Consider the following 57671-nt stretch of genomic DNA (forward strand, 5'->3'; position numbering starts at 1 on the left):
CCCGGATGCTGACGCACAATACCAAAAAATACTAGACCCCTTCCATGAACGTCATCTCGTCGATAAGTACGGCAGAATGAGCGTAAGAATATTATGGGTTCAGAACAAAAAAGAAGTCATCATCGTTTTTCGTGGTTCGCTGGGCTTTAAAGATTGGTTTGCTAATTTATTTTTTATACCCTACAAATTGCGTCAATTAAATAGAAGCTTCCTTGTTCATTGGGGGTTCGCCAGATTACTAGCGCAGCCCATGTATTCAAGCACGAAAACGTCAGATGACGCTTTACCGTTAAGAGAATTACTCGTCAAAGTGCTAGAGCCCCTTCGCGCCCAAGGCAAAAGGTTTTCGTTTATTGGTCATTCATCCGGTGGTGCGGTCGCCGTACTCATGGCCGATTATTTCGAAAGGCGGTTCCCGAAGTCAGTAAAAAGGGTGGTTACCTTTGGGCAGCCAGCCGTTGGCACGCGCTCGTGGTACAAACATTACATGTTGCATCACAGGACATACCGCATTTGTTGCGACCTAGACGTAATCACATTTATGCCGCCCTTTCCTTTTTACTTCTGGCACGTGGGTAAAATGCTTTGGTTACATGATGATAAAATTTATGAGAACACCCCTACTCATAGACGATTCTTAATGTCTCTAAAAAGCTGGCTCTTACGTCCTATCACTTATCACTATATGCGAAAATATATCCGCAACAAATCCCTTTTCGACGATCATTAACGCTCAGTGCTGCGCCGTTAAAAAGGCATTCTCAGTCCCCCCATAGAGAGCGTTCAAAGCAAAGAGCAAGCCTGTAATCGCCATCTATCGAAGACTTCATCTCCACTTATGCGCTGGTGTAGCACATGTATCGATCACTTTATATCTCTCGTGCGTAAACGTTAGTGTTCATTCATTTAGTATCCGTTACCGCTAGTTATCATATAAGCGAGAGAAATATGTCCTCTTTGAAATTGGAGCGCGCTAAAGCCGCGCTTAAAAATGCGTTCATCGGCGACGCACTTGCTATGCCAGTGCACTGGTATTACAACCCTGCTGATATTTTCAAAGCGTTTCCATTAGGAATAGAACAATTTGAGGATGCACCTGCATTTCACCCTTCCTCCATCATGTCGCTACATTCCACACAGCAAGGCGGTCGAGCAAATAAGGCATCATCTCGTCAAAAAGAGATAGTGGGTGAAGTTATTCTTAAAGGTAAAAGGCAATACTGGGGCAAAGATAATATTCACTACCATCAGGGTATGAAAGCCGGAGAAAACACAGTGAACGCGCACTGCGCCCGCATTGTTTTAGCGTGCGCACTCAAAGGGTATGACGCTCATGAGTTTTTATCTCAATACATTAATTTTATGCGCGCTGACGTCCCCACCCATCCCGACACTTATGCCGAGTCTTATCACAGAGGCTTTTTTGCAAATCTGGAACAAGGCATTCCTGCGGATAAGTGTGGAGCTGTGACACATGATACAGCTTCAATAGGGGCTTTTGTGTCAGTCACGCCCCTTGCTGTCGTGCAGGCTGTGCGAAACATAGCGCTTGAAGATATAAAGCAATGTTGTCGTCGTCATCTGTTTTTAACTCACCCCGATGCATCATTGGCGTCAGTATGCGACTTCTATATTGAGTTGATTTATAAGCTAGTGCACAGAGAAAATGAATCAGCACAGGACATTGTAGAGGACATTGCCCGTAAATCGGCAAGTATGAATCTGGCCTCTCTTACGGCAAAGAACAAAAGCGATATTGAAATAGTCGGGCGTATGTACTCGCCAGCATGTTATATCTCAGACGCCTGGCCCGCCGTTTTATATTTCGCATATCGCTATGCTGATAACCCGAAAAAAGCACTGATGGCAAACACCAATGTAGGCGGTGACAACGTACATCGCGGTTTTGTGTTGGGCGCCATAATGGGGTTAATCAAAGGAGAGGAAATAACCTCTTTATTTAGCGAATTAACCGACACTAAAAAGCTTAATTCGCTAATCGACGCCCTTGATATGAAGTGAGTTACATAAAAAAATTCATACCTTCCCTAGAGGCGGTTGACCTTTGCAGTATCATTTTTGTTCTAAAACGCCCCCGAAGGGAGTTATTGGTTTCGCCTTATTTTTTCTTGCCAAACTTGGGCGACAATGGGTTCTAGATCGCTTAAATCTAAAGGCTTAACCAAGTGATGATCAAACCCGGCTTCTTTAGAGCGCTGCATGTGCGATGGCTGCCCCCACCCTGTTTGCGCTACAAATATAGCATGTTTCAAGGCGGCATTTTTGCGAAGTGCAATGCATAAGTCGTAGCCATTCATTCCTGGCATACCGATATCCAACATCACCAGATCTGGTGTAAAAGATTCTACTGCCTTTAATGCTGAAGGCCCATCTTCTACCACTTGCACCTGACATCCCTTTGCCTCCAAAATCCATCCCATGGTAATCGCAGAATCTTGATTGTCATCTGCAATTAAAACACTGAGTTTTTCTGAAGGCGCCTTTGCCAAGTGCTCAACCTTTTTGCGCTTGCTGATTGATATAGGAACCTGATTTAAAATTGGCAGTACGACTTCAAATTTAGTGCCTTTGCCTAAACCATCGCTATAAACACTCACGTTTCCATCGTGAAGTTCCGTAAGCCTTTTTACCAAGGTAAGCCCAATGCCTAGTCCACCTTGAGAGCGCTCAAGAGCACCATCCACCTGCGTGAACATATCGAAAACTGATGTGAGTTTGTCGGGCGGTATGCCCTCACCGTTGTCTGTAACAGAAATGTTTACCATGCCGTCATCACTGCTAACGTGAACCTCTATTTTTCCGCCAGAGGGGGTGTATTTCGCGGCGTTGTTAATTATATTCGAGAAAATTTGTGACAATCGAATGAGATCACCGTTAACCCATAGCGGCGTTGCCATTTTCTCTACAATTAACGTATGTCGTTTCTCATCAATAAGAGGTTGAATAGTCTCTATAGCCGTGCCCAAAATTTCACATAGATTCACTGGCTCACGGTCAATTCTAATTTTCCCTCGGGTAATACGTGACACGTCCATAAGATCATCGACTAACCTAATCATCTGATTCACTTGACGGTCAACTCGCCCGAAAGCTTCAGATCTTTGACTCTGGCTATAATCATTAGACTGTAAAATCTCTAACGCATTGCGAATAGGCGCCAACGGGTTTCGCAGCTCGTGGGCTAGTGTAGCGAGAAATTCGTCTTTTCTCCGGTCGGCTTCTTGAAGTGCCTCTATCGCATTGCGCTCTCTTGTCGTATCAACGCCTACGCCCGGAAAACGCTCTGGTTCGCCCTCGCTGTCGTAAATAACGCGGCCTCTAAATGAAGCCCAACGAATAGTCCCGTCTTTTTGTAAGATGCGGTACTCCTGATTATAGGGGGAACCATTATCAATGCTTTCCTGAATAGCGGCATTATTTGCTTCTAAATCATCCGGATGAATGTACTGAGTGGGTACCTCAATAGGGACACCTTGCTCTGCTTGTTCGCTGCTTAAATTAAATAACTCACCCAATCGTTCATCTGCTGTAAAAATGTTTTGCTTGATATCCCAGTCCCAAACACCAAAGCTATGTGAAGCCTCCAACGCCAGACGTCTGCGCGACTCAGCACGCTTTGCCATCTCTTCGGCTTGTTTACGCTCGGTCACGTCTCTTGTGGAGCCAGCAATGGCTTCAACATTTCCGTCTTCACCAATGACAGGCACAAAAATATAGTCATATATACGGCGACCGTGGGTACCGGTAAAGGGAACATCGCTGCGAATTGGTTGTTTTGTTTCGATGACCTGTCTGATCTCTCGCATATGCAAGTCGGCATGCCAAGGTTCGTAACCTAACTCTAAACAGGTTTTTCCTATAGCTTCATCCCAAGTTAGCCCCCACATCTGTAGCAGTGCGTCGTTCGCATAGGTAAAGTGACCTTCAAGGTCGAAGATATAGAGTAAATCTGGCGTATTAGACAGGGCGGTTTCATAAAGCCTTCGCTGCTTGTTGAAAGACTCAATGTTTTCCAACAATGCTGTCTCTGCAGCGCGTCGAGCAAGATTTTCGTTGTTGCGTTCGATAATGATCGCCGCCGTTTTTGACAGCGCGTTAACAACGTCAATATCGTCAGGTAACGGGGTGAAACGCTCGCGATGAAATAAATAAAACGTGCCCAGTACAGTGCGACTTTCGGCAGATAAAATAGGACGGCACCAAAATGATTGAAGCCCTAATGCCCGAGAGGAAAGATTAAAGTCATTAAAATCAGATTGTTCATTAATGTGAATGCTAACCACCTCACGGGTTTGGCAGCACTTTCCTAGAGGCGTCAGCTCATCAATCGTAATTCTCTCAAAATACTGCCAGGTTTCACTCGGCATAGAGGGCGCCGCAGCACAAGTGAGTGATAGCCCATTTTCTGTTACTAAAGAGATACCGCTGACGGCCTGAAAATCAGTGACCTTTTCCACAGCGTTGACCAACACGGTCAATATATCCTCTAACTTAGCACCAGATAGCGCCTGACGCATGGCATCCCGCTGAGATTGGGAAATAATCTGCAACCTGCGCTTCATCGAAAAATCGTGAAAAGAAAACCCGACAACATCGGTTGATACATGAAAAATGGTCAGTTTGAACCAAGAACGATCTACACCAAAACGTATTTCTATTGGCTCTCCCGGCTCTTGCTTTAAAGCGTGTTCAAATTGCTGAGTTATCTGGGGCATATGCACTTGAGGAAACAAACTAAACACGGAGCCCTCAAGGCAATTAGGCTCTTGACGCCCACAAATTGTTTGCGCTTTATTGTTCGCGTAAATGATGCGTCCTTGGATATCGGCCAGGATTACTGCATCAGTGATATTTTCTATGAGAGCTTGAAAGGGGATATCGTTAGTAAAAGATGACGCAGCCTCACACGGTAGCTCAGGCATAGTACCCTCAAACAATACTGAAAAATTAATACTAAAGTAGAAAGCGCGATATGGCTAACGTTTTACCATGGTTTGTTTCAGTGTCCCGTAAATACATGGGCGCTATGGCTCTCATTAGTGCGTCAACAAAGTAAATTCAACTAAGAGACACACATCAATCTGCGGCGCAAAAACGTTCCTGTTTACTGGTATTCAAGCTCAAAATAAAAACACGGTAAGCACACAGTTCATCCCACAAAACGTGATAAAGAAATGGATGACACCAGGGTACTCATTGAACTTTAATTATGAAATTTTCGTAATATTCACATGCTAAATGTAGCAACTTCTGCGCGAAGATTACAACTCATCAAAGGCTAAGACATGGATAACGCTGGCTCAAATCAAGACAAACAAAGAAAGAACTTAATTGGTGCTTACCCCAAAATAGCCAAACAGACTAAACTGTTGAACACACTGGTCATCTTCGCTGTTATATACACTCTGTATCTCGCGAAATCGCTACTCATACCGCTATTTTTTTCCGCGTTTATCGCTTTACTGTTAAGCCCTCTTGTCGCTGTTGCGAGGAAAGTGTTTGTGCCACGGACAATTTCAGCAGGAGCATTGATTGCCCTCTTGGTCGCCCCTTTCACTTTACTTACCCTTGAGCTTGCAGAGCCTGCCGAGCGCTGGATGCACTCTCTTCCTAAAATAGCCGCAGAAATTACCGACGAGATTGAAGAAATAAGCAATAGTATTGATGCGTATACTTCCCCCCCTGTAACGGAGCCCGTAAAAAAAGAGTCTTCTATTTTTGACTGGTTTGGCGATGACAGTGAACCTGAAACGCCCGTTTCAAAGGCAGATACAGCAAATTCTGTGAAAGACAAAATCAAGCAAAGTAGCATTGATATGGGCTTAAACGTCTTCAGCAGCGCCCCCTTTTTGTTAGCACAAATTTTAGGGTGCATCGTGTTGATCTTTTTTTTGTTAGTCTTCGGTCCTAACCTTTTTCACGTTTTCATAAGAGACTTCCCCGTCGTTACCGATAAGAGGCGAGCACTGGTCTTAGTAGACCAAATTCAGCGAGAGCTTTCTTCGTATATTGTGACAATTAGCATCATAAACACCTGCCTAGGGCTGGCAACAGCTTGCGCATTTCACTACCTAAAAATTGAAGACGCACTTCTGTGGGGAGCACTCGTTGCTTTAATGAACTTTGTGCCTTACTTGGGCGGTATTGCAAGTTGCTTCGTGTTACTCGTTGTCGGCCTTGTTCAGTTTGGACTTGCAAGTCATGCATTTATACCAGCGGGTATCTTTTTGACACTGAATATAATTGAGTCTCAATTGATTACGCCGGCTGTTTTGGGTCGAAGTATGCAACTCAACCCACTCATCATTATAATTTGGATAGCGATAACAGGCTGGCTATGGGGCGTAGTCGGTGTTTTACTCGCTGTCCCCATTCTCATGTGCGTTAAAATTATTCTCGAAAATTTGGGAGTTTTTAATCATTGGATTCGGCTTATTGAATCAAAATAGCGGCTTACGCATTGTGTTTATACACCATTTTTTTCGATAAGGGCTTATGTGATTATCACTATATCCTTGGGCGCACAGCATGAAGCTCAAATTCCACCGTACCCGTTTTAAGTTTTTCTCGCTGAGGCGCATATTCGGGCGAGCTAAGAACCGCCTCGATATCACTCGCGCTATTCCACTCTAAAATCACAATCTGCTGCGGCGCTACGGCATAGGGGTTATGATCGCTTAGAGATATATCATGAGTTACGGATATTACTTTACCTCCCACCCCTTCCGCTTTTTTCGCCAAGCTGTCTATAAAATCATAGTAGTCGTTAGGCGCTTTAGGGTTAACCCAAGCCAATGAAACTGAATATGCTTTGTTTGTTGAAAATGTCAGTGTTGTAGGCTTGCTTACCTGATAGTCATAAAGCTTTAGTGCCTCCCATGCCTCCCTTCTTAATGCCTTTATTTCGCTAAAAAGTGGCAATGATTGAAATGATTTTTGCGCATTAAGTGAAGACCACTGGCTTACCACAAAAACATTAGGACTAAACCCGCCTATCAGCGTTTTCTCAACAACAAGTACCCCGTTTTGGGTATATCCGTATTCACGTGCTGTTTGAGCCCCTAATTCAAAATACTTATCACGCAGCGGACGCTTTTCCGCTTCGGTCACAGGGGCAATAAGCTGCATCACGGACCCCGGATTAAAATGCACCGAAAACACGGCCTCTTTTTCTTTAGCAAGCACCGGCGAAGCAAACCAAAAGCAAAACGACAATAAAACTAAACCAATGATTTTTATAAATTTAAATGACATATCAACGCTCTCTTCGATAGTAAACTTCGCAACTTAGCGAATACATTAGCAAGTGAAACAACTCAAAACACGGTTTGTTTTTTATTCACAATGGTGCATTATTGTTCCATGAAAGATTGGAATGATTACGCACTAATTCTTGGCCTTCACAGGTCAATAACCCTTAGAGCGACCGCAGTTGCCTTAGGAACTACTCACACTACGGTGGCTAGACGCCTGGCATTATTGGAAAAGCAATATAGCGCCAATATTTTCGAGCGCATTCCTGGCGGGTATCGTGCTACTCCTTTTGGCGAGCAGCTTGTCGCTACCGCCATGCAGGTTGAAAATGTTATTCGCGATTCTGAAAGACGTTACTGCGCAAGCAATGAAAAGCTCGCAGGCCCGATAACGCTCTCACTGGGCGAGCCCATGTCGCAGTTCCTTCTAGCTTCAGAACTGGGTGAGTTCACTCGGCTATACCCGTCTATTCAATTGAAAGTAAAAAGCTCAACAACATTTGCCGATTTAGATAAGGGCGAAGCGGATGTCGTAATACGTGGTGCACCTAAGTTACCCGAACACTTAATTGGAAGGCGACTTTACAAGCTGGGCTTGTGCTTCTATGCACACAAAGATTACTGTGAAAATACACCCCGGAAAGACTGGCGCTGGATTGCACCGTTAGAGAATGAAGTTTGGCCACAGTGGTTAGCGGAATCCCCTTATCCAGAGGTGCCTATTGGCATTGCAATAGACGACATCATTTCCAGATATCACGCTATTTTAAATGGCGTTGGTATGGGAAGAGCTGCATGCTTCATGGGCGACCCGCATTCCGACCTGGTTCGATTGCCGGGAAGCACGCCCGTTTTGAAATACGATATCTGGCTTCTCACTCACCCTGATTTGTATGACCAACCCAAGGTAAAATTGCTGATGCAGTTTTTAACCGATGCCTTAATGGCTAAAAGAGCGCTCGTTGAAGGAGATGTTTCCGTTAGTTAACGTCGAATAACCTGACGTAGCCATCTGGAATTAAGCGTGTTTTCTCATCTCTTATATCAAAAAATGAAACCGAGTCAAAACTTGGCAAGATTATTGATTTACTGATTAATATTACGGTAATAACAACGGGATTTTGACACTATGCGCCTTCCTACTAAACAACTCATCAATAAAATCGAAAATTTATCTAACGGCCTGACGCCGGAACAGCTATCGAGTTTCTTAGATATTATTGACGCCATGACGGCCTTGGTTGAGGAAGCAGGCGAATTTAAGGACAGTAATAAAGCTGATAAAAAAGCCAAACCCACACCGGCACCCGTGGTCTCCAGCGCGGTTCATTAGGGCGAGTTGATCTTTGCTGTGCACTTTTGCAGCAGTTCAACACGCCCTAGGGGTATTTGCGAGCATCTTCAACCAAAGGTTGATTAAAGCGGTGCTTTGAAATACTTTAGCGCGCGTACTATTTGGTAGAAAATTGAAGAAGAGAGTCGCGTGCTTTACCTTGTTGCAGTTACTGTCCTATGGGCATTTTCCTTTTCACTTATCGGCGAATTTTTGGCGGGCGCGGTAGATAGCTACTTTGCTGTGCTAACCCGCATTATTCTGGCTGCAGCGGTGTTTCTTCCGTTTCTTAAAATATCTCTTCTAAGCGCCAAGCAAAAAGCGATTTTGGCGAGTTTAGGCGCTGTACAATTAGGGCTGATGTATATCTTTTTCTATCATTCCTTCTTGTATCTATCTGTTCCTGAAGTGCTGCTTTTCACCATTTTCACGCCGCTTTATGTCGCTATTTTAAACGACGCTCTATTTCGACGATTTACCCCTTTTTATTTGTTATGCGCACTGATCGCCACCGCAGGTGCAGCGATAATTCGCTTTAATGGCGTTACTGATAACTTCTGGTTTGGTTTTGCCGTTGTTCAAGGCGCTAACCTTTGCTTTGCATTAGGACAAGTGGGTTATAAAAAACTGACCTCTACCTTTGAAACCCAAGTGCCCTATCACAACGTGTTCGCGTGGTTTTATTTAGGTGCGCTAGCCATAGCCTTACCTGCGTTTTTTCTATTCGGCAACACAAGTCAGCTGCCACAGAATACCGAGCAATGGGGGGTTCTATTGTGGTTGGGTATTGTGGCGTCGGGGCTTGGTTATTATTTTTGGAACCAAGGCGCGCTAAAGGTTTCTGGCGGTGCGTTAGCCATCATGAACAATGCGCTTATTCCGGCGGGGCTCGTGGTTAACTTATTGCTTTGGCAAAAAGACACTGACTTTTCTCGCCTATTTGTTGGCGGCGCCATCATCGCTATTGCTCTCTGGATGTCTCATCAATACGCGCAAAAACAGGGGCAAACATAAGCCTTAACAAAGCCAACGCTATACAGGGCTATATTCGCTCACCATAGTATAGTCTTTGCGCGGCCCAATCACCTGCCATGTCGAGCGCCACACGGGCCAAGCTGTGAAGTCATAGCGCACGACGTAATTGTCATCGCCGCATAAGTGCTCAGCACTTGGATTGATCGCACTAAATGTATGAAAGTAACGCTTATCGTCAAATAGCACCTCGAAGAAGCCTGTTTGAGGCTGCTGCCAGAAATACCGACGTTCAGCGGGCATAACGCTTCCGTTAGGCGCAATGACTTCACCTTTTTCAAAATACGCAAGGGCGCTACTCTCTTCTTGGAAGCTCCCCCTATTTTTGTGGCCCTCGCTTTTGTGTTCTTTGCCTTTTAGCCAGCTAAATTCAGCCTCGCCTGAAAAGGTGAATACGTCGCCGTTTTGCTGGATGATTTTGCGCGTTAGCGTCCATCGTCCAGCAAAGTCCTCTAAGGTATACGGGGGGCTCTCTTTCATTGCACTTCTCTTACCAAAAATAAGTAACGGTGGCAGAATACTGGTCGCCACGGCCGGGCGTGCCGGGAATTTCTTCAAAACGCTCATCCCACAAATTATCCACCGCCAATACTAGGTTTAACCCTTCAATCTGGGCCGGTGAATATGTGAGAGTGGCATGGGAGAAGAATGCCGAATCACTGCCGCTTCTAAGTGCATTGGTTTCTTGTTTGCGCCACTCGTTGTCCACACGAACTTCAAGCGTATCAGTAGCAAACCATACTAGGCCGAGGGTTGCGCGATGCGGCGGATAGTTCAGCGCGTAAAAGCTCGCGTCCACACCATCAATACCATAGTCTTCAGACTTATCTAAATAGGTGTAGCTGGCCACCACATCTGCGCTATCAAACCGTTTAACAGCAATAATCTCTGCACCTAGGGTTTCTATGTCAACCGGGTTTGCACTGCGCGCCGAGGTCGCGTCGAAGCTATATGTCCAGTCTGTTAATTCGTTATCCCAACGATAAAAAACAGCGGTGTCGATCTTGAAAGATGATTGATCGAATGACGCCCCGAACTCTAGGTTCTTACTTACTTCTCGCTGTAATTGATTGTTACTTCTGAATAGTCCGCTTGTGGTGCTGCCGCCTATAGCCGTGTAACCCGCTACTTGCGTCGCCTCTGCAAACGAAAGATAGAGTGTGCGCGAGGCATTGTTGCCACTTTGGGTTAGCCAGCTAATATCGCCCACAAAAGACAGACGGTCATCGTCTCGATTCGTATCGTCAAACGTTCCCCCCAAACGAACGGTGAGCGATTCATTGCTGTTCAACTGAGTTCGATACTCAGGTACTACGCTTATTTTGTAATAGTCTCGAGAGGTGAAATTATTTTCTAGCGTGGTTGATGTAATGTCATCGGCAGTAAACTGTGCAGAGTAATTGATACCAAAGTCTGGCAGTATGCGGTGTATACCTGAGAGTGCGAGTGACTTCACTTCGGTTTCATGAAATGCCTGAAACGCTTCAGGGTTCTCACGAGAGAATACGTAATGGTCGTTATTCTTTCTGTAGTAAGCTGATACCTCAAAGGTATTTCCCAAGCTCTTCTCGCCGTAGCGCTGTTTGTGATTTAGCATGACCAAACGGGTCTCAATGTCTTCCGTTTCATTAACGTTAAAAGGCGTGTACAAATTAGGCCAGCCAAAGAACTTTTGCTGGTAGCCATAGAAAAGATCCGTTTGTGCGACCTCGCTCGCCAATTGAACGCGCCCCGACGCGCGCTCGAAATTGTGATCGCCATTAGCAATAGTGCCGTCACTTTCAGAGCGTGAATACTCCCCTTCCATCCCTACAGACCAACCAGAATAATCATCAAGCTTGTGCTTTACTGCACCGTGTACACGCTGCAAATTGAAATTGTTATTACCCACCCCCAAAGACACGCTGCCTGAAGTTTGAAGCGGCCGCCAGCCGAAAGACACTGTACCTACAGAGCTATTTACGCCGTAAAGCGCGTTATTAACGCCCGTGAAAATACTTGGCTTCGTCAACATTTCTGGCGCAATAGGAATTTCAGCAAAATAATGCCCTGTTTGCGGGTCGATAAGCGTTGCGCTTCCCACCCGAAACCCTGTGTTTTCAAATATACCGCCGCGAATGGTGACATCGGCCTGAGCCTCTGCCATGTTCCTTGATTGTAAATCAACACGCGGGTCGTACTCCAAATTTGATATCGGTGAATTAAACGTACCTACCGGCTTGTTATTCGCGGTCGCTGCACCTTCTATCGTAATTCTTTCTACGCCTTGTTCGTTGCTGTTCACGCTACCGTTAGCGACGGAGGTGTCAACATTTTCGGCGGCCATGGATGTAAAAGGTAACGTACAAGCGAATAAAAAGAGGGTTGTGTGACGCATTCAGTGTCCTAGTTCAATATTTGTGGAGTGCAAGTAACTCCTTATTGCTTAACCTCACGCTAAATAAGGTTGAATGCACATAAGGCGGAACGTACTTGCTGTAGTTATCAGCACGTAAGAATAATAAAAGCGCGAAGTGTATAGCATTAGTAAGCAGAGGAAAACGCTGTATTGGTGAGTTTGGACCAGTATTTCAACGTCCTTACGCTTGCCAAAAGAAATGAGATAACATAACATTATCAGCCTTTATTACATTGCCGAAGAAGCGATTTTCACTGTATATGCTTAACCTTAAAACACCGTTTATTTTTTCCATTATTGCGCTATCTGTAAATGCCGCTGCACAAAGTGATGAAAAAGCTCATCAGGGCGCCCACGATGAACTTGAACACATTGAGGTAAAGAGACACTTTCAGCCTTACCGTGGCAACGTACCGCTAATCGATACTCCCCAAGCAATCGACCGAATTACTGCCGATACATTAGCGAATGAAGGGGTCACGCGATTTATCGACGCATTAGATTTTTCGCCCACTATTGTTAGACAAAACAACTCTGGCGGTATGTTTGATAGCTTTGCTATCAGAGGTTTTTCAGGTGATGAAAATAACCCGTCAGGGTATCTGATAAACGGCTTTAACGTGCGTGGCTACAGCGGTAATAGAAGCACCGTTAACGTACAAACAATAGAAGTTATGAAAGGCCCAGGCTCAGCCTTATATGGTCAAGGAGAGCCTGGTGGCACCATTAACGTCATCACCAAAAAACCTCAGTTTGAAGAGCAAGGCTACATCCAAGGTACCGTAGGTAATTTTGATAAGAAGCAAGTAGAGTTCGATTACACAAACGGCATAAATACAGATATGGCATATCGCGTTAACGGTTCATACGAAGACTCTGATACTTATCGCGATAATGTATTTTTCAAGAATTTGAACCTTAACCCTTCATTTATCTGGAACATTTCTGAGCACACCAGCGTAAGCTACCAGATGGAAATATTGGATCAGGAAAAACCTTTTGATCGCGGTGTGTTCATTTTGGATAACAACTTTGACGCCGCAGACACCGACGCCTTTTACGGTGATATCAGAGACGGCGCCCATGAAGTTAAAGCCTTTGGACATCAGCTAGTGTTAAATCACGAGTTGAATCACAACTGGCATTTACTCAGTGGCTTTGCCTACAGAGATTCATCTTTTAAAGGACAATCTTCAGATACCGAACTGTCAGAGGGGCGTCAGCTTTTGTATACCGACCCATCTATACTTTCAAGGCAACGTAGAACCCGCGACTATCAAGCGCAAGACTCATCACTACGCTTCGAATTGAGTGGCGTGGTAGACGTGGCTGGCATGGTAAATAACGTCTTGTTTGGTTTGGACTATTATAATTACCACATCAATACAGACTACGGCCGTTGGCGCACTGCGTGGGGAGCGGGTGATACCACGTATAGCATTGACCCTGAAAATCCAGACTATACCATTTTCAGACCTGACGTAACGCCCACTACACTCACCGCTGAAAAGCAAAAAGGGTTGGGCTTTTACGCTCAAGACGTTATCGAAGTGAATGATTCGACCAAACTTCTCGTCGGCTTTCGCGTGGACAAGTTCGAGCAAGACATTTTTAATAAGTTAAGCAACACAGGACAAGAACAAGCGCAAACAGAATTGACACCCCGCTTTGGTGTTGTCTATGAAATTAATGATACCTTGAGCCTATATACGAGCTATGCAGAAGGTTTCAGACCCAACCCAGGCCTCGATTCTGATCGCAACGCGTTTGACCCCGAACAAACCACGTCATTCGAGGTAGGCGCTAAGTGGGAAAACATAGCTGATATGTTCTCAGGTAGCATCGCTATATTTGATGCAGAAAAAACCAACATGTTAACCGCAGAACCGAACACCGGCTTTTCAGCCACGCTAGGTGAAGTGGAAAGCCAGGGCGTTGAGTTTCAGTTAACGACAGTCCTTACTTCAACGGTTCGCCTTGATATGGCCTACGCATACATTGACGCTAAAACCGCGAACGAAGTCAATAACTTGGATTGGGGCGTGCCTATTCCTAAGGGGTCACGCTTAATCAACATTGCTAAACACTCGGGGTATATCTCGCTTAACCATTTCACTAGCGTATTTGAAAAAGAAGCGTTTTTTGGTGTGACTATGCGCTACGTGGGCGACCGCTTAGGACAAACCACTGACCCAACATTCATTTTGCCGTCATATACCCTTGTGAACTTAGCAGGGTCGGTGAATATCAGCGATGCGCTTTCTATGAGATTTGACGTGAATAACCTGTTCGACAGAGATTACTTTGAGAACTCATACCATCAGCTTTGGACCATGCCTGGCTCACCGACTAACTATACGGTAAGCGTTAAGTACCAGTTCTAGGGCGTGTTGATCTTTGCTGTGCACTTTTGCGGCAGTTTGTACACCATTTAGGCAAGGCGACTGTTTACAGGTCTAGTGGGCCTAAATCAAAAACAGTCAACGCAGTATAAATGGCGTACAAGCGCTGCCCTAAGGGGTCGTTATGAAGGCCGGAAGGGTTTCATCACTTCTGGCTTTTCAGTTTTATCCCCTTAGCCAAACAAGGTTTCTAGCTGCACTTTGTACTGCTGCCACTTCGTCTCTAAGTCTTCTAATCTTTTCAGTGCACCAGCTTGTGCAGGTGTGTCCTTTCCCAAATTTGTTCCAGTTTCTATTTCTTCAGCCTAATGCCCTCTTCGGTAATTCTTTTGTGCCGTCAAAATTAAAATTTGTTCACAAGTCTGTTTTTAGGCCTTGTTTATATCAAATTTGTTAGCGGCCTAAATCTTCTGCATGTGCCTTGCTGACGGCATTTCGAGTTCTCAAAATTCACGCAAGGCATTTCTGCCTATCCACCGTTCACCACAAAAAAGTTTATTAAAGCTATTTGAATCCCGAAAACTTCGTGCTAACTTAATGCAAATAATAATAGTTCTCATTAACATCCTCATCAGCTGTAGGGTTAAACACACATGAAATTTTCTAAAATCGCACTCGCTTTACTGTTTTCTGGTATTAGTTCCGCCTCAATTGCAGACACATTCGAAGATGCTAACTTCGAACAAATTACCATTACTTCCTCTCGCTTAGACACCGACATAGATGAAATCGCCTCTAGTGTAAGCGTTATCGACGCTGAACAAATGGATAAAATGGTAGCAACCGACATTCGTGACTTGGTGCGATTTGAACCCGGTGTGGTTGTTGAAGGTGGCGGGCGCTTTGGATTGTCTGGCTTCAATATACGAGGCATTAATGCCGACCGCGTGTTAATGCTGCTTGATGGCGCGCCTATTGCCGATGAGTTCAGCTTTGGCCCTGGGTTGTCCGCTCGCCGCGACTTCATTGATGTGGATATGGTAGATCGCGTTGAAATCATTAGAGGCCCTGCATCTACATTATATGGAAGCGACGCAATTGGTGGGGTGGTATCGTTCATCAGTAAAGATCCGAATCAGCTTTTAGCTGAAGACGAACAAATGGGCGGGCGAGTAAAAGTTGGCTATGCGTCCGTTGCCAATGAGTGGATGACAAACGCACAGTTATATGGCAGAAACGGCGATTGGCAATGGCTTTTAAACGCTACCGCGCGAAACGGTTCTGAAACAGAGAACTATTTTGACGACGAAGGTACAGGCCTTGAACGCAACGCCACAAACCCGCAAGACAATTCAACGGAAAGCGCACAACTTAAACTTATCTATCAACCAAACGAAGCTCACCGACTCGAGTTTCTTGCTGACTACCTGCAAGGCGAAACCGAAACTAACGTATTGTCGCAAGTCGATACTTTCGTGCGAGGTGTACGCATTACAGAAAGCCGTGGTATTGACGAGCGTGACAGAACACGTCTTCAACTAAATCACACTTATAGCAACGAAACGACCTTTTTCGATAAGGTGCTAACACGCGTTTATTGGCAAGAAACAGATAGCGTTCAAGCAACCCGTGAGGGGCGTTTTGGTGCTGCATCAATGCAAGAGCCAACACCCGTACAGTTAGGCAGAACCCGTGATAGTGAATTTAACCAAACGGTTAAAGGGGTAATTATGCAGCTGGACAAGCAATTCACTACAGGTGATGTAAAACACCACCTTATTTACGGCAGTGAACTTCAATATACCAACAGTGAAGCGCTGCGAGAAGGCACTACGTTTGTGGCCGGAACTGGCGCCGTAGTGCCAGAGTTCTCGGTGTTCCCTGCGAGAGACTTTCCTATTTCAAAAGCAAGAGAACTGTCGTTTTTCGTTCAAGACGAAATATCGCTACTAGACGGTAAACTTACGCTAAGCCCAGGGGCTCGCTACGATGAATTTAAGCTAGACCCTTATCCAGACGAAATTTTCAATAATGCGAACCCAGGTGTTGATGTAGTGCCGTTTGAAGATTCACAGCTGTCCATGAAATTAGGTGCAATTTACGATTTGAACGACTCAACCAGTGTATGGTTGCAGTACGCAGAAGGGTTTCGCATTCCGCCTTTCGATGACTTGAACGTGGGCTTTACCAACTTCGCAGGTGGCTACACGTCATTACCCAACCCAAACCTAAAACCAGAAAGTGTTGAAAGCTGGGAAGTAGGGGTAAGGCAACGCCTTGATGCCGTTAAATGGAGCGTAAGTGCTTATCACAACAACTACGATAACTTCATAGAATCTAGAGCGACGGTTGGCTTCAACCCTGCTACCCAGCTGCTCGAGTTCCAAGCGACTAACCGTGACTCTGTGGTTATTGAGGGTATTGATGCGCAATTTACCTGGTTCTTGGGCGAGTCTGTTTCCGGCCTAAACGGCTGGGAGCTACAAGGCGCTTTAACGTGGTTAGAAAGCGAAGATGAAGTCACGGGTCAAGAAATTGAGTCAATTCTGCCACCGCAAGCGGTAGTGGGTATAGGTTATACCGACAGCAACGACATTTGGTCGGTTGAATTTATTGGTACTTTTGTACAGCGCTTCGACTCACAAAATCAGCCTGAAGACCCTGCTGAACCTCGACTATTTGAAGCACCTGGATACGCACAATTCGACTTGTTAGCCAACTATAACGTAAGCGAAGATCTTACGGTAAATCTGGGCATCTTCAATATTTTCGACCGCAAAAGCTGGAGCGGAACCGAGGTGCGCGGCCTAGAAGTAAGCGATGCAACAAACGTCAACTTCCTTACTCAACCGGGCATTAACGCGGCGGTAAATGTAACTTATTCATTCTAACTACGTACAGTGAACACCTACGCTGCCTGTTAGGGCGGCACAGGTGTAACTCAGCACCTATTTAGCCTTTATCAGGAACTAGGTTTATGAAAAAACAGCAGCTACTTTTCTACACTTTTATTGGTTTGATATTTACGTTTAGTGCCCATGCCAGCGCTAACGCCATCAAACCAGCAACGCCCAATACGCAGGAACTCAGTTCAGAAGAAAGTACACACCATCAAAAACTAATTACCGCAGGCGGCACCATTACTGAAATAGTTTTTGCCTTGGGAGCTGGAGAGCGTGTTATTGCCGTAGACCAGTCAAGCCAGTACCCCGAAGCAGTTAAACAGCTGCCAATGGTCGGTTACTACCGAGAGCTTGCTGCAGAAGGCGTGCTGTCTTTTTCGCCTGATAAAATATTGGCCATAGAAGGTGTAGGTAGAGAAGAGGTAATAAAACAAATAGAAAGTACGGGTGTGCAGGTAGTGGTTTACGACAAACCTACCAGTACCGATGGCCTAGTGGCGTTAATAAAACAACTTGGTGATGACCTTGGAAAAGCTGAACAGGCAAAACAGCTTATTGCCAAGTTTAATGCATCGCTGCCTAGCGAAAATCTAAGCGAAACTGCGAATAATCCCCCCTCCGTCAAAGCTGTATTTCTATTGTCGGCGTCAGATCGCGGCCTTATAGCGGCGGGCTCTGAAACGGTTCCTCAATTAATTTTCAACTACGCCGGAATTGAAAATATAGCGTCTGAGCACACTGGGTTTAAGGGCATCAATAATGAAGCGTTGGCATTACACCAGCCAGACTTCTTAGTAGCACCGCGTCATGTCGTTATGGGGGCAGGCGGCAAGGAAAAGTTCTGCCAAAGCCCAAACCTATCGCTGCTTAAGGCTGCGCAGCAATGCAAGCTACTGGTAATGGACTCGCTTCAGTCTTTAGGTATGACCCCAAGGCTGGCAGACGCCATCGCTACCGTTAAAAACTATCAGCTTGAAAACTTATGAACACGTTAACTTTTTCAGCACGGTCACAGCGGCCAGCTATTCGGCACAACTGGTTTGAAAGTCATCAAAGAAAAGTTGGGTTTTGGCTAGCAGGGTTAGTGGTGCTATTGCTGTTAGCTAGTGTGGCGTCGTTAAGTTTTGGGCCTGCAGGCTGGGATATTCGTTTTGCTATAGCTTGGGCATTGCCCGACAGTTGGCACACTATTAGTCAGCTGCAACTGAACATAATAAGTGAAATACGTTTACCCAGGCTCTGCCTAGGTATGTTAATAGGTGCGGTACTTGCCCAAACAGGTGCTGCTACGCAGGCGCTATGTAGAAACCCGTTGGCCGACCCATCTGTTATCGGCGTAAGTTCGGGTGCGGCCGTTATGGCGGTTGGCATGATTGCGCTTGGCCCTTTACTGCAAACGCAGTTTGGCATTAAAGCCGAGCTGCTACTTCCATATGCAGCTTTCACAGGTGCACTTATAGCAACACTTTTGGTGTATCAGTTCGCTAAAAGCGACCAAGGGGTGCAGGTAACGTCACTAATTCTTGTTGGTGTTGCCATGAACGCGCTTGGGTTCGCACTTATCGGCCTATTAAGCTTCTACTCAGACGACAGTTCGCTGCGCTTAATAAACTACTGGACCATGGGGTCGCTGGCGGGCGCTAATTGGTCATCACTGGTTCAAGCTATGCCATTACTGCTTTTAAGCCTTTTAGGGCTATGGAGCAAAAGGCAGCAGATGAGCCTACTGCTACTTGGCGAATCAGAAGCCAAATACATGGGCGTAAATATAAAGAACCTAAAAAACCAAATTGTTGTTTTTGTAGCCATTGGTGTTGGGGCCGCGGTGGCATTAACAGGGTTGGTGGGCTTTCTTGGCCTTGTTATTCCCCATCTTTCCCGCCTATTGGTGGGCGCAAATCTTAAATACATGATGCCTGTAAGCATGCTGCTAGGGGCGCTTGTGCTGTTAGCTTCAGACTGGATTGCCAGAATTATTGTTACGCCTGCCGAGCTACCTATCGGCATAGTTACGGCCATCATCGGCGCGCCGGTCTTTATTTGGATGCTTAGGCGCCAATTAATGCCAAGCCGCGACGGTTATTAATAAGGAAGGTAACCATGGCAAATATACTTTCACTTAATAAAATAACGGTAAAGCGCGGCCATAGAAACGTGCTAAACAACATAAGCTGTCAAATTCCGGCAGGCAAGTTAGTGGTGTTGGTAGGCGAAAATGGCGCGGGTAAATCAACGCTCATTCACACAATGGCAGGTAACCTAAAATACCAGGGCCAACTTACTTTTAAAGGTAAGCGGGTAAGCGAGTGGGGAGAAACTGAGCTAGCAAGAGTTCGCGCTGTAATGACACAGCAAAGCGCGCTTAACTTTCAACTGGGCGTGCCTGAACTTATTGCTATGGGGCGATTTGCTATTAACGAGCCGGAGCAGCAAAAGCAGCAGCGAGTGGCTGAATACGTAAACCACCTCAACTTACAGAAGTTAGCCAACAGACACACAGGTCAACTTTCAGGAGGAGAGCTTCAACGGGTAAACATTGCCCGTTGTTTTGCTCAGCTTGATGCTTTCAACAGTCACAATGAAAGTAAGTTGCTGCTGCTTGACGAGCCAACATCGGCATTAGATCTCAACTTCCAACATCATTTAATGCAGTTGGTACGCAAGTTTACTAGCATGGGTAATACCGCCATTGTCGCCATTCACGATTTAAACCTTGCTTCACTGTATGCCGATGAAGTGCTGCTATTAAGCGGTGGCGAGCTTATTAATTACGGCCCTAAAAGCGAGGTACTTACACCCGAATTCTTAGAGCCTGTGTATCGTACTAACATGCATATACAGCCTCACCCAGACCTAAAAATACCAATGATATTTTCTCAACCCAAGGAGCTCCTTAATGAGAACGCAAGCATTAACTGACGCAAAAGCATTACTTCGCGCTTGTGAAACGGGCGTTATTTCAACCATTTCATACAACCTACGTGGGTATCCGTTTGGTTCGGTTTCCCCCTTTATTAGTTGCAGTGAAGGTAAGCTGTATTTCTACATAAGCGATATTGCGCAGCATGCTAAAAATTTAGAAAAAGACAGCCGCATGAGCCTAACGGTGTATCACCAAGCACAAGAGGGCGATCAAAATGCGCACGGCCGAGTAACCCTTGTAGGCGACGCGACGCCACTTAAAGGTGATAAAGCCGCAGAAGTACTTGAGCAATATGTACTGCGTTTTCCTGAAGCTGAGTCTTACAAAAAAGCTCACGACTTCAAAGTATGGCAGATGGACGTTATTCGCGTTCGCTTTATCGGAGGCTTCGGTAAGATATTCTGGTTAGAACAAGAAGAGTGGAATGCCCCGGCAAGCCCATGGGACTTTTCTTCTGAAAAGAACATGATTGAGCACATGAACGACGACCATCAAGACGCGATGAGCTTAATTCTTACGCACCACCACGGTATAGAAGACGAAGCACCTTTGATGACAGGTGTCGTTACCGACGGCTTTTATATTCGCTCGAAAAACAAAAACTATTACGTGCCTTTTGAGAATGTGTGCAGCAAACAAGAAGATGTGCGCATGGAGCTAGTTAGGCTAACTAATCGCGCAAGAAAAGCGCAGGCCGCTTAGCTTCAAGGTAACTAGAAATAAAAAACGTTTTAAATGAAAGTGACGTTGCTAGAAAATTTTTTTGAAAATTATAAAAAGCCACTTTCTATTTCGAAAACTTTTTATTTAGACAGTGTTTCCTATCGCACGACAAGCAAGTTCAAAAACGAAAATAAAAGCCGGAAGTGTTTCATCACTTCCGGCTTTTCAGTTTTATAGCATTAGCCAAGATAATATTTTCTTGCCTTGTTACAAGCGCTCTAAATCAAACGCGCCTTGCTTTGAGAGCTTTTCGTTCAATGGTTTCACTTCTTCGCCAAATAAGGTTTCTAGCTGCACTTTATATTGCTGCCACTTTGCCTCTAAGTCTTCCAACCTTTTCAGTGCACCAGCTTGTGCAGGCGCCCCTGTTCTGTCGAAGTTGTCCATTAAGAAGCGTACTTGTCTGTCGAGCATATTCGGCCAGTTGATGTCGTCTTCAAAAGTTTGATGTTTAGGCTGTATAACTAATGCTTCCCAGTCATCGATTGCGCTAACAATGCGTTCAATTGACGCTGACACATCGCTAGCTAGCATCACGTTGTCTCCAGAAACACCATTGAGTTGAGCTCTTACATCACGGGCTTTTTGCAGGTGTGCAAACAAATCATTCAGTAAGGCTTCTGTTGCCTGAATGCTCTTTTCGACCACTTGAAGCTGCGCTTTATCCGCTTCTTCCCTTGGGTCTGGAAGCACTTTAAACGCACGGGTTTGTGACTGTTCACCTACTGTGATTTTCGCTTTGTAGTCTCCCGGCATAACACGGGCACCGTTCCAACCGCCAAACAGTTTTACGTTATCAATACAGTTCAACGGCTCGCGGCGAAGATCCCATACAAACTCGTTATAACCCGCCTTCGTTGAAGGGTGTTTAAATTTAACGGGGCTGCGAACGTCTTCATTACCCTTCGCACACTTCTCAAATGCATTAGGCGCAGATGATAGTGTGCGAACCAGTTCGTTGTCTGCATTAAAGATATCAATGCGTAGCGTTTGTTCTTCTTCTAACGCGTCTTTCAGGTAATAGCGGAAGGTAGCGCCACGCGGCGGGTTTTTCGCTTGTGGCTGGTCGGTCATGCCGCCACCGGATAACAAGCGAATACCATCAACGGGTTCAAACTGAAACAGCGCTTCGCCATCAAGTGATTTATGCACTTCACGCAACGGGCTTATGTCATCTAATATCCAAAAACCTCGCCCTTGCGTTGCAACAACTAGGTCATCACCTTTTACCTGCATATCGGTAATCGCTACGGGCGGCAGGTTTAAGTCTAGTTCTTGCCAGTGTTTACCGTCGTCGAAGCTAATAAACATGCCGCTTTCTGTCCCCGCGAACAGCATGCCCTCGCGCTCTGTATCCTCGCGCACTACGCGAACAAAGGCGTCTTCTGGCAGCCCTTCGTCAATACGTTTCCAACGCTTGCCGTAGTTGTCGGTTTTATAAATATATGGCGTATAGTCATTTAATTTATAGCCTGCTACCGCAACGTAAGCTCTGCCTTGTGCGTGAGGGCTAAGTTCTATGGCATTAACCTGCGCTTCTTTTTTGTGAGGGGTAATATCTTTCCAGTTTTTGCCTTCATCACGGGTTATATGCAGCTTACCGTCATCGGCTCCCACCCAAAGCTCACCTTTGTTAACTGCCGACTCAGCAATGTAGAAAACCGTGTTGTAGTATTCAGCACCAGCTTGCTCATTCGTTATTGGACCGCCATTGAGCCCTTGTTTTTCTGGCTCATTTCGAGTCAAGTCCGGGCTAATTTCCTGCCAATTCACACCGCGATCGGTGGTTTTTAAGATCATTTGGGTGCCGTAGTACACGGTGTCAGGATCGTGCTTTGACACTATCACTGGAGCATTCCAGTTGGTACGGTACTTTTGATCTCGCGCATTTCTGCCAAACACATATTCAGGGTAAGGCATAATGGGGCGCGTAAGCCCGGTCTCGCGGTTGTATTCAGTGAGTGTCCCATTGATGGTAGTCGCGTAAATGAGGGTTGGATCGTCAGGGTTAAACGCAATGTGTGCACTTTCACCGCCGCCCACGGCGAACTGGTCTTCTATTCCCATGCCGTCTCCCCAGGTTTCAGATGGGGTTGCCATGGTTGAGTTATCTTGCTGCCCACCATAAACATAATAAGGGTTTAGGTTGTCGGTAATGACGCGATAAAACTGCGCCGTTGGCTGGTTGTAAATGCTTGACCACGATTCACCGCCGTCAAAGGTAACCGTTGCGCCACCGTCATTAGCGTTGATCATATTCAAGCTATTTTCAGGATTTATCCACATATCGTGGGTATCGCCATGGGGTAATGAAACCGTTTCGAACGTTTTGCCGCCATCAATAGATTTGTGCAGCTGCACATTCATAACATAAAGGGTGTTTTCGTCGTTAGGGTCAACTTTGATGTGGTTGTAGTACCACGCACGGGCCTTAAGAATATTGTCGCCGTTCATTAGCGACCACGACTTACCAGCGTCATCACTGCGATAGACGCCCCCTTCTTCAGCCTCGACAATGGCGTACAGGCGCTTCGGGTTAGATGCGGAAATATCCACACCCACTTTACCAATAAGCGTAGGTAACCCTTTTTCTAGCTTATCCCAGTTTTCACCGCCATCCGTTGACTTATAAAGGCCACCGCCCTCGCCGCCTGATTTGATAAACCAAGGCGTTCTGCCGTGATGCCACATGCTGGCATAAAGAATCCTGGGGTTAGTGGGATCGATTGCTAAGTCAGCGGCGCCGGTATCGGCATTCACTTTTAACACGTGCTGCCATGTTTTACCGCCGTCTACCGTTTTGAATATACCGCGCTCTTCATTAGGCCCCCAAATATTGCCTTGTACCGCCGCCCAGGCTATGTCGGGATTGGTTGGATGTACGCGAATTTTGGGGATTTGACCGCGTTTATCTAAACCTACCAGTTTCCATGTTTCACCGCCGTCAGTAGATTTATAAATACCTTTACCGTGGCTAGTGGTTACGCCTCGAATAGGGCCTTCACCCGTACCTACGTAAATAACATTAGGATCTGAGGGGGCAACGGCGATAGAACCAATACTGCCCACTGTGAAAGTTTTATCAGATATGGCTTTCCACGATAAACCCGCGTTTTCGGTTTTCCAAACACCGCCACCTGCGGTGCCCATAAAATAAAGGTTGGTATTGCCTTCAACCCCTGTAACCGCTACCGAACGCCCACCGCGATAGGGCCCAATAAAGCGATACTCCATTTTATCGAAAAGTTCAGGGTTAACTGTATCTTCAAGTGCGAATGCAGAATGCGAGAAACTAGAAAGTGCGCTTACGCAAATAGCAAAAGCTGCCACCATTTTCCGAGAAACCAGTCTCTGTGAAACCATAGATAGTGCCTTGTCGTGTTTTTTATTTTTAATAATATGAGGTTCTTATACTGCTTTGTTATAGACGTTATGGCAAAAGTTTTTGTTGGACGTGTTCTTCACTCGTTTGAAGCGCTGACGATATCGACGAAATATTCAATGTGGTTTCCTTTATGGTGGCGCAGTTAGAAAATAACCACCGTTGATGGAACGGGGCAACGGGCTGTCTCAGAACGAGAGCGCTGATTACCCCTGAACATAACGATCTCAACAACCCCATGAATTTAACACGTCAGTAATTACGCATTAGCGATGAAATACCGCACAAAAAATGTCTACAATCACAACTTGAAAATAAGTGACTGTCCTAAATGACGCACAAACTGCTGCAAAAGTGCACAACAAAGATCAACATGCCCTAGAGTGTGTGACTCGCGAAGATCCAAATACCAACCGAAACAAGCACAATGCCACCAAATGTCTCTGCTCGTTTACCTATCAATGTTCCCATAACACTGCCCAACATAATGCCAATCGTTACCATCGAGAAAGTGGCTATCCCAATTAACGTCGCAGCAATAGCAATATTCACCTCAATCAGCGCGAGACTTGCCCCCACTGCCATTGCATCGATACTTGTGCCTAACGCAGTAATACACAATAAAATAAAGGATTGTTTTTGAGACGTTGAATCTTCTTCGGCAGGTTTCAGGCTCTCGAGTACCATATGAACACCTAAACCAGAAAGAATGATTAGCGCAATCCAATGATCCCATGCTTCAACGTATGAAGACGCTGCGCGACCAATGAACCAGCCTATAAATGGGGTTGTTGCCTCTATGAGTCCGAACAAAAGGCCAATTTTAAGGGCGAAACTTAAACGAGGGCGGTTGATTTTGACACCTTTGCCTATCGCGGCGGCAAACGCATCTGTTGACATAGCAAAGGCTAGCAAGATAAGAGCGAAGATACTCATAGTTTTAGAACTCCGGTCAGGCTAATTGAGTCCACGACAAATCCACACGCCTGACCTTTAAGCGTGGACTTATCGATGGTCTCGCCAACCAAGAGGTGTTTGTACCATGGTAATGTGACCAATTATGTTGATACAAACTTTTCCATTTGAAACGGAAACAGGCTACTCCCCAACCGAGAGCGTTACGGTAATACAGTCGCCATAGACGAATCAAGTTGATTGCGACAAACTGCCCAACTTGAGATATAAATGACGGCATGTTCACGCTCTTTCGATTGCACATATTCCACCATTGGTCATTAAGAGTTGGCAACCCAGTATTTTTTAAGCGTTACGCTTTGCGCCTCTCTCCTACTCATGGATTTCCCGAATAAGCCGCTGTCTTGGCGGTTTAACGATTTCATTGTTTATTCCTTACCTGAGCCCGTACAATACAAGCACTTCGTTGTTGCAGCATGAGTATTCAAGGCTCACGCTGTGTAATTCAACAACTTATTGCTAAAAGAGACCTTTTATGAGAATTCTACTTTCTGTTGCCTTCGCTACCTTACTTGCAGGCTGCGCGACGCTATCTCAACTGGCGGTTTATACCGTTTCTAATGCCGAGTTAGAACAAGTACTTGATAGCCAAGTAAGTAAGCTGCAAAAGCAAACTTCACTTGCAGGTATTCCTCTGTATTTAGACGTGCAGGACATGACAGCAACTATAGGCCCAGATGGCAGAGACGTGGTGCAGTTAGGCGCAATTGCTACTGCGCGTGTTAGTGCGTTTGGTTTGAACTACCCCGCAAAAGTAAGCCTTTCGCTGGAAGGCACGCCTTACTATGACAGCGAAAAGAAGGCCATTTTTGTGCGTTCACTGTCATTACTCGACAGCACCATTGATGCAGGCGGCTTTAAAGGTAACTTAGCACCAGTCAGCGGCGAATTCATGCAGCTCATTAATGGTTATTTAGCATCGAACCCGGTTTATCGCTTAGATCCTGCGAACAAAGCGGTAAGCATGCTTTCAACCGTACCCTTGCAGCTAACCGTAGAGCAAGGGCAGCTCGCACTTAGACCTAAGCAATAGCCCAGTAGCCGCTACTTCCAAGCTGGTTAAAAGCTTACTATGTCGTTTAGTTGCGGAATAGAGGCATTCCCCCCTTTGTTCTTTATGGCGCTTTGCAATTCCTGTTTAGCGCCATCTTCTCCGTGAACGAGGTAAACTTTCGGTGGCTTAGTAAAATGCGATAGCCAGCCGATAAGCTGCTCTTGACTCGCATGTGCTGAAAACCCTCCTAATGTATGGATTTGTGCGCGCACAATAATATTTTCTCCAGCCATTTTCATGTGTGTCGCACCGTCGATAATCTTTCGTCCCGGCGTACCCATTGCCTGAAAGCCGACAAACACCACGTGTGACTGCTTACGCCATAAATTTTGCTTTAAATGATGTCGAATACGACCTCCGTTGCACATGCCACTGCCAGCAATAATAATGGCACCACTTACTACTTTATTAAGCGCAATAGACTCTTCCGTTGATGTGGTGTAGCTCAGAATGGGCAGTAAGGAATGTAAGCTTTGGTTGTGGCTATGCGCACGCTCAGCACTTTCTTCAATGGCATCGAGATCTTCATCATTATACATCTTGATAACGGTGATAAATTTCAGTGACCGCGATGGCCATTGGGCTATCTAGAAATACCTTCTGATGACGTAATTTTCCTTGTTGATAGAGCTCACCCAACCGAAAAATAATCTCTTGGGTACGCCCTACAGCAAATGAAGGAATGAGGATATTTCCGCCATTCTCACTGGCCTGCAAAATCACTTGTTCAAATTCATCGAGGGTGTCTTCCATTGACCGATGATTGCGGTCGCCATAGGTCGATTCCAACAGCACAATATCAGCATCGGTCACTATGTCTGGGTCGCGGAGTAACGCCGCCTGCGAGTTGCCAAGATCGCCAGAAAAAACCAGTTTTTTAGTCTGGCCATCTTCAGCAATAAGTATTTCGACTATCGCTGAGCCGAGAATATGACCTGCATCAGCAAAGTTAATTTCCACGTCTTGCGTGATTTTACGCTTAGTGTGGTAGCGCGTCGGTATGCACTGCTTCATCACACCGTCCACTTCTTCTTGGCGATACAAAGGCTCAATGAGCGGTTTCCCCGAGCGCTGCCGCCGCTTGTTTTCCCATTCTGCGTCGCGCTCTTGTAAAGACGCCGCATCTTTTAATAGCACTTCTATTAGGTCAACGGTGGGTCGAGTCATATAAATAGGCCCGCGATACCCTTCTCTGAGTAAAATAGGCAAACGGCCAGAATGATCGAGGTGTGCATGCGACAAAATAACAGCATCAATTTCACTTACGTCGATAGGCAGAGGCTCGTGATTCTTCGCTTCCTCATCCCGCCGGCCCTGGTAAAGACCGCAATCTAAAAGCAAAGTACTATGCGCAGTTTTGAGCAGGTGCATCGACCCTGTCACCCCCTCCACCGCACCTAAAAAAGTGAGTGTTGCCATATCAGGCTCCTTTCATTATGTTAGGAATGTTTGACTATCGGTTTGACTTACATTTGCTGTTGTTATGCTGTCCTCTACCTGTTGAACTCGACTGAACACTTTGACCCACATTTGGGCTATCTGTAAAAGGTATTCCATACACTCTGTTGCATCAGTCATTTGTGCGACCGCAATGTCACCTTGTGTCGCCCCAAGTACTAATGCTGATTTGAGTTTATGATGCTCTTTTTCTAATAGGCCAAACTGCAAATTTAACGCTTCGCTATTATCAAATTGTCTCCAGCGCACCATTTTCATAAACTCGGTTGTGACTGATAAATGATTCAGTAATTGCCCTTCTAATTCTGGTCTACTGAGGTTCTCTCGTCGGCTGCTCAACATTAATATTGCTGAGGACTTTTGCGCTATCGAATAAACATAGTGCTCAACCCGCATAAGAAGCGATAATGCTTTAGTGGTTTCTTCACTGAGTGCGGCTCGCTCAACTTCTACGATAAACTGCGACACATGCTGGCAAAGGGTTTCTACAACGTTAATTTCATTTTCGACAACATTTGTCTCGTTACTTCGCTGAGAAAGTAATTTGGGGTAGGTATTGAGAAAGCGATCCGCAATTGACAACAGTTCAAGAATGAGCGCGTTTACTGCCAAATCTGGAGTCTGCGCTATATTTTTATCTAGATACTTTGGTTTAGACGCATCTTCCTCGAACGATACAAAACGTCTCTCAAGAAAGCTCGCTAGCTTGTCGTTCATGGGAAAAATAAGTGCAACGCCCAATACATTAAATAAGGTATGAAAAATGGCTAGCGTGATGCCAGGGTTGGCGTCTATGTCTGCAATCGCCGTTATCCAATGGATTAGCCCAAACAACAGCGGTAAAATAAGCGCGGCGACAAAAGCGGTCGCTAAGTTGAACACAACTTGCGCAGCAGCAACCCGTTTCGCGCTAGAGGTAGCGCCAATTGACGCAAATATAGCGGTAGAGGTCGTGCCTATATTTGCACCAATCACCATTGCGCCGGCGGCATAAATACCCACAATACCTGAGGTTGCCGCTGTAATAGTCAGCGCGATAGATGCACTAGATGACTGGGTTAGCACGGTCATTACAAAACCAATCACTAGGTACATAAGAAAACCTTCAACGCCTTCAGCTTTAAACTGACTGAGATCAAAGGTACTGACTATTCCTTCAAAGGCTGTTTTTAAACTGTCTATCCCTACAAAGAAAAGACCAAAGCCGGCGATGGCGATACCAACTGACGCTAAACGGCTATTGGGTTTTAATAATTTCAGGATCATGCCTATGCCTATCATAGGCAAAGCAACGGCCTGAATATTTAACTTAAAGCCTACCATTGCGACAAGCCAGCCTGTCATGGTGGTGCCGATATTTGCGCCGTACACTATACCCAATGCGTGGCGCATGCTCAGTAAACCGGCGTTAACAAAGCCCAATGATGCAACGGTGACTGCACTTGAAGATTGGACTAATGCGGTCATTACCGCACCTGACACCACGCCTCTAAATGGCGTTTTGCTCCATTTAGCGAGCAAAGTGCGCAGTGCATTGCCTGCCGCCAACTTAAGTCCGTCTGTCATCATTCCGATGGCAAGTAAGAACAGACCTAATCCGCCAATTATACTACCCAGCAATACGACACTTTCCATCTACCAGCCTCTTTACTTTATTCATCGCCGACCATTGGTCATTTCTGAGCATTTCGCCAATGAATAAAAGCTGCGGTTGGCGCTTCATGCCTTCATAAAAGTATAGATAAGAGTACAATGCACGTGAGTCTTATTGTTTGTTCTTGGTCAAACAATGAAGAAAAACAGCAACGCAATGCACAGCCGTTCAGGAACTCAACTTGATAATTGCGCATTCGGCAATTGAGTAATAAAACACGGCGACGCAACAAAAGGTATGGAAGTGACAGAACGCATTAAAACGCTAGATGAATTCGCACAGCATGTAGATTACTCATTGCTCGATACGCTCACGCCCGATCCCCAATCAACGAGCGACGGGGACGATCATGACCCGCGCCAAGTGTTCTCTGGTCACTATGTGCCGGTGACGCCGACTCCGTTATCGTCGCCCAAATATATCGCGCACAGTGAAACCTTGTTTGCCGAATTAGGCTTAGACGACAGCTTGGCTACATCAAAAGATTTCACCCAGCTTTTTTCAGGTGATATGTCGGGTGTACCTGCGCCAATGAAGCCCTACGGCTGGGCGACAGGATACGCGCTTTCGATTTACGGAACGGAATACACGCAGCAGTGCCCGTTTAGAACGGGTAATGGCTACGGTGACGGCAGAGCAGTATCAATTGTAGAAGCAGTATTAAACGGCAAGCGTTGGGAAATGCAGTTAAAAGGCGCCGGTCGCACGCCTTATTGTCGCGGCGCCGATGGTCGCGCTGTTTTGCGCTCTAGCGTGCGCGAGTTTTTAGTGCAAGAACACATGCACGCCCTTGGCATACCCACTTCACGTTCGCTAAGTTTATTTATGTCTGAAGCAGACACGGTAGACAGACCCTGGTATCGGGAAGGCTCTCATTCTTATGAGCCTGAAGTAATGGTCGAAAATATTACGGCAATCTCCACCCGCGTCGCTCCTTCCTTTTTGCGCGTAGGCCAAATTGAGCTTTTTGCAAGACGTGCTCGCTGTAATGAACACGGCGAAGCGCTAAATGAACTAAAAGCCATTGTTAAGCACCTTATCAAGCGAGAGTACTCAAGTGAAATAGACACCACTACGCCGTTTGAAGAGCAAGTGAAAAAGCTGGCTGAGCTTTTTAGAGGTCGATTAACTTACCTTGTATCTGAGTGGGTTCGCGTGGGTTATTGTCAGGGCAATTTTAATAGCGATAACTGCGCCGCCGGAGGTTTTACGCTGGACTATGGGCCATTCGGTTTTTGTGAATTTTTTGAAGCAGACTACCAACCCTGGACAGGGGGCGGTCGTCACTTCTCGTTTTTAAACCAGCCTATTGCCGCGCAAAAGAACTTTGACATGTTCTGCCGTTCACTGATGCCCCTACTCGAAGACAACCGTGAACAGCTCTCGCAACTTAACGAGATCAACGACAACTTTTCTAGCGTTATGGAGCGGGCTATGGAGAGCATGTGGGCAACAAAGCTTGGCTTAGAAAATTATGACCATGACTTGCTAATAAAATTGTTGCAGTTAATGCTGCGCACAGGCGTCGACTACAATCTGTTTTTCCGAGAGCTCTCGTCGATACCTGAAGATATGGCGAGTTTAACGAAAAGCTTTTACTACCCGCCTAAAGCAGAGGTCATGACGGAATGGGAAACGTGGCTACAAACCTGGCGTGAGCGTATTGAAAAGGACGCTGAAGCACAAGGTAATGTAGTAGACGCTATTGCTGCTACCGCAGAAAACATGCGCAAAGCGAACCCTAAATTCACATGGCGGGAATGGCTCATCGTTCCTGCTTACAAGGCCGCAGAGAAAGGTGATTTTGCGCAAATTCACGAACTTCAGCAGATACTTACCGCGCCCTATGAGGAGCAATCTGAAGAGGTGGAAAATAAGTATTACCAGCTGCGCCCACTTGAATTTTTCAGCGCTGGTGGTGTCGCGCACTACAGCTGCTCTTCGTAGCGAAGAGCAGCTTAAAACGCGTTAAAAGGAATCAATGGCTTTACTGGGCTCGGTAAACCACACCGGGCCTTCTTCGGTCATATAAAAGTGATCTTCTAATCGAATACCGAACTCGTTTGGCACCACTATCATAGGTTCGTTACTAAAACACATGCCAGATGCCAGCGGGTGAGGATTGTCTTTGACCAAATACGGCCATTCGTGAATATCCATACCAATGCCATGCCCGGTTCGATGGGGTAAGCCTGGCAGATTATAGTCTGGCCCTAAGCCATCTTTTGCCAAGCTATCCCGTGCGGCTTTATCTACATCGCCACAGGGAACTCCGACTTTTGCAGCGTTAAATGCCGCAAGCTGCGCACGCTTTTCGCTTTCCCATAATGCCCGTTGCTTATCGGTTGGCTCACCAAAACTATAGGTACGCGTGATATCAGAAAGATAGCCGTGCACCTTACAGCCGGTATCAATCAATACTAAGTCGTTTTTCTTTAATACTTGAGGGTCTTTAACGCCGTGGGGAAATGAGGTTGCTTTACCGAAAAGTACAATGCAAAAATAGTTACCACTGGCCCCTACTTTCTTATGCGCATCGTTAATGAATGCTTCGACTTCTGTGGTGGTAATACCTTCATAAAGCATACTGGCTGTCGCTTTATGTACAGCTAGGGTCATGTCCATAGCGCGTTGGATGAGCGCGAGTTCATTTTTAGATTTGTGCATGCGACAGTGTGCTGTCACCTCTGCACCATTGATAACCTGCCATGGCTTTTGAAGCACTTTATTCAAACCATCTACGATAAAAAACTGGGTCGACTCATCCACACCCAGTTTATCGCCACCAGCGGTATTCAGTTTATCTAGCATAGCTATGACAAGCGCGTATGGGCTCTCGTGCTCTTGCCAACCGATAATCTCGCCTTCCACCAATTTGCGTTCGTTTAAAGAGTCGATTTCAAACGTAGGAGCCAGATATACAACGTCGCCTTTTGCAGGCAAAAGCGCACCGACTAAGCGCTCACTGGCGTACCACTGCATTCCGGTAAAATACGCTAAGTTAGTACCAGCGTTTAAGTAGAGCGCACCAATGCCATTTTCCTGCATATAGTGCTGCGCCTTGGTAATGCGGGCTTTGTACTCAGAGAGTTCTATGGGGCGCAGGTCGCCTGTTATGTTGACGAGGCTATCTAAAGCCTGTTGTGGTGTTTTTGTGCCTATTATTTTGCCCATTTTTTGTCCCTACACTTGCGCAAGACTGATTGTCTATTAAGGAGCTCATCAGCCCGCCTTAACTATGAATTCATTAAAACGGGCTCACTGTACAACATTCAATAGGAATGTCGAGATAAGCAGAGGTGGCTAGACCTTTTGTACAGCGTACTTAAAGTTAAACACTCTCTTATGATTCGCAGCGCTTTAAAGTGCACTTTTCCACGCGGCCTCTGGCAATAGATACAAGCCTTTCTCGCTTTTTGCACCTTCATTCACAATATAGCCGATGCCCGCAGCCATGACGGCCAAGGTTACGTCGAAAGCATTAATACTGTCACCGTAGCCCGCCGTTAAGTTAAACATAGAGCCATCGGCGAGTAGATACAGGGTTTTATCGCCCAGTTTATAAGCATTTACATAAGGCATTGGCTCACTGTGAGTAGCGTTGTTTTTAAGGTACGGCACATCAATTTCTTGGGCTACATGGCCTACATTTAAAATAAACGTTCCGTCTTTCATGTTGTCTAGATGGTTCGAATTCACTACGCCATACGCACCAGTTGCAGTGGCGATAACATCAGCCTGGCTAGCAGCTTCATTTAAATCGACCACTGGCCAACCGTCGTATTTCGCTTGAAGCGCTCTTGCTGGGTCAAGTTCTGCAACTTGAACCTGTGCTCCGAACGCTTTAGCCGAGGCAGCAACGCCCTGCCCTACCAAACCGTAACCAATAACAACCACTACTTTTTCGTGCAGGGTTAAGTGGGTGGTTTGGAAGAAGGTTTGCCATGCGCTTAAACCCACCATGTGCCTATTGTGAAGCCCTTCTTTTACTGGCAAATCATCCCAGTTAAAAATTGGGTAGTTTGGCGCCATACCGTTTAAGCGGTTGATGCCAGAACCCGTCGCTTCTAAGCCCGATTTGATGCTCGGAACTGGTTTATTTGCTTTTACATTTTCGTGAAGTCGGGTAGTCAGATCGGCGCCCATTTCGCACAAATGGGTGGGCTGCCACGCCAGCGCTTTATCAAATGACTCAGACCAGTCAGCCTCGTTCATATCACGCCATGCATGAGCCGTTGCGCCTTTATCAACAAGGTAAGATACCACGTCATCTTGCACTGTGGTGGGGTTACATGTGGTAAGAAAAATGTCGCACCCTCGTGAAAGTAGTCCTTCCACCAAAGGCGCCATTTTCAAATCTAAATGCATGTTGCACGCTAGTTTAACGTTGGACAGGTCGGGAAGCGATGCGATGGCCTTGCGAGTGCGCGGCATGTGAAGGCTGGCCCATGCCAACTCCGCTTGAAAATCTTGGTACATGAAAAGGATACTCTGAGAAGACAAAAACAGAATCATACGTGAGAATGCCGTATTTATAAAACAGCTAACTATTTGCTCCTTTCTCTCTCCGCTCGTTCCATAGCACCACATTGTTTCGCCCCTTCGCTTTTGCTAAGTACAGAGCTTGGTCTGATTCTTTAATGAGAATATTGATATCCTCTCCACCCGGAGCGGTTCCTGCCACGCCAATACTTCCTGTCACTTGTATTTGTTTGTCGATGTTGTGAGTGGACAGATGTATGCGCAGATTCTCGGCAATTTGCTTATGCATAAGATGAGAAGCTTGGCATACTGTAGGTCGAACTGCTTTTTTTGCTTTGTCGTTACCCGATGGTATTCTCCTTGAGCAGTTCATACCTGCTTGAATTCGCAAATACATGTAAAGGCTTGTTCTCTTTTTATGCTTAGTTTTATTACCAGCACCCTTATTCCTGTTTTGATCCTTCTGTTAATGGGCTGGCTGTTTTTTCGCATTAAATGGCTAAACGAAGGATTTATCGAGGCTGGATCTAAACTGGTATTTAACGTTGCGCTTCCAGCTCTGCTATTTTTATCGATAGCGCGCGCGGATTTTTCGAAAGCCGCGAATATATCGCTTATTAGCGTTGGGGTAATGGGCACACTCCTTGTTTTTGCCGCACTTATGATTACCTCTCACCTGACCGTACATCCGTATAAAGCCAGAGGCGTGGTTGTGCAAGGCGGTTTCAGAGCCAACATGGGTATTATTGGTTTGGCCTATTGCGCCAATACCTATGGGCAAGAAGGGCTTGCAGTGGCCTCGGTTTACATGGGGTGTATCACTATTTTGTTTAACGTATTGTCGGTGTTTGTCCTTAATTTTTATCAAGGCACGTCTCGCTCGTTGCTGGGCCAAGTTACCGGCATGGCGAAAAACCCGTTAATTCTCTCTATCGCGGCAGCACTCCCCTTCTCTTATTTCGAATGGCAGCTACCCACTACTTTAATAAAAACCGGCGAGTACATTGCACAACTCACTCTGCCACTTGCACTTATTTGTACCGGCGCCTCCCTACAGTTCCGCTCTTTCTCCAGTGACTGGTTCAATATTGTACTCAGCACAACCAGTAAATGCGTAATCTATCCAACCGTGTTGGTTGCGATGGCCTATGCGTTTGGCTTTAGAGGAATGGAATTAGGTACTGTTCTCCTTCTCGCCATTTCACCTACTGCTGCGGCAAGCTACGTGATGGTGAGAAACTTAGGTGGAGATTATCGTCTCGCCGCAAGCATTATCGCAGTAAGTACATTAGCGTCGTTGCCCATTACTGCCCTTGCTTTTGGCATATTAAGTAAACTACAGCTGGTGTGAGGCATTAACTTTTCAATAGTCTTTTTTCAACTGACCGAGCTATTAGATGTAGCAAGAAGTTGAAAAGAACTTTCCTTATGAGTCGCCAACAAGACTGTCTCCGTTCGGTGAAAGAAACGGTTACCAGTATTTATTTGCAGAGGTTAACGGCAACGATAACGAAGGTAATACCGGCGTAAGTATTGCCGTTGTAAAGGGTGGTACTCAGCTATTTATTATTTCTAATAGCCATAATGAAAGCCTTGCAAAACAGCAGGCTAAAATTAATGAAAAGAGCTACAGCTGGGAAAGGCTGTATCTGTATAGAGGACGATTTCAATAATACTTTAAAATGCACGCTCGCAACAAAGATACAAAGCCTCAGAGGACGCTGCATCTTTGTGAACGTCTTAACTTCTACTAACAATTATCCTCTTAATATCGGCATTAGCATTTGGCTATTGAAACATCGATGCTGGCACAATAAAGTTTTTCATCTATTATTGCTGACTAATCGACTGCTGAACTGCCCTACCGCATCTACCACTTCCTTTGCACCATCTTGGATTTGATTGATCACTTCGCCTGCTTCTGTGGCGTAATTGAGACCAGATCGCGCTTTTTCGTCACCAACGTTTACAAGGTTGACTGCCTCTGTAGCGAGCGCTTGATTGTGTTTTACTACATTAATAATTTCTTCCGTCGCTTCGGTGGTACGAGATGCTAGCTGGCGAACTTCATCAGCCACCACAGCAAAACCCCTTCCCTGATCGCCCGCTCGGGCAGCTTCTATCGCAGCGTTTAATGCCAGTAGGTTAGTTTGTTCCGCAATAGCACTGATGCTGCCGATAATGGTGGCAATTTGCTGGGACTGGGCATCAAGGGCATTTATTCCCTCTTTCGCTCTATCCATCTGCTGAGACAAGGAAGACATTTCTGAGAGTAACGCATTCACCACTTCCTGACCTCTCGTCGCGATTTGATCCGTGGTGTGAGAAGAACGATAAGCGATGTCGGCAGCACTAGACACCGCGTTTTCTTTGGCCACCTGCTCAGTAATATCCGTCGCTAATTTGACTACCTTGTACATGCGTCCATGGGAGTCACAAATAGGGTTATAGGTAGCCTCTAACCAAATTTTGTTGCCGTATGCATCAACACGCTCAAACCTTCCTGCAACAAACTCACCGCGCGCCAGTCGTTCCCAAAAACTTTCATATTCCGAAGAATTTGCGTACTCAGGTTCGCAAAATATTCTGTGGTGCTTGCCCTTTACATCGCTCAATTTGTATTTGACTGTTTTTAAAAATGCATCGTTAGCTTCTTGAATATTTCCATTTAAATCAAACTCGATGGCTGCATTTGATTTGTGTAAGGCTGCAACTAAATCTTCGTGCTCTTTGGACTTGGCAATAGTGCGCGTAAGGTCATTAAGGTTTACCGAAAATTTATGTATATTGCCTTTAATATCAAAAATTGGCTCAACAACGCCTCGAAGCCACGCCTCCTCTCCATTTTCACGAACAAACTCAATGGCGCCACAATAGTGAACCCGTTTGTCAAAAGCCTCTTTCAACTTTTTAAAATGAGGCGTGTTCCTTGCGATTTCAGGTACAAACTCAAATAAACGGTGTCCTTTAACTTGAGATGAAGAATAGCCAAGTTCTCTTTCGAACATTTCATTGACTGCCTCAATCTCGCCTCGTGCGTTCAAACGAAGAAATATCATCTCATCACGCAAGCCATCTCGTACTTGCTTCAGAATATGCAGCTCTTCGCGAAGTGCCTCGTTTTCTTTGACTAAATGTTTGTTGAACATGGCCTCATCCCTGAATGGAAGTTTCGATAATACGCTTGTATCGGCAAATACGTGCGATGTGTTAAAGAATTTATTTTTCTTGGAAAAAGCGAGATAAAGACCTTCACTATGCATCAGCTAATGAACGCTACTATCACCTATACTGTCGCTTAGGCGACTTTTGACACTTAGACCTAACATAAACAAGGTTTGGGGTTGAAGACAAGAGTTTTCAGCGAAAATGCCTCCAAGATAACGGGTCTCTTCATAGGTTGTAGACAGTTAGTCGACAAACCGAAACTGGTAGCGCTCTATATTTTCTTGAAGCCAATGGGTAAACACTTGAAAGCGAGCTTGAGAATGCGTTTCTTTGTGCGTTGCCAGCCAAAAAGTGCGCCGAATATGAATATCGTTTTCGATTAACCTCACCAAACCAGGCTGAGTTTCAGCCATAAATTTCGGCAATATGCCCACTCCGGCCCCATTAATAAGCATTTGATACTGCGCATTGATACTGGTGCTGCGAAGCGCACTCAACTGCGACAAGGCCGTCTCTTCAATAAACTTTAACTGCGGTGCGTATACCAAATCGGGAACATAGCTGACTAAATTAAATGAGGTAAGATCTTGTAATGACTGAGGCTTACTTTCTTTAATAAGAGACTGATGGGTATAAAGATACAGGTTATAGTCGGTTAGTTTTTGTGTAACGAGCAATCCTTTACTGGGCTTCTCCAACAAAATAGCCATATCGGCTTCACGTTTGTTTAGGTTTAAAAAGCCGCTGGTTGCTACAAGCTCAATACTTATTCCCGGATATTGCTTTTTAAAATCAGGGAGTAAAGGTGCCAAGAACCAGCTACCAAACCCTTCAGAAACACTCACTCTGATCGTCCCTGCCAGGTGCGAACGCTCGTCGCCCAATTCATTTTGCGCTTCTAAAAAGTAATGCTCTGCTTTTTCAATATAGGTGACAAGCTCACTGCCATGCGTGGTAAGCACATACCCTTTTTTTGTGAGCTCGAACAATTTGCAATTTAGTGAGTCTTCCAGTTTTTTTACACGACGTATTAACGTCGTGGGGTCAACCTTCAAGCCTTTTGCTGCAACAGCTACACGCCCATTTCTTGCCAAACCAAGAAACAAGCGCATGTCATCCCAATTCAATCAAATACCTGCATTTTTACAGCACCATACTGCAAGTATATGTATTGCTATTGCAAAGGCAAGGTTTCAATATTGTTAAAAATTACAGGAGCTACGTCATGAGAAAAATTGTTCACTTTATTGCAGGTAAAGATTTTGAGGATAGCAGCGAAAATACCGCGTCGGTATTTGCGCCTAACACCGGTGAAGTGCAGGCAGAAGTAAGCTTGGCTAACATTTCAACCTTGGCTTATGCGATTGAAACAGCGCAAGCTGCACAGGTTGAATGGGCAGCAACAAACCCTCAACGACGCGCTCGTGTGATGTTTAAATTTAAAGAGCTGGTTGAAGCAAATCGCGATCGCTTGGCTGCGCTTCTATCAAGCGAGCACGGTAAAGTGCTGGTTGATGCGCAAGGCGATATTCAGCGCGGTCTTGAGGTTATCGAATTTGCCTGCGGTATTCCTCATGCGCAAAAAGGTGAATACACCGAAGGCGCAGGCCCGGGGATTGATGTGTATTCCATGCGTCAAGCTTTAGGTGTGGTGGCAGGTATCACGCCATTTAACTTCCCTGCCATGATCCCCATGTGGATGTTCGGTGTGGCGATTGCCTGCGGTAACGCGTTTATTTTAAAGCCGTCTGAGCGCGATCCGTCGGTGCCTGTCGAATTGGCAAAACTTATGATTGAAGCTGGCCTTCCTGCTGGCGTGCTAAACGTTGTTCACGGCAACAAAGAAGTGGTTGATGGGATTTTGGACCATCAAACTATCAAAGCAGTGAGCTTTGTGGGCTCTTCTGATATTGCGAATTATGTCTACGAGCGCGGCGCTCGCGCTGGTAAGCGCGTTCAAGCTATGGGCGGTGCGAAAAACCACGGCATCGTAATGCCCGATGCAGATTTAGATCAGGTGGTAACTGATTTGGTCGGCGCAGCATACGGCAGTGCCGGTGAACGCTGTATGGCACTGCCGGTTGTGGTTCCGGTAGGTGACGAAACCGCTGAAAAATTAAAGGCCAAGCTTATCCCGGCTATAAAAAATATCATGGTGAGCCACAGTGAAGATCCTAACGCTCATTATGGTCCTGTGGTTACCGCTGCGCATAAAGAACGGGTTGAAAGCTATATCGACCTTGCCATCGAGGAAGGGGCTGAACTTGTTTACGACGGCAGAACCAGCCAAATTCCAAGTGACAGTCAGGGCTATTTCATCGGCCCAACATTCTTCGACCACGTGACCAAAGACATGCGTTCATACCAAGAAGAGATTTTCGGTCCGGTACTGCAAATGGTGCGCGCCAAAGATTTCAACGAAGCGGTTAACTTAGCAAGCGATCATCAATACGGTAACGGTGTTGCCATGTACACCCGTAACGGCCATGCAGCACGCGAATTTGCGCAACGCGTGAACGTAGGCATGGTTGGTATCAATGTGCCTATCCCTGTTCCGGTTGCCTACCATACGTTTGGGGGTTGGAAGCGCTCTGCATTTGGTGATACCAATCAACACGGTATGGAAGGCGTCAAATTCTGGACCAAGGTGAAAACTATTACTCAACGCTGGCCAGATGGCTCAGACACTAATGATAATGCCTTTGTCATTCCAACCATGGGTTAAGCGAGGAGACGATCATGACCACTGTAGCATTTATTGGCCTAGGTAATATGGGCTCAGGGATGGCAAATAACCTGGTTAAAAACGATTACAACGTATTGGCTTTTGACCTGAGTGACGCTGCGCTAGCAAAAGCAAAAGAAGCAGGCTGTACTATTGCGCAAAGTACCGAACACGCTGTCTCTGAAGCCGACATCGTTATTACCATGTTGCCTGCAGGCAAACACGTAATGGATATCTATTCGAAGCAAATCCTTGAAAGCGTTCAAACGGATACCTTGCTCATTGACTGCTCTACCATTGACGTTGAAACGGCGAAAGCTGTGTCCGAATTGGCTGAGCAAAAGGGCCTTAAGATGCTTGATGCACCGGTTTCTGGTGGTGTTGCAGCGGCTGCAGGAGGCACACTTACGTTTATGGTGGGCGGCGATGCTGACGCCTTCGAAAAAGCGCAAGGTGTGCTGGGCGCAATGGGCAAGAAAATCGTTCACGCGGGCGGCCACGGCGCAGGTCAAGCAGCCAAAATCTGTAATAACATGCTGCTTGGCGCAACCATGATTGCGACGTGCGAAAGCTTTCAGCTTGCCCAGAAATTAGGATTAGACCCTCAAGTGTTTTTTGATATTGCATCAAATGCGTCAGGTCAAACATGGTCGATGACTTCATACTGCCCAGTGAAAGGTGTAGGGCCGCAGAGCCCTGCTGATAACGATTTTGCTGGCGGCTTTGCCTCTGCGCTTATGCTCAAAGACCTAGGTCTTGCCATGCAGGGCGCGAAAGGCGTTAATGCGCAAGTGCCTATGGGTGAGCTTGCTGCAAAGTGGTTTGAAATGCATTGCGAAGAAGGCAATGCAGGGATGGATTTCTCTTCAATAATCAAACGATTAGCGTAAGAGAAAACCAACAGTTCTCCGACGGCTACTTTCCCTCAGAAGAGGTGGCCTTCTTACTGAGCGAGTAAAGCACTTTACTCGCTCTTTTTTTGTGGCTTAACAAAGAAAATTACGCAGCTTTTCTAACTCACTTTGCCATATAAAGCGACGGCATAATTTACGTTTTAGGCTGCGTCAACATGTCATCATACGCATCCATTTCCCAAGGTAGTTCACCTGGACTGGTATCAAGGAAGTGCAAGTAACTCTCGAATTGGTCAAGAATGTCCTTGGCAATACCTTCTTTATCGTACCCGTAAATATCATAGGCCTGACCACCACGACGCAAGAATACTTCAGCGCGAAAATACTTTTCTGACTCGTCGCTTTCTTTACGCAATTCTGCATAGCTAAAGCCAGGGACTAAATACTCGTTCATTCGGATATCATAAATAAAGTCCATGTGCTCGTGCCGTTCTACAGTAAAAGTGGCTCTTCCCGTTTCGTTATCAAGCTTAACAAACGCCTCCCACTCTCGCGCTTTCAAAGCAGCTTGTACATCTTTCATCGCTGCAATCACAGTTTTATCAATAAACTCATGCACCTCGTTTCGGTTGGGGTAATCGACCATTGCGGCAAGTCGGCCTTTTAGGCTAGTCGAGCGACCGTGATTTCTATTAAGCGTATTCGCTTTCAAACTGTTATTTCGGTAGCCTTCAATGACAAGCGCGCGCCATAGACCTGCTGCAGACGCTAGCATAATGAAGGCGAAAGGTAAGGCGCTCGCAATTGTCATAGTCTGCAGAGCATTCAGTCCACCGGCTATTAGAAGTACCGCAGCAACCGTACCTTCCAAGCAGGCCCAGAATATGCGCTGCCAAACGGGGCTTTCCTCTTTACCGCCAGAAGCAAGGGAATCGATAACCAGCGACCCGGAATCTGATGAAGTCACAAAGAAAGTTATGATCAATAGTACGGTTAACCCAGACATAATTGATGCGCCGGGGAGCAGATCATAAAGTTTAAACAAGGCGACCGCCTCGTTCTCCTGCACATCGCTAATAAGTGTCGTAACCCCTTGGTTCATAATGGCATTAAGCGCGGTGTCACCAAACACCGAAAACCAAAGGAAAGTAAACATGGTGGGCACTAGCATTACACCGAAAACAAACTGTCTAATGGTCCTGCCCCGGCTTATCTTGGCGATAAACATACCCACAAACGGCGCCCAAGCAATGGTCCAGCCAAATATAAACAGGGTCCAGTTTCCAATCCAATCGCTGCGACTATATGCCTGAAGATTAAAAGTGCGTTCAATAATACCGTTAATATAGCTTCCCGTATTTTGTAAAAACGTTTCTAAAATATGAACCGTTTCTCCAATGATAAAGACGGTACTCATGAGCGACACAGCCAGAAGCATGTTGAGAATAGACAAACGTTTAATGCCTTTATCCATACCCGCAATAACAGATATCGTTGCTGCGATAGTCACAATAGCGATAGTGCCCACTTGCACCATAATATCGATAGGAATATCGCCAGAGAGATAGTTGAGCCCAGCATTAATTTGTGTAACAGATAGCCCAAGGGTAGTGGCGATACCAAACAGAGTACCTAGAATGGCGAATACATCTACTGCATGACCTATTGGGCCATAAATTTTGTCTCCTATCAGCGGATATAAAGCAGAGCGAATAGATAACGGTAAACCGTGCCGAAAAGCGAAATAGGCGAGAACTAGGCCTACTAACCCATAAATCGCCCAAATGTGAAAGCCCCAATGGAAGAAGGCTATTTGCATAGCCTGCTTCGCCGCATTAACAGTTTCAGCCGCTCCTGCAGGCGGCGATGAATAATGTAGAACAGGCTCAGCCACACCAAAATAAAGCAGCGCTACACCGTACCCTGCTGAGAACAACATAGAAAACCATTCGGGAAAGCTATATTGAGGCTCTGCATGATCGGGCCCCAATTTTATGTTTCCCCAGCTCGATGAGGCCACCGAAACGATGAACACGAGAAATATGGCCACTGACAACATGTAAAACCAGCCAAAGGTTTCCGTGATCCATGCCAATGTATTGTCGAAGGCCTCGCCGGCAAGTTCAGGGTTGCTGATGGTTCCAATGACCAGAAGCAAAATAATGACGACAGCGGGGAGAAATACCGGAAGAAGAATGGTGGAGTTGTTTACATGACCTTTCATAGCAAATCCCTTTTCACTTACAGGTAAGTTAATAACCAGCGAAAGCTTAAACACTACCGTTTGTTACTAGCGGGGATCGGGTTTGGTTCAGGTTAGGCCCGATTAGACAACGTGGTGGTGATCTCAGGAATTGTTTTAAGAGCTAACTGCAAAAAGTAAGTTGGAAAGAATAAGGGCTCTGCATGGCTTCAATTAAGAAAACGACAAGCAGAACCTTTTAAGGAGAATTTTATTCAATCAGGCTTTTAGTGATGTCCACCACAACAACCACCGTCGTGCTCCGCCCAGTTTTTAAGCTTTGTGGTTTTGCCTATACCTGGATTAAAGCTATTGGTAGGGTCAAGTTCACGATAGAAATTCTTAAGTGCATCTTTAGCAAAGTATTCATGACCCACATTATGCTCAGCTGGGTATTCAGCACTTCTTGCATCAAAGGTTTCTAGAATTTTGCCTTTTAACTGCTTGGCATCCGCGCCCTTCTTCAACACGTAATTCTGGTGCATAACGTGGCAAAAAAGGTGACCGTAGTACAGCTTAGTATCGATCTGGTCGTCTATTTCTTTGGGTAGCACTTCAAACCAATCGGGGTCGTTGCGACGCAGCGCAACATCGATAGTCATCATCGCGCCAACTTCTTTACTGTGCATCACGTGATAGCGACCTATCGCCCCACCCGCAACAAAGCGATGCAGAATGGCCTTGTCAGCCTCTTCCTCAGTGCATTCGAAGTAGCCACCTTCATTAGTCTTGAAAAACGCATCAAGGTAAGCTTTGGCTTCATCTACCCCTTCGTTGCTCATTTCCAAGATCCAGTGATGCTGATACTTGTCTCTGTATTCTTCCATGCGTTTTGGCAAGTGATTCGGAAATAAGTAGCTCATGTATTGCATTACTCTGTCTGACATCTTATTAGGTAAAAAGCCTAAGCTGTCAGTAAATGCGTCAAACTTGCGTTTAAAAGCAAACAGTTTGGGAATAAATTTTGCGCCGAGTTTACTGATAACGATAAACATATCTTTGCCGTACTTTTTCGATACGTCGTAACAGTCGCGGTGAAGGTATTCACCAGAATCAGGTAAATTTTTAAAGGTAGAAAGAATGTCGCGACGCACTTTTGTGAATACCGCGGCATCATTAGACCCTACGTAGAAAACCTGTTTCTTTTCAGGTATTGGAAAGGTGTCTAGCCTTACTGCGAATACAGCGAGTTTGCCTGCGCAACCCGAGGCATCGTGAAGCCTTCTTCCATCATTGTTAAAACGTGACGGCGTGTCTGAGTCTACATCCCGTACCCGTTCATTATATTCGTTGTCTGACGCACGAGCGTCGGGGTGCTGAACATCGGTCTCTTTATAACGCTTGTTCTCAAGGTTACTTAGAATTTCTTCTGGCTCACTACCCAGGTTTATGCCTAGATTATTTATCAGCGACAAGTTGCCGTTCGCATCGATTTGCGCAAAAAGTGCAAGTTCGGTATAGGCTGGCCCGCGTTTAACTAACGCGCCACCAGAGTTATTGCAAATGCCGCCAACAATAGATGCACCAATGCACGAGGAGCCAATCACAGAATGAGGTTCTCGACCGTAAGGGGCAAGCGTTTCTTCTAGACCAAATAAGGTGCTACCTGCTAAACCAACAATCTGCTTTCCATTATCAACTAGCTGGATGTCATCAATTCGCATAGTGCTGATTATCACGAGCGGCCTGTCGTAATCTTTGCCATCTGGTGTAGAGCCACCAGTAAGTCCCGTATTAGCAGCCTGCATAATTACCGCAACATCAGATTCAACACACAGCTTCAATACACGCCAAATTTCAACCAGCGTCCCAGGCCTCACTACTGCGAGTGCTTCGCCTGCACCAAATCGAAACCCTTTCGTGTAAGGTTGTTTCTTAGCTTGGTCTGTTAACAAATAGGCTTGCCCTACTACATCTCGAATAGATGCAATCAAAGACTGTGTGTCAACGTTTACGGTCATGGTTCTCTCTGTGTAAAAAGATACAAGGTTCGGCTTGGTGATGAACTATACACTAACGTCATTATTAACAAAGGGGGCAAACGTTTTTTATAAAGATAATTTACTTATATTTAATTCGGGAAGTATCACTGAACACGCTCTCTACTGCTATTTTGATAGCCTTTTTATCGTTACTTGCTAAGCGCTTCATTTGACCTAATTAGGGTTAACATTTTCGTTCAAACACCGGATTAATGGATACACTAAAAAGCGACATACCTCTTTAAAAAAGAGAACCTTACCGCAACAAAAACCAACCTAAACAATTGTTTTAAAATCAAAAAGAGTAAAGTTAAAACATCGAAACATTTTGTTACGCTTTGTTACTCCATGTAAGACCAGAGGTGTATTGAAAAGCCTCTGTATAGTTCGTAAGGTGGAAGAACACGAAAAGGAGCTTTCATGTCACATCAAGCATTTGTACTTACAAGAACTAATTTCGGTGAAAACAAAATAAAGGATGAGGCTTACGAACGATTTCTCAGTATTTTACCCTCATGCGGATTCAAAGTAACAATTGGAACAGTCGCACCTCCCAAGAGTGTATTGAATAATACTTACACCTTTTTTATTGATAGCAACTATTGCGAACCAACGGCAATGTTGAATCTATCCGTCGTTAAAGATTATCCAGATTTAAACAAGGTGATTTTTAATGTACGAGAAGCTAATGTTAACTTTCATTATGCGGCGCTTCAGCAGGGCATAAATGGTATATTTCATATTGAAGATAGCCTCGAATTATTGGTTCGAGGGGTTCAGCAAGTTCGCTCTGGTAATAAGTGGTTTAGTCGTGAGATTCTGAGTCGTTACATAGACGCCAGCCTTGTACCTCAAACAAAAAACATCGCCGCGCTCAATTCATCGACAGCCGTGTTAACTAAAAGAGAACTTGTCATCACTCGGAAAATTGCGGATGGCGCTCAAAATCAAGAAATTGCGGATTGCTTACATATCAGCGTGAATACGGTGAAAACCCATGTTTACAGTATTTTCAGAAAGACCGATTGTCGAAACCGTGTGGAATTGATTAAGTGGTTTGATCATCAAATTAGCCAGCCTCACCCAGTAAGCCATTAAAACTACACAAAGGGTGTATGGCCCTTATGCTTTAGCGCGCCATACACCCTTTTCCATTCCCTGTAACACCAATTCAGACACCGCTTTCTCTATACTCTGCTTAACACACTCAAACATTGGTTCATTTGTGGTGTACCCTGTTTCAGCTTCAAGCAATCGCTTTAACGATACGTATCTAAACAGTCCTGCCCTAACTTCTTGGCTTAGCACTTTTTTAGAGGTTGAAACCGACACCAGTACCTGACCTGTCCTTACGTCAACGGCACGCATGTAAATGGAAATTTGATCTTCTCTAAATAGCTCACTCGCCCCTATACCGAAATACTCTACACCAGCACCACCGGTGCGGATATTAGTATCATAGCTAATTATGCCACCCTCAATAATAATTCTGGCGGTGGTAAGTGGTGGTAAATCGCCACCACTGTTTTCATCTGCCCGAATAATTTTACGTTCGGTGAGAATATTTTGAAGCCCTTCACGTTCAACGGGCAAAAACCAGGATGTTTCACTTAAGGTTTGAACAAGAATAGATGTAGCCCCTTGGGTCACCGCAGTAGAAAAGGAGCTTGCCCCACTGCTAGGTTTGTATTGCCCAGTCTGATCTCTAAACGCGTACACCGATACTGGAATTTGCCCGATAGGTGCAGGTAAGCTTTTTACTTCAGAGAGTGTGGCGCTGTCTTTAATAACACCAGCAGGGGTCGTATCGGGTGGCAGCGTATTTGTAATGGATTGACATCCTGCAAGCGCAATTACCAGTATTAAAAAAACGGTACTTCTCATGTGTTTCCCTACCCAAACCGTGGAATTTCTACGACAGTAACTTCACCTGTCAGCAAATTAGTAATATTTACAACGATACTGTCAGGATTGCTGGTTATAAGTTCTACCTGAAAGTCTCCGCTTACGAAAACGCTATCTTGATTAAAAATACTGTCTATCGGATTACCGTCTTCGTCATACTCTTGCTCACCAAACGCAATATCGGTAATCTCTCGTACAATGCGGTTGATGTAGGCACGCTCTAGCGATTCCTGGAGCCGCTCATCGTATGAGCGTTCACTTAGTGGCGCACTGTGCGCATTTTGTGAGTTAGCTTTACTCAATAGAAATGAGCCGTTAAGTGGGTTGCCACCAAAAGACGGGTTTATTGGCTCATATACTAATTCAGTTGCCTGCGTTATCGCGGGTGCTACTAGCGCAAACGCTATGAATGTGGCAACTATTGTCCTTTTCTTCATCACCATTCGTCCCCTGCTAAATCTGGGCTTCTACTGTCTATACTCGCATTTGCTACCGCATCTAATACCAATATGATAGCTTGCTGTACTTTCTCATCTATCGGAACTTGCCTGCGCCCCATGTAAGTTTGATAAACCACTTTATTGTCATAGATTACAGAAAGCAGCGTACCCGCTTGAGGCACGATAATTTCTTTAACTATGAGATTCTTACCTGAACTGTCGGGAACTTCTCGCCAATATTGGCTAATGCGAGAGGCAAACTCATGGCCCTGTCGACTTATGCTGTTATCTAGCAGCAGTCCGCCTAACCGAATTTCCTCTGCATGAATCGGAGTAAAAAACACACTAAACAACAGTGCAAAAAAAGAGAAACGATACAAATACTTCATTTTGCGGAAAGTAGCCGGGCAAACGCCCGGCTATTCACTTTTACATCTCTTAATTTACATCTGAACAACGGTAGCTACGTTGTAGTCACCAACTTGCGTAACACTTACCGTGCCGCCGTTGCCGGTTATGCTACCTGTAACCAAATTGTCGTTACCCATTTGCGTTACTTCAAAGGTATTCATGTCACCTGAGATAACAAACTGACCACCTACATCGTCTGTCACCCAGTTTCCAACGCCTTCTTGCATTACGCTAATAACATTATCATTACCATTAACAAGTAAATCTAACAGGTTAAGCTCACCGGTTTGTGCAACCATTATTCCGTTACCGCTCGATGAAATATCGCGTGCCAATTCAACTGAAGCCGTGTTCTCATTACCTTCTTGAGACATTTCAATAAGGTTTGCATCTGCGATATAAGTTGCATCGCCAATGCCCGCTTGTGCTAACGCCAAGTTAGCATCACCATCTTGTTTGATTTCAACCGTGTTAAACCAACCATCAAAGTTTACCGTGCTGATTTCGTTGGCATCACCCACCTGAGTTAAATCAAACTCGTTAAATAAACCAATCACCCCTGCATAAGCCGTATTTCCCTCGCCAACTTGGTTAATTTCGAAGGCATTCGCTTGTCCACCGATGGTCTCAACCGTCGCAAGGTTAACATCACCGATTTGATCGATGTTCACTTCGTTACCCCCTCCTTCAAATACACCAGTGGCAATTTCATTACCGTCACCGTCTTGTTCAAACTCAAGCACGTTGCCATCGCCAACCAGAGTCCAACCGATAACGTTCTGATCGCCATCTTGATCAATTTCAACTTCGTTTTCTGAGCCAATTACGGTCAAGTCTGAAATGTTGAAGTAACCGTCTTGGATAACGTCAATTACGTTAGCATCACCGCTAAGTTCGCGAACATAGGACTCATGCCACTCACCGCTCTGTTCGACAAAAATCGTATTGTCGTTTCCAGAAATTGCATGATTAGCCCAGTTACCACCATCACCTTGATATACTGACAACGTATTGCCGCTACCCACGATACTATTAATTGAACGATTGAAGATAAAGCCAAATGGCCCGCCATCACCCAATTGAATAAGTGAAACCGTATTGTCATCGCCTTCAACTATAAAGTCTGCAGTGCTGTTCAAACTGTCTTGCTCAGACTCCAAAAAGTTGCCGCTGCCAGTAACGCTTGCAAAGAAGGCATTTCCTGACTGCATTTGTGAAGCAAGCACTTCATTGGCATCACCCGTTACTTCTACAACGATTGCATTTAAATCACCTTCTTGACTTAAAACCGACTCGTTACCTACTTCGTTTCCCTCTGGTGCCGTTTGGGTTAGCGTAATTTCATTCCCTTCTGCTGCGGCGACGAAATCCGCCGAAGCGTTGAAGTCTACGGTTTTACTCGCTGGAATTTCTTGAGCCGATGCCCATCCTGTCGCTGCAACTAAAAGCAATGCACTCGCTATTTTTGTTTTTTTCATTTTCACGTTTGTCTCCCTATGGCAATCACATCATTCTTGATATTGTGTGATGTTAATTACCATCTCGTTCCCTATCTGATAAACAGTAAAAGACTGCTCACCTAGTTGATTAACATTGGCAACATTGTCGAACCCATCTTGAATAATTTCGAAGTAATTGTTGTTATCTTGCTGCAATAAGTTCACGACGTTACCTTCACCCAGTTGAGTGATGATCGCTTCGTTATTGCTGCCGTTTTGAACAACGTTAGACAGATTGGCGCCGTTGCCGCTTTGGATAATGTTAGTTATGTTGTTCAGCCCAAACTGACTGACAGCAATGAAGACCGTTTCATCGTCTATCGTAATAGCTTGAGCATTCAGACTTATTGAAAGAGAAGATTCCACCATGTCGGAGTTTGTTGAAAAGTCGGACTGTTGAGCATTAACAGGAAGGTTAACGGTTAAAACAAAACATACCGCAGCAGCGATAAAACCAGCGGTTTTTATCGCTTCTATGTTTTTGGCAAGATGGCGTTTTTTAACCCTTAATTTCTTGTCCATGAGAACTGCTACTTCCGTGATTAACAACAAAGGTGACCTTTCTATAAAACGCCTTTGAGCCATGAGAATCCATCACCTTAAAGTTGTATTTATGACAAATAGAATTTCGGCATCACTGACTGTGCTTGTAATTCGATGTTTCTGGGTCATACCTTAGTACTAGTTTTTTTAAAAAATAATGAGGGTTGGGTAAATCCAAGTAGCGAGAAAATTGAATTCGTTTTTTTAAAATTCCGTCAACCTCCTTTCGAGGAAAAAGCGCAAAGGCCAAAAACATTAATAATTAAGTACTAGTTTGAAAAGACGCTACGGTTTTTCTCTAGTGGTTAAGTAGTATTTTTGAGTCATTTTTCACATTTGGGGTGGCAGGTTTTCAAATTTGAGTTATAAGTTTTAACCGTTAGTTATATCAGACCGAACGAGAAGATTTCGTGATTAATGCTTTATGCAAATTATGGAATCTAACTATGAAAACAAAGCCTTTCAAAACAGGTCTTTCAGCATTGTCGTTAGCACTTTTACCGCTAATGGCATCTAGCAATGCGCATGCGGCAAAAGCCGAAATTTTCGACGATAGCGTTATCGTTGTTTATAAAGAAAATGTCAGCAAACTTGAAAAAATGCGGGCGCGTTCATCGGTAGGAGCTCGCATTAGCGACGCGAATCGCGACGAGATAGACGATCGCTTTTCAAATATTTTAAATGGCCGAATTGCAAAACTTCAGCTGCGTGGCAAATCCGTGAAAGACGCCATAGAAATTTTAAAGAAAAACCCTGCAGTAAAAGTTGCCGAACCAAACTTTTTGTACCGCAAAGCATTGGTGGTGAATGACCCTTCTTACGGTGACCTATGGGGTTTAAACAACACCGGTCAAGCGGGCGGCACCGATGATGTAGATATCGATGCTCCGGAGGCATGGGATATCACAACAGGTGATAGCGATGTAGTGATTGGCATTATTGATACCGGCGTTGACTATAATCACGAAGACCTCGCAGATAACGCATGGGTTAACCCAGGTGAAATTGCTGGTAACGGCATTGATGACGACGGCAACGGCTATATTGACGATGTTTACGGTATTGATACTGCAAACGGTGATACCGACCCGATGGACGACGACTCTCACGGCACGCACGTTGCTGGCACCATTGGCGCTGTTGGCGGAAACGGTATTGGAGTAGTGGGTGTAAACCACGATGTGTCTATTGCCGCATGTAAATTCCTGGGGGCAGACGGAACTGGCTCAACCGCTGGCGCTATCGAGTGCATTGATTACTTCACTGATTTAAAAGAAAACCGCGGCATAAATATCAAAGCGACTAACAATAGTTGGGGTGGTGGCGGCTACAGTGAAGCGCTTGAAACGGCGATTGAAGTAGCAGGTCAAGCAGGGATTTTGTTTGTGGCAGCAGCGGGTAACGCTGGCTCAAATAACGATAATGTCGATAACTACCCATCTAACTATGTAACTACAACAAACAGTTTAATGGCCGTCGCCAGTCACACACGAAATGACGGCGACAGCGGCTTTTCATATGGTATAGAGACGGTCGATATCGCAGCGCCTGGTACGGCTATTTTGTCCACTATACCGGGCAATGGCTATGCGGCGTATTCGGGCACATCAATGGCAACACCGCATGTTGCGGGGGCAGCTGCACTTGTATGGTCGCTCAATCCAGAACTTACACCGTCAGAAATGAAAGAGCTATTAATGTCTACGGGTGAAACGAGTTTATGGGCCGATGGACGCACGGTTTCAGGCAAGCGTTTAAACGTACTTAACGCTCTCGAAGAGGCCGACCCAACACCAGGGTTCAAATTAGGTATCACACCGGGCTCGGCAGAAATTGAAGCCGGACAAGCCTATACCTTTAATATCGAAGTCGGCTCTATTGCGGGCTATGAAGAAGAGGTACAACTTTCTCTTGCTGAGGAAAGTGATATTGCTTATTTAAGTGCAAGTACTGCAGTGCCTGGCGACACCGTAGCGCTCACGATAGAAACGTCTGAAGATACACCATGGGGCCCATATAGCTTTACGGTAAATGGTGTAAGTGGGGAGATTGAAAAGTCTAAATCAGCAAATTTATACGTATACCCTCAAGGCTTAAATGACTTCCCATATGCGTATACAGGGGATGCGGTCCCAACCCTTCCTAATGAGGAAGATCCCGATGACATTGGTGTAGATTTAGTTATTAATGTACCAGATGAGTTAACCGTCTTTGGTATGCAGGTATCGGTTGATATTACCCATACCTACAGTGGCGACTTAGTCCTATCTCTTACTTCCCCTCAAGGAGCGACTACCGTTCTGCGTCAAAACCAAGGTGGCAGCATAGATGATATTGTTGAAAGTTATAACACTGATGCCTTTAATGGCGAAGTGGCTACTGGCTATTGGACCTTGAACGTGCTTGATACGTTCAACGGTGACGACGGTACTGTAAACACGTGGAGCCTTGTGGTTACCGGTATTGGTGAAGTGGGTCCAACACCACCTAACTCTGCGTTTACGTATGACGCTTCAGGCTTATCGGTAACCTTTACCAATAACAGTAACGATGTTAATGACGACATTGTCAGCTATAGCTGGGACTTTGGAGATGGTTCTACATCTACACAAGAGAACCCTACGCACATATACGCAGGCACTGGCGCCTATGACGTTACGCTAACGGTTACCGATTCAGAGGGGCAAACTGGCGTATCAACAGAGACTGTTTCAGTTTCAGATAGCAACATTATTGCAGAAATTGAACGCGCCATGTTATCGCGCTTCGGTTCACTGCGTGTAGATTTATCTTACAACGGTTCAATGGCCGATACTGTAATGATTTATCGCAATGGTGAATTGCTTGAAGAAGTAAGCAACACTGGGCGTTATCGCGATAGGAGTCGTGGTGTTCAACCTGGAGAGTATACCTACATGGTGTGTGACGAGACCTCTGCTTGTTCAGCACCAGTAACAGTAAACCTGTAACGCTTTATTAATAATTTAGTCAGCTAATCAGTGTTTATCTCTATAAACGATTAATCTGAAAAGTTAAGCAACAGCCGGCCAAGGATAGGCCGGCCTTTTTATATCATGTCCAATCAGAGCCTTCTAAGCCATCGGCTTATTCCCCATAAGCCAAATTCGGCTTACACTTGGTAAATCAACTTCAAGTATATATTTTTATGCACCTACTCATCATTGACGACCATGAGATAGTTAGAGACGGAATCAAAACACTTATTGAGCAAGAGTACGGTTGGCATGTCTCTTATGCGATAAGTGCTTTAGAGGAGCTGCCCTCTTACGCATCATTTGAAGAAATCGATGTTGCAATTTTGGATATCTCCTTGGCGAACGGAAACGGCTTTGATACTCTCGTAAAAATCAAACAGCAGGCACCGTATGTAAAATGCTTGATGCTAAGCATGTACGAACATGTGGGTTATATCTGTAAAGCCTTGGAACTTGGCGCTGACGGATACGTCACAAAGAACGCCGCTACCAAAGAATTAATCGACGCATTGGATTCGTTAGAAAAAGACGAAAATTACCTGAGTTCTGATATAAGCCGAAAGTTAGCTTTCGGCGACAAATGTCTGACCTCAATTCTGACAGACAGAGAGAAGGAAATTTTCTTGCTGCTCGCAAAGGGATTTCAACCAAAACAAATTGCCTACCATATTGATACTGCGCCTAAAACGGTAATGGTTCATAGAACCAACATTTATAGAAAACTTGAAGTAACCTCACAATTTGGATTGTTGAGAATTGCCCTTGAAACAGGCTATCTCGACGTCTCTGATGTGATTAATGACGATGTACTAATCAAAGAAAATTAATGGATTTAACGAAGTTAAAGGATGTCGTTAACGCTAAATTTTTAGCCATGGGATTAGCATATACTGCCTTTTTTCACAGTGTATGGCTCGTCAGTACACAGTTTGAAATAATATCAGGCACAGTGAGCTGGTACTTACCTGCTGGCGTGCGTCTAGCTGCTTTTTTACTGCTCCCCCTACAAAGCTGGCCTATGCTGTTTTTTGCAGAAAAACTGACCCATTTGGTTTTATTCCACCCCGGTGGAGTACTCGACAATGCCGCATTTCTGAGCGGTAGCGTTGGTTGGTATATAGTCCATTTAGTTATATCGCCGACGTTACTGTGCGCTAGTGTTTATTTATTTAGGCGACGGCTGAACGCCCCTTATATGAACAATGTACACAGCACACTGGCCACACTGGCTTTCGGCATGTTCGTTAGTGTATTACTCGGTGCAGTATTTCTCGGTAGAAGAGCGCTCGAACTCCAAACTGATATCTCGGTTTTTTTACCTATATTGTTTGATTTTTCGTTAGGCGACTTTGTCGGCATTATCGTTCTCTGCCCTGTATTATTTGCACTACTATCGGAAGGAAATAAAGATGAGAGAAAAAACACGCTATGGGTCATTATTGGTGCTTGGCTTCTTCTATTACTACTTAGTGTCTATGCCTATCAACAAGGAATAAATATTAATTACCAAGTAAAATACCTTGCTGTATTTCCCGCGTTATTCCTATCATATCGCTATGCCGTATTAGGGAGCGCTATATCGTGTTTATTAATAGGTCTCACCGCTTTTGTTGTAGCAAGCCAAAGCAATCTTCCCGCTCTTGAACACCAGTTCTATATTATTGCGCTGTGCATAAGCTGTTTGATTTTGGGCGCATCCATTAAACAATCTTTGGATATGAACAAAGCGCTCAATGATAAAAATAAAGCGCTGGAATTGGCTGTTAACCAAGCTCAAGCTCTGTCTTCAAAATTGGTTAGCCTACAAGAAGATGAGAGAAGGCGACTATCTCGAGATCTACACGATGACTTTGGGCATCGCATTGTCGATCTTAAGCTACAGTTAACACTCAATAAACAGATTGTCGGCCAAGACACTTTGCTCTCTAAAATAGATTCCCTGTATCAAGCGATGAAAAAAAGCTTAGGAAGCCTTCGCCCCTCGGGAATAGATACGCTTTCTATTGAAGCTGTAATCCAAGGCTCTGCGATAATATCTACACTGAAAAAATCAGACATCGACTACTCATTGAAGGTAGAGGGCTCACCGTTTGCTTTTGACGCCGAACGGAAAATTCATATTTATAGAGTTATCCAAGAAGCGGTGTCTAATAGCATCAAATACGCAAACGCATCTCACCTTACTATTGAGATTAACTATACTGAAACGAAGACGGTGTTTCGAGTGAGTGATAATGGAAACGGTATTCCCTCTCAGCTACTCGGCGCATCAACAGCAGGTATTCCTCCTTTATCAAACAGCAATCATGCCGCAACGCTAGGCCTGTTAATTATGAAAGAGCGCGCAAAGCTCATAAAAGGCAATATTCGCATCGACACGCGCGCTTCTACTGGCACCACAGTTTACCTAACTGTCCCAAACCTATAAATTGGACTTACCATTAGCATTGTAAAAAGATCTATTAAGTGTTTAAGCCCCCTTCCTATAACCAATCAAAACAAACCTCATAAATTCAATGTCTGAATAGTAAAAATGCTTATTCAAATTTAAATTACTCCGCCCACAAAAAATAGGTTTTTAATAAGAAGCTGGCCCTTTGGTTCCTTAGGGATATTTGGATAAAGCGGTAATTTGCTACGCTTAATTACCGCTTTTCTTTTTGCTTTTTGTGCTACATTGTCATTGATTTCACAGATATTTTGACAACCGTATGTATTATTCAAGCTTTATCGACACCCCGGTTTTAACCCGCTTAGCTCGCAGTATTAAACCTCTATTGATGGTGGCATCGTTTATTTCCATGCTGTCTATACTTGGCGGATGTGTTAGCACGCAAGACACTAGTCCTTACGCTTTCACACCTTCCTCTACGCCTTATCAGGATGTTGTAAATGCTCAAGAAAGCGCTGTGGAACAAGGTAAACTGTTACTCGTTGTGCTCGGTGCACAATGGTGCCACGACAGCACGGGCTTAGCTGATCGCTTTTCAACACAAGAAATGGATCTTATTTTACGCGCGCACTACGAAACTGTATTCGTTGACGTAGGAACGCTAGAAGATAGGAGGAAAATTACCAAGCGGTTTGGCTATCCTATATACTACGCCACGCCCACCGTTATGGTAGTTGAACCGAGTTCAGGTGCATTGTTAAACAGAACGTCTATGGATATGTGGGGCTATGCGGATAGCATACCTTTAGCTGAATACATCGCATATTTCTCTCGCTATCCCGCCATGACGCAAATGCAAAAAGCGCCGTTTGTTAATTGGAGAGCAACCGATGAGGAGGTCGCCTACAATGAAGAGCAAGCAGCGAGGCTTCAACATGCTTATGACAAATTAGGGCCACTACTTGCTGAAGATCTGAGAGGAAACACCCCAGAAGGTTTGAACGCGCTTTGGAAAGAAACGAAAAAATATCGTACTGAGCTTCAAAAAACCCTGGTCAAACGCGCTGAATTAACACTAGAAAGAAAGGGGACTGACGGCGTCAATACGAAACCAGCGCTTCGGCATTATAATCCTTTCTCTTGGGAGCAAAACTAAAAGACCAACGCTTGAAAAAGCTGTTGCGCTTACGGGACGTTCGACCAGGGTAAAACGTCCCATTAATTCAGATACGCTGTGATAGTTCGTTAGTTCGTGCTCGAAACACGGCCTTGGCTTGAGGCATTGTTATTTCGGCGGTTTGATGAACGATGAGCGCCACTACCTTCGCCACCTGCACCTCCACGTCTAGGTGGCTTACCGCTCGCCTTTGCTCTTCCGCTGGTTTTGTTTGAGCGATTACTGCTGCTTTCAGTCTTGGTGCTTTGGTTTTGCCCACCACGTCGGCTTCGAACACTTTTTTCACCTGATTTAGTTTCTTCGCCTAAAGAAACTTTTGCAGCCTTTGGTTTCTTAGGCTTTTTTGGTTTAGACAAAGTAGTCGGTGGTACCGTCTGCTGAGGCTCAAAACCTTCCAAAGTCTCCCTAGGCAGCAACTTTTGAATGAGGGTTTCAATGTCTTTAAGGTTTTGCAGTTCATCGACGCTCACAAACGACCATGCCTGGCCACTTGCGCCTGCACGTCCTGTGCGCCCAATTCTGTGTACGTAGTCGGCTGCCGTATTCGGTAAATCTAAGTTAACCACTATGGGTAATTCACTGATATCGATACCACGGGCGGCGATATCGGTAGCGACCAACACTTTGATTTCACCACTTTTAAAATCAGCGAGCGCTTTCGTTCTCGCGCCCTGACTTTTGTTTCCGTGAATTGCAGCACTTGGAATTTTTGAACGGGTAAGCTTTTCCGCAATTCGGTTCGCACCATGTTTAGTGCGACTAAAGACCAACACCTGCTCCCATTTCTGCTGTTTAATGAGGCAAATCAGCGCGGTGGTTTTTTTCGACTTATCTATAGTAATCAAATGTTGTTCTACTGCATCCACTGTCGTATTTGCAGGCGTTGTAGAAATGCTCACAGGATCACGTGTAATCGTTTTCGCCAGTGCCGTGATCTCTTCTGAAAAGGTTGCAGAGAACAGCAAGCTTTGACGATCTTTAGGTAATAACTTGAGCACTCTTTTTATATCGTGAATGAAGCCCATGTCTAGCATTCTGTCAGCTTCGTCGAGGACTAAAACCTCTAGCTGAGAAAATTTGACAGCATTTTGCTGATACAAATCTAATAGTCTTCCGGGTGTAGCAATTAATACATCAACCCCTTTACGAAGCTTCATCATTTGAGGGTTGATACCGACTCCGCCGAATACAACAGCCGTTTTCAACGGCAAAAATTCGCTAAAAGCCTGTATGCTTTCTTCGACCTGAGCCGCTAACTCTCGGGTAGGCGTCAAAATAAGTGCCCTGATATTATTGCCTGTTACTGGCTGCCCGGACATTAATCTTTGTAAGATAGGAAGACCAAAGCCGGCCGTTTTTCCGGTTCCCGTTTGCGCGGCTGCCAACACATCCTTTCCTTGCAAT

Annotated in this window: 44 protein-coding genes and 1 riboswitch (1 of these 45 running past the window's edge); of the genes, 22 read left to right on the forward strand and 22 right to left on the reverse strand. The window is 45.2% G+C overall.

The genetic code is table 11. The features are described 5' to 3' along the window. Positions 1-730, forward strand: a 730-nt coding sequence (locus GVO63_RS18340; RefSeq protein WP_201281934.1) for a lipase, incomplete at its 5' end; no start/stop codon positions are given. Between the two features lie 218 nt (positions 731-948). Beyond that, positions 949-2022: an ADP-ribosylglycohydrolase family protein gene (locus GVO63_RS18345; protein ID WP_159581785.1), complete on the forward strand. Its 1074-nt coding sequence runs from the start codon at positions 949-951 to the stop codon at positions 2020-2022. Between the two features lie 83 nt (positions 2023-2105). Here the strand turns inward: GVO63_RS18345 and GVO63_RS18350 are convergent, their stop codons facing one another. After that, complete coding sequence (locus tag GVO63_RS18350; RefSeq protein ID WP_159581787.1) at positions 2106-4943, reverse strand: PAS domain S-box protein; 2838 nt, start codon at positions 4941-4943, stop codon at positions 2106-2108. A 363-nt stretch (positions 4944-5306) separates the two neighbouring features. Between GVO63_RS18350 and GVO63_RS18355 the strand changes: the two genes are divergently transcribed. Continuing rightward, positions 5307-6470, forward strand: coding sequence for an AI-2E family transporter (locus tag GVO63_RS18355; protein ID WP_159581789.1), 1164 nt, complete (start codon positions 5307-5309; stop codon positions 6468-6470). Positions 6471-6528: 58 nt separating this feature from the next. Here GVO63_RS18355 and GVO63_RS18360 read toward each other — a convergent pair whose 3' ends face one another. After that, positions 6529-7275: a hypothetical protein gene (locus GVO63_RS18360; RefSeq protein WP_159581791.1), complete on the reverse strand. Its 747-nt coding sequence runs from the start codon at positions 7273-7275 to the stop codon at positions 6529-6531. Positions 7276-7383: 108 nt separating this feature from the next. On the opposite strand from GVO63_RS18360, the gene GVO63_RS18365 reads away from it, so the two are divergent. The 3 genes from GVO63_RS18365 to GVO63_RS18375 all read left to right on the forward strand — a co-directional run bounded on the left by GVO63_RS18365 (position 7384) and on the right by GVO63_RS18375 (position 9621). Continuing rightward, positions 7384-8262: a LysR family transcriptional regulator gene (locus tag GVO63_RS18365; RefSeq protein ID WP_159493523.1), complete on the forward strand. Its 879-nt coding sequence runs from the start codon at positions 7384-7386 to the stop codon at positions 8260-8262. Between the two features lie 141 nt (positions 8263-8403). Continuing rightward, positions 8404-8607, forward strand: a complete 204-nt coding sequence (locus GVO63_RS18370) for a hypothetical protein (RefSeq protein ID WP_159581793.1) — start codon at positions 8404-8406, stop codon at positions 8605-8607. A gap of 150 nt (positions 8608-8757) precedes the next feature. Further along, a complete protein-coding gene (locus GVO63_RS18375; protein ID WP_159581795.1) occupies positions 8758-9621 on the forward strand; it encodes a DMT family transporter in 864 nt (287 codons plus the stop codon). A gap of 18 nt (positions 9622-9639) precedes the next feature. Here GVO63_RS18375 and GVO63_RS18380 read toward each other — a convergent pair whose 3' ends face one another. Next, positions 9640-10119: a DUF6314 family protein gene (locus GVO63_RS18380; protein WP_159493526.1), complete on the reverse strand. Its 480-nt coding sequence runs from the start codon at positions 10117-10119 to the stop codon at positions 9640-9642. Positions 10120-10129: 10 nt separating this feature from the next. Next, complete coding sequence (locus GVO63_RS18385) at positions 10130-12016, reverse strand: TonB-dependent siderophore receptor (protein ID WP_159581797.1); 1887 nt, start codon at positions 12014-12016, stop codon at positions 10130-10132. Between the two features lie 281 nt (positions 12017-12297). Between GVO63_RS18385 and GVO63_RS18390 the strand changes: the two genes are divergently transcribed. The 6 genes from GVO63_RS18390 to GVO63_RS18415 all read left to right on the forward strand — a co-directional run bounded on the left by GVO63_RS18390 (position 12298) and on the right by GVO63_RS18415 (position 20907). Further along, positions 12298-14421, forward strand: a complete 2124-nt coding sequence (locus GVO63_RS18390) for a TonB-dependent siderophore receptor (RefSeq protein WP_159581799.1) — start codon at positions 12298-12300, stop codon at positions 14419-14421. Between the two features lie 611 nt (positions 14422-15032). Further along, positions 15033-17270, forward strand: coding sequence for a TonB-dependent hemoglobin/transferrin/lactoferrin family receptor (locus GVO63_RS18395; RefSeq protein ID WP_159581801.1), 2238 nt, complete (start codon positions 15033-15035; stop codon positions 17268-17270). A gap of 86 nt (positions 17271-17356) precedes the next feature. Further along, positions 17357-18268 carry a hemin ABC transporter substrate-binding protein gene (locus tag GVO63_RS18400; RefSeq protein WP_159581803.1) on the forward strand — a complete coding sequence of 304 codons (912 nt, stop codon included), beginning with the start codon at positions 17357-17359 and terminating at the stop codon, positions 18266-18268. Further along, complete coding sequence (locus GVO63_RS18405; protein ID WP_159581815.1) at positions 18265-19368, forward strand: iron ABC transporter permease; 1104 nt, start codon at positions 18265-18267, stop codon at positions 19366-19368. Before GVO63_RS18400 ends, GVO63_RS18405 begins: the two co-directional genes overlap by 4 nt. A 14-nt stretch (positions 19369-19382) precedes the next feature. After that, positions 19383-20201 carry a heme ABC transporter ATP-binding protein gene (locus GVO63_RS18410; protein WP_159581817.1) on the forward strand — a complete coding sequence of 273 codons (819 nt, stop codon included), beginning with the start codon at positions 19383-19385 and terminating at the stop codon, positions 20199-20201. Next, a complete protein-coding gene (locus tag GVO63_RS18415; protein WP_159581819.1) occupies positions 20179-20907 on the forward strand; it encodes a HugZ family protein in 729 nt (242 codons plus the stop codon). The genes GVO63_RS18410 and GVO63_RS18415 overlap by 23 nt, the downstream gene beginning before the upstream one ends. A 228-nt stretch (positions 20908-21135) precedes the next feature. Here GVO63_RS18415 and GVO63_RS18420 read toward each other — a convergent pair whose 3' ends face one another. Both GVO63_RS18420 and GVO63_RS18425 read right to left on the reverse strand, forming a co-directional pair. Continuing rightward, positions 21136-24291, reverse strand: coding sequence for a glycosyl hydrolase (locus tag GVO63_RS18420; protein ID WP_159581821.1), 3156 nt, complete (start codon positions 24289-24291; stop codon positions 21136-21138). A 397-nt stretch (positions 24292-24688) separates the two neighbouring features. Then, a complete protein-coding gene (locus GVO63_RS18425) occupies positions 24689-25246 on the reverse strand; it encodes a manganese efflux pump MntP family protein (protein WP_159581823.1) in 558 nt (185 codons plus the stop codon). A gap of 53 nt (positions 25247-25299) precedes the next feature. After that, a riboswitch (yybP-ykoY riboswitch) is annotated at positions 25300-25426 on the reverse strand. A gap of 334 nt (positions 25427-25760) precedes the next feature. Between GVO63_RS18425 and GVO63_RS18430 the strand changes: the two genes are divergently transcribed. Continuing rightward, positions 25761-26318, forward strand: a complete 558-nt coding sequence (locus tag GVO63_RS18430; RefSeq protein WP_159581825.1) for a DUF1439 domain-containing protein — start codon at positions 25761-25763, stop codon at positions 26316-26318. Positions 26319-26344: 26 nt separating this feature from the next. Here GVO63_RS18430 and GVO63_RS19650 read toward each other — a convergent pair whose 3' ends face one another. The 3 genes from GVO63_RS19650 to GVO63_RS18440 are packed head-to-tail and all read right to left on the reverse strand — an operon-like array spanning position 26345 to position 29432. Next, on the reverse strand, positions 26345-26878 hold the full coding sequence (locus tag GVO63_RS19650) for an MBL fold metallo-hydrolase RNA specificity domain-containing protein (RefSeq protein WP_236552208.1): 534 nt from the start codon (positions 26876-26878) through the stop codon (positions 26345-26347). Beyond that, positions 26871-27758 (reverse strand): MBL fold metallo-hydrolase, encoded by an 888-nt coding sequence (locus tag GVO63_RS19655; protein ID WP_236552209.1) that lies wholly within the window; start codon positions 27756-27758, stop codon positions 26871-26873. The genes GVO63_RS19650 and GVO63_RS19655 overlap by 8 nt, the downstream gene beginning before the upstream one ends. Before the next feature lie 15 nt (positions 27759-27773). Next, positions 27774-29432 carry a Na/Pi cotransporter family protein gene (locus tag GVO63_RS18440; RefSeq protein WP_159581827.1) on the reverse strand — a complete coding sequence of 553 codons (1659 nt, stop codon included), beginning with the start codon at positions 29430-29432 and terminating at the stop codon, positions 27774-27776. 262 nt (positions 29433-29694) lie between these two features. Here GVO63_RS18440 and GVO63_RS18445 point away from each other — a divergent pair, with 262 nt between their 5' ends. After that, a complete protein-coding gene (locus GVO63_RS18445; RefSeq protein WP_159581829.1) occupies positions 29695-31398 on the forward strand; it encodes a YdiU family protein in 1704 nt (567 codons plus the stop codon). Between the two features lie 21 nt (positions 31399-31419). Here the strand turns inward: GVO63_RS18445 and GVO63_RS18450 are convergent, their stop codons facing one another. The 3 genes from GVO63_RS18450 to GVO63_RS18460 all read right to left on the reverse strand — a co-directional run bounded on the left by GVO63_RS18450 (position 31420) and on the right by GVO63_RS18460 (position 34330). After that, the gene (locus GVO63_RS18450; RefSeq protein WP_159581831.1) at positions 31420-32625 is read right to left on the reverse strand and encodes a Xaa-Pro peptidase family protein; all 1206 of its coding nucleotides are present in this window, start codon (positions 32623-32625) and stop codon (positions 31420-31422) included. A gap of 186 nt (positions 32626-32811) precedes the next feature. Continuing rightward, complete coding sequence (locus GVO63_RS18455; RefSeq protein WP_159581833.1) at positions 32812-33930, reverse strand: adenosylhomocysteinase; 1119 nt, start codon at positions 33928-33930, stop codon at positions 32812-32814. A gap of 64 nt (positions 33931-33994) precedes the next feature. Beyond that, a complete protein-coding gene (locus GVO63_RS18460; RefSeq protein ID WP_159581835.1) occupies positions 33995-34330 on the reverse strand; it encodes a diguanylate cyclase in 336 nt (111 codons plus the stop codon). Between the two features lie 21 nt (positions 34331-34351). Between GVO63_RS18460 and GVO63_RS18465 the strand changes: the two genes are divergently transcribed. Beyond that, positions 34352-35284: an AEC family transporter gene (locus GVO63_RS18465; RefSeq protein WP_159581837.1), complete on the forward strand. Its 933-nt coding sequence runs from the start codon at positions 34352-34354 to the stop codon at positions 35282-35284. Positions 35285-35756: 472 nt separating this feature from the next. Here the strand turns inward: GVO63_RS18465 and GVO63_RS18470 are convergent, their stop codons facing one another. Further along, positions 35757-37082 carry a PAS domain-containing methyl-accepting chemotaxis protein gene (locus tag GVO63_RS18470; protein ID WP_159581839.1) on the reverse strand — a complete coding sequence of 442 codons (1326 nt, stop codon included), beginning with the start codon at positions 37080-37082 and terminating at the stop codon, positions 35757-35759. A 261-nt stretch (positions 37083-37343) separates the two neighbouring features. Beyond that, a complete protein-coding gene (locus GVO63_RS18475) occupies positions 37344-38228 on the reverse strand; it encodes a LysR family transcriptional regulator (RefSeq protein WP_159581841.1) in 885 nt (294 codons plus the stop codon). Positions 38229-38326: 98 nt separating this feature from the next. Here GVO63_RS18475 and GVO63_RS18480 point away from each other — a divergent pair, with 98 nt between their 5' ends. Further along, positions 38327-39826: a CoA-acylating methylmalonate-semialdehyde dehydrogenase gene (locus tag GVO63_RS18480; protein ID WP_159581843.1), complete on the forward strand. Its 1500-nt coding sequence runs from the start codon at positions 38327-38329 to the stop codon at positions 39824-39826. A gap of 14 nt (positions 39827-39840) precedes the next feature. Continuing rightward, positions 39841-40716, forward strand: coding sequence for a 3-hydroxyisobutyrate dehydrogenase (gene mmsB / locus GVO63_RS18485; RefSeq protein WP_159581845.1), 876 nt, complete (start codon positions 39841-39843; stop codon positions 40714-40716). Between the two features lie 157 nt (positions 40717-40873). Here mmsB and GVO63_RS18490 read toward each other — a convergent pair whose 3' ends face one another. Beyond that, positions 40874-42904 (reverse strand): BCCT family transporter, encoded by a 2031-nt coding sequence (locus tag GVO63_RS18490; RefSeq protein ID WP_159581847.1) that lies wholly within the window; start codon positions 42902-42904, stop codon positions 40874-40876. A 245-nt stretch (positions 42905-43149) separates the two neighbouring features. Further along, a complete protein-coding gene (dld, locus tag GVO63_RS18495; RefSeq protein ID WP_159581849.1) occupies positions 43150-44883 on the reverse strand; it encodes a D-lactate dehydrogenase in 1734 nt (577 codons plus the stop codon). Positions 44884-45324: 441 nt separating this feature from the next. Here dld and GVO63_RS18500 point away from each other — a divergent pair, with 441 nt between their 5' ends. Then, the gene (locus GVO63_RS18500) at positions 45325-46002 is read left to right on the forward strand and encodes a helix-turn-helix transcriptional regulator (protein ID WP_159581851.1); all 678 of its coding nucleotides are present in this window, start codon (positions 45325-45327) and stop codon (positions 46000-46002) included. A gap of 24 nt (positions 46003-46026) precedes the next feature. Here the strand turns inward: GVO63_RS18500 and GVO63_RS18505 are convergent, their stop codons facing one another. The 5 genes from GVO63_RS18505 to GVO63_RS18525 are packed head-to-tail and all read right to left on the reverse strand — an operon-like array spanning position 46027 to position 49681. Then, positions 46027-46788 carry a CsgG/HfaB family protein gene (locus GVO63_RS18505; RefSeq protein ID WP_159581853.1) on the reverse strand — a complete coding sequence of 254 codons (762 nt, stop codon included), beginning with the start codon at positions 46786-46788 and terminating at the stop codon, positions 46027-46029. A gap of 8 nt (positions 46789-46796) precedes the next feature. Then, entirely contained in the window at positions 46797-47252 is a 456-nt protein-coding gene (locus tag GVO63_RS18510; protein WP_159581855.1) for a curli assembly protein CsgF, read from the reverse strand. After that, entirely contained in the window at positions 47246-47638 is a 393-nt protein-coding gene (locus GVO63_RS18515; RefSeq protein ID WP_159581857.1) for a CsgE family curli-type amyloid fiber assembly protein, read from the reverse strand. Before GVO63_RS18515 ends, GVO63_RS18510 begins: the two co-directional genes overlap by 7 nt. A gap of 54 nt (positions 47639-47692) precedes the next feature. Next, positions 47693-49138 (reverse strand): curlin, encoded by a 1446-nt coding sequence (locus GVO63_RS18520; protein WP_159581859.1) that lies wholly within the window; start codon positions 49136-49138, stop codon positions 47693-47695. Positions 49139-49168: 30 nt separating this feature from the next. Further along, positions 49169-49681 (reverse strand): curlin subunit CsgB, encoded by a 513-nt coding sequence (locus tag GVO63_RS18525; protein WP_159581861.1) that lies wholly within the window; start codon positions 49679-49681, stop codon positions 49169-49171. Positions 49682-50148: 467 nt separating this feature from the next. Here GVO63_RS18525 and GVO63_RS18530 point away from each other — a divergent pair, with 467 nt between their 5' ends. From GVO63_RS18530 to GVO63_RS18545, 4 genes are all read left to right on the forward strand, one after another. After that, positions 50149-52671, forward strand: coding sequence for a S8 family serine peptidase (locus GVO63_RS18530; RefSeq protein WP_159581863.1), 2523 nt, complete (start codon positions 50149-50151; stop codon positions 52669-52671). A gap of 197 nt (positions 52672-52868) precedes the next feature. After that, entirely contained in the window at positions 52869-53525 is a 657-nt protein-coding gene (locus tag GVO63_RS18535; protein WP_159581865.1) for a response regulator transcription factor, read from the forward strand. Beyond that, positions 53525-55126 (forward strand): ATP-binding protein, encoded by a 1602-nt coding sequence (locus GVO63_RS18540; RefSeq protein ID WP_159581867.1) that lies wholly within the window; start codon positions 53525-53527, stop codon positions 55124-55126. The genes GVO63_RS18535 and GVO63_RS18540 overlap by 1 nt, the downstream gene beginning before the upstream one ends. Positions 55127-55409: 283 nt before the next feature. Further along, entirely contained in the window at positions 55410-56246 is an 837-nt protein-coding gene (locus GVO63_RS18545) for a thioredoxin family protein (protein WP_159581869.1), read from the forward strand. An 89-nt stretch (positions 56247-56335) separates the two neighbouring features. Here the strand turns inward: GVO63_RS18545 and GVO63_RS18550 are convergent, their stop codons facing one another. Then, positions 56336-57671, reverse strand: the 3' portion of a protein-coding gene (locus GVO63_RS18550) for a DEAD/DEAH box helicase (RefSeq protein ID WP_159581871.1). 104 nt of this gene lie beyond the right edge of the window; the window shows 1336 of its 1440 coding nt (coding positions 105-1440); the start codon falls outside the window, past its right edge — the gene reads right to left on this strand; its stop codon occupies positions 56336-56338.

This window comes from Alteromonas sp. KUL106 (assembly GCF_009811415.1).
GTDB lineage: Bacteria > Pseudomonadota > Gammaproteobacteria > Enterobacterales > Alteromonadaceae > Alteromonas.

Bases quoted from the DNA above. Each gene is read 5' to 3' on its own strand.
- GVO63_RS18345 (WP_159581785.1), top strand. From the start codon at position 949: ATGTCCTCTTTGAAATTGGAGCGCGCTAAAGCCGCGCTTAAAAATGCG.
- GVO63_RS18350 (WP_159581787.1), bottom strand. From the start codon at position 4,943: ATGCCTGAGCTACCGTGTGAGGCTGCGTCATCTTTTACTAACGATATC.
- GVO63_RS18355 (WP_159581789.1), top strand. From the start codon at position 5,307: ATGGATAACGCTGGCTCAAATCAAGACAAACAAAGAAAGAACTTAATT.
- GVO63_RS18360 (WP_159581791.1), bottom strand. From the start codon at position 7,275: ATGTCATTTAAATTTATAAAAATCATTGGTTTAGTTTTATTGTCGTTT.
- GVO63_RS18365 (WP_159493523.1), top strand. From the start codon at position 7,384: ATGAAAGATTGGAATGATTACGCACTAATTCTTGGCCTTCACAGGTCA.
- GVO63_RS18370 (WP_159581793.1), top strand. From the start codon at position 8,404: ATGCGCCTTCCTACTAAACAACTCATCAATAAAATCGAAAATTTATCT.
- GVO63_RS18380 (WP_159493526.1), bottom strand. From the start codon at position 10,119: ATGAAAGAGAGCCCCCCGTATACCTTAGAGGACTTTGCTGGACGATGG.
- GVO63_RS18385 (WP_159581797.1), bottom strand. From the start codon at position 12,016: ATGCGTCACACAACCCTCTTTTTATTCGCTTGTACGTTACCTTTTACA.
- GVO63_RS18390 (WP_159581799.1), top strand. From the start codon at position 12,298: ATGCTTAACCTTAAAACACCGTTTATTTTTTCCATTATTGCGCTATCT.
- GVO63_RS18395 (WP_159581801.1), top strand. From the start codon at position 15,033: ATGAAATTTTCTAAAATCGCACTCGCTTTACTGTTTTCTGGTATTAGT.
- GVO63_RS18400 (WP_159581803.1), top strand. From the start codon at position 17,357: ATGAAAAAACAGCAGCTACTTTTCTACACTTTTATTGGTTTGATATTT.
- GVO63_RS18405 (WP_159581815.1), top strand. From the start codon at position 18,265: ATGAACACGTTAACTTTTTCAGCACGGTCACAGCGGCCAGCTATTCGG.
- GVO63_RS18410 (WP_159581817.1), top strand. From the start codon at position 19,383: ATGGCAAATATACTTTCACTTAATAAAATAACGGTAAAGCGCGGCCAT.
- GVO63_RS18415 (WP_159581819.1), top strand. From the start codon at position 20,179: ATGAGAACGCAAGCATTAACTGACGCAAAAGCATTACTTCGCGCTTGT.
- GVO63_RS18420 (WP_159581821.1), bottom strand. From the start codon at position 24,291: ATGGTTTCACAGAGACTGGTTTCTCGGAAAATGGTGGCAGCTTTTGCT.
- GVO63_RS18425 (WP_159581823.1), bottom strand. From the start codon at position 25,246: ATGAGTATCTTCGCTCTTATCTTGCTAGCCTTTGCTATGTCAACAGAT.
- GVO63_RS18430 (WP_159581825.1), top strand. From the start codon at position 25,761: ATGAGAATTCTACTTTCTGTTGCCTTCGCTACCTTACTTGCAGGCTGC.
- GVO63_RS19650 (WP_236552208.1), bottom strand. From the start codon at position 26,878: ATGTATAATGATGAAGATCTCGATGCCATTGAAGAAAGTGCTGAGCGT.
- GVO63_RS19655 (WP_236552209.1), bottom strand. From the start codon at position 27,758: ATGGCAACACTCACTTTTTTAGGTGCGGTGGAGGGGGTGACAGGGTCG.
- GVO63_RS18440 (WP_159581827.1), bottom strand. From the start codon at position 29,432: ATGGAAAGTGTCGTATTGCTGGGTAGTATAATTGGCGGATTAGGTCTG.
- GVO63_RS18450 (WP_159581831.1), bottom strand. From the start codon at position 32,625: ATGGGCAAAATAATAGGCACAAAAACACCACAACAGGCTTTAGATAGC.
- GVO63_RS18455 (WP_159581833.1), bottom strand. From the start codon at position 33,930: ATGTACCAAGATTTTCAAGCGGAGTTGGCATGGGCCAGCCTTCACATG.
- GVO63_RS18460 (WP_159581835.1), bottom strand. From the start codon at position 34,330: ATGTATTTGCGAATTCAAGCAGGTATGAACTGCTCAAGGAGAATACCA.
- GVO63_RS18465 (WP_159581837.1), top strand. From the start codon at position 34,352: ATGCTTAGTTTTATTACCAGCACCCTTATTCCTGTTTTGATCCTTCTG.
- GVO63_RS18470 (WP_159581839.1), bottom strand. From the start codon at position 37,082: ATGTTCAACAAACATTTAGTCAAAGAAAACGAGGCACTTCGCGAAGAG.
- GVO63_RS18480 (WP_159581843.1), top strand. From the start codon at position 38,327: ATGAGAAAAATTGTTCACTTTATTGCAGGTAAAGATTTTGAGGATAGC.
- mmsB (WP_159581845.1), top strand. From the start codon at position 39,841: ATGACCACTGTAGCATTTATTGGCCTAGGTAATATGGGCTCAGGGATG.
- GVO63_RS18490 (WP_159581847.1), bottom strand. From the start codon at position 42,904: ATGAAAGGTCATGTAAACAACTCCACCATTCTTCTTCCGGTATTTCTC.
- dld (WP_159581849.1), bottom strand. From the start codon at position 44,883: ATGACCGTAAACGTTGACACACAGTCTTTGATTGCATCTATTCGAGAT.
- GVO63_RS18500 (WP_159581851.1), top strand. From the start codon at position 45,325: ATGTCACATCAAGCATTTGTACTTACAAGAACTAATTTCGGTGAAAAC.
- GVO63_RS18505 (WP_159581853.1), bottom strand. From the start codon at position 46,788: ATGAGAAGTACCGTTTTTTTAATACTGGTAATTGCGCTTGCAGGATGT.
- GVO63_RS18510 (WP_159581855.1), bottom strand. From the start codon at position 47,252: ATGGTGATGAAGAAAAGGACAATAGTTGCCACATTCATAGCGTTTGCG.
- GVO63_RS18515 (WP_159581857.1), bottom strand. From the start codon at position 47,638: ATGAAGTATTTGTATCGTTTCTCTTTTTTTGCACTGTTGTTTAGTGTG.
- GVO63_RS18520 (WP_159581859.1), bottom strand. From the start codon at position 49,138: ATGAAAAAAACAAAAATAGCGAGTGCATTGCTTTTAGTTGCAGCGACA.
- GVO63_RS18525 (WP_159581861.1), bottom strand. From the start codon at position 49,681: ATGGACAAGAAATTAAGGGTTAAAAAACGCCATCTTGCCAAAAACATA.
- GVO63_RS18530 (WP_159581863.1), top strand. From the start codon at position 50,149: ATGAAAACAAAGCCTTTCAAAACAGGTCTTTCAGCATTGTCGTTAGCA.
- GVO63_RS18535 (WP_159581865.1), top strand. From the start codon at position 52,869: ATGCACCTACTCATCATTGACGACCATGAGATAGTTAGAGACGGAATC.
- GVO63_RS18540 (WP_159581867.1), top strand. From the start codon at position 53,525: ATGGATTTAACGAAGTTAAAGGATGTCGTTAACGCTAAATTTTTAGCC.
- GVO63_RS18545 (WP_159581869.1), top strand. From the start codon at position 55,410: ATGTATTATTCAAGCTTTATCGACACCCCGGTTTTAACCCGCTTAGCT.